Genomic DNA, 57,671 nt, shown 5'->3' on the forward strand with positions numbered 1-57,671 from the left:
GTTCCTTTGCTTCGCTCATCGCCTGTGCGAGGCTGGAACTGAGCGAGGCAAACAGAGCCAAGCCCGCAATGACGGCAATCAATTCTTTGGGCAAGGCAGCGAATACCGAAGCCATCGTAGCGCCAAACATCCCGAAGATTAAGTAGAAGCCCCCACAGGCAATCCCGGCAATGTAGCGCTTAGTATGATCCTGATGAGCTTCTTTTCCCGTGCAAATCGCAGCTGTAATCGCCGCCAGATTGATTCCCGGTGAACCAAAAGGAGCGAGCAATAGCGAAGCGATGCCAGTAGTCGTTACGAGAGGTCCAGCAGGTGTATCGTACCCGTCTGCTTTTAAGACGCTAATTCCCGGGGCGTTCTGCGAGGCAAGTGCGACGATGCACAATGGAATCCCCAAGCCGATGATCGCATCGAGAGAAAACGTCGGCATCGTAAAGATGGGCTGGACGAGGGACATCTGGACATTGTCCATTTGCAAACGCCCCAAAAGAAAGGCGACAACCAAGCCAACCAAAAGCGTAAGCACGACAGCATACCGTGGAGACCAGCGTTTGGCGAACAGGTAGCAAAAGATCATCGGAAGAGCCAATGCAGGCAGGTGCTGCATGGAAACAAAGACGTCTACGCCAAAAGACAGGAGAATCCCCGCAAGCATGGCGGTCGTAATCGACTGCGGCACGTATTTCATCAAGACGGAAAACAAACCGGAAACACCGACGAGCGTAATGACCACGGCCGAAAAAATATACGCGCCAATCGCGTCGGGAAAGGAGTATACCGTCAAGCTGGTGACTAACAGAACTGCCCCCGGCGTCGACCATGCTGTAATGATCGGGGTGCGAAACCAGATGCTGAGCACAATGCACGTCAAGCCGCTCCCAATCGAGATGGCCCAAATCCAAGAGGCGAGGACAGCATCGCTGAGTCCTGCACCTTTGGCAGCTTGAAAGACGATCAGCAATGGTCCTGCATAGGAGACCATCGTGGCGATGAGTCCAACAATAACGGCAGATAGAGAGAAGTCAGCAGGGATTTTTTTTAGGTTCGAAAAAGGTTTTTCAGGTACCACGACGTGAATGCCTCCTAGATGCGCCAATGCAGACGTTATGCTTTTTCGTTCAAAATGTAGCGAATCGTCCGTTTGGTGATGTTTAATTTTTTGCTTAAAAGCTGTCTGTTTCCATTCGTTTCGGTCAAGCCCTTTTCGATAATCGTTCGCCCGATCTCGCCTTCGAGCTGTTTAATCCGCTTGATCAAATAATCGAAGTCGATCCCGTCTACAGAGGTGACAAGGCGGCTAATTGTATCGACAAAGCGCTCGCATTCGTGATCGATAACTTGTTCTATCCGTTTGGGGACAGTGGGCGGATGCACCTGTACCGTGCGGCTCCGCAAATTCGCTGGCAAATGCTCGGCACGCAGTCGTTCGCATTCGTGCAACGCGATGGTTTGATTCAGTACGTTGATCAGTTGGCGGACATTGCCCGGCCAATCATAGCGCTGCAAGAGCTCGCTGGCATCCTGATCGATTTCGCACGGGTCTCCACTGCGCTTTTGCAAGTAGTAGTGCGCGATTGTCGGGATATCCTGAATCCGTTCTCGGAGAGGAGGAATCGACAGCTTGATCCCTTCCAGACGATACAACAGGTCACTGCGGAAACGATTCATCCCGACTTCATGTTCCAGATCGCGGTTGGTAGCAGAAATAAAGCGAATATTGCTCTGACCGATCTGCTCGCCACCGACGCGCATGAACTCTCCCGTCTCTAGCGTACGCAAGAGCTTCACTTGGATGGAAGGAGGAGCCTCCCCGATCTCGTCAAGAAACAGCGTTCCGTTATGTGCCAGCTCGAACAAGCCTTTGCGGGATTTGAGGGCTCCAGTAAAAGCGCCCTTCTCATAGCCGAACAGTTCACTTTCCAGCAAGGATTCCGGCACTGCCCCGCAGTTAAAAGCGACAAAAGGCTGCTGGGCGCGATTGCTTGCTCCGTGGAGGAAACGGGCCATCAGCTCCTTGCCGGTACCCGTTTCGCCTTCAATAAGCACATGGATCGCTTTTTTTGCTAATTTTTTGGCAATTGCGATTACATTGGCCATCGGACTGTCAGATGAATACACGATACCATATTGGGCGGCTTCTTGGGATAGGTGATCGCTGTGTTTGCTGGAAGAAGAGAGCACCGTGTCGATGACCTGCTCCAGACTGTCCAGATCGTCGAACGGCTTCTCCAAGTAATCGCGCGCGCCCCATTGCATCGCTGTCACAGCCGATTTAATCGTACTGAAGCCCGTCATGATCAAGACTTCGCAGGCGGGAAATACTGCCTTGATCTGTTTGAGCAGCGTCAATCCGTCTGCATCGGGCAGCTTCAGGTCCACGAGTGCAGCGTGAAAGCCGGTAGAATCCGAATGAAGCAGTCGTTCCACGTCCTTTCCAGAATTGGCGACGACGATATCGCAGTCTTTTTTCTTGAGGAAATAGGTGAAAAAGGTAGTCACCTCTGTTTCATCATCCACGATCAAAATCCGTTTTTTCTCCATCGTTGTCCTCCTCGTCAGCTAACAGTGGCAAAAGCATCGTGAACTTGCTGTACTCTCCCTCCACGCTTTCAGCAAACAGCTTCCCGCCGTGCGCTTCTGCAATTCCAAGACTGACGGAAAGCCCGAGACCAGTCCCTTTTGTCCGTTCCTTCGTCGAGAAGAAAGGCTGAAAAATCTGCGAAAGCTGTTCTGCACAAATGCCTGTGCCGTTATCGTAGACGGATAAGCCTACGTAAGAGCCGTCCTCCTCTTGTACGAGGAAGGAACGGATGACAATGTGTGGAGATTCCCTGCCTACCACAGCGTCCCGTGCATTTAACAGGAGATTGATCACAATTTGCTCGATCTGATGACGACTTCCATGAAACAGCAGAGGAGGCTCAGACATTTCCCGGGTTATGGTCAAGCCGGAAACAGACAGCTGGTAGCCAATCAGTCCTAGAACGTCCTCTACGACCACGTCAATAGAGGTAGTAGAAAACAAGTACTCTTCCTGCCGCGAGAAGGTGAGCAGGTTTTGAATGATCTTTTTGCAGCGTACCCCGCATTGATAGATGTCTTTCATCAAGGGAGCCTCTGGTGCATCTGTCATCTCGCGCATGAGCAATTGAGAGTTTCCGAGGATGGCCGTGAGCGGACTGTTCAGCTCATGGGCAATGCCGGCAGCCATCTCTCCAATCGCCGCCATTTTTGCGGATTGAATCAGTTGGGCTTCGATTTTGATCTTTTCATTCACGTCTTGAAAAAGCAGGCTGTTTTCTACGACGACACCGACATGGCTGGCGACGAGCTGAATCAATTCGGCTTCGTCCCGATCGACTAGCTGCTTTGTTTGGCGTAAGAGTGTCAGAAAACCAAAAGTCTGATTCAACTGACTGCGCAATGGAACCGAGGTGGCGTGATGCTCAGGCAGTACTTCGGCAAGGGTAAGATGAACCTGCCCGGTGAGCACAGGGGCTTCCACTGGAACGGTCTGTGTCATCGTATGGCATTGCCAATCCCCATCATTCCACTTGGCGAGATAGGAGGAGAGCGTGCCTCCCTTCACGATGGTTAGGGCGAAATGCTCGAACACGAGAATTTGCGAGAGCTGTGCGGCGATATAACTGGTTGTTTGTTGCCAGGTGGCGTTGATCTGAATTTGTGTCAGCTGGTTAATAACGGCGAGCTGCTTGTTTTTCTTTTTCATCTCCTCGATAAGATAGACGAGTTCACTGTAATAACTTTTTCGCGAGGATTGAATTCCGGTCAATTTTTCCAAAATCTCTTGTTTGGTATGCATGACGAACCTCCTACAAGGCTTGGCGAAACAACGTCGCGACATCGTGGACGGTCATGTCGCGGGGATTGGTCGTCATACACACGTCCAGTACGGCGAGAGAGCTGAGCAGGTCGATTTGCTCTGGATGCAGCCCGATAGCCGACAACGATTGGGGCACTTCCAGATCGCTTACCAGCTCCTTAACCGCTTTGAGTGTGAGACGAGAGGCAGCATGTGTGCTCAAGCCCGCAGTGTTTTCACCGAGGCATTCTGCGATGTGTCTGTATTTTTCCGGTGCCGCGATGTAGTTGTACTCAAGCACGTGTGGGAGCAGGATGGCATTCACCTCGCCATGCGGAGCGTCGAGGAATCCCCCGAGCTGATGGGACATGGCATGGACAGCACCAAGGATGGCGTTGGAAAAAGCGATTCCGGCTTGAAGACTCGCCATGGCCATCGCTTGCTTGGCCTCTGTATTATATTGACTGGCGACAGATGGGCGCAAATGCTTGGAGATGAGACGCATGGCTTGCAGCGAATGCACCTCGGTAAGCGGCGTTGCGGCGAGCGAAATATACGATTCAATGGCATGTGTCAGCACATCCATGCCTGTATTGGCAGTGAGCAGCTTGTCCTTGGTCATCAAGGTTTGCGGATCGATGATGGCGATATCGGGTATGAGCGATTTGGAGATGATCGCCATTTTCACCTTGCGTGCACTGTCTACAATGATGGAAAATTGCGAAACCTCCGATCCGGAGCCGGCAGTAGTCGGTACCATCACCATGGGAGGAAGGGGATGCTGGATATTGTCGACGCCTTCGTATTGGACGATGCTGCCCTCGTTGGTAGCCAACAGCGCGATTGCCTTGGCTGCATCGATGGCACTGCCTCCACCGACACCGAGAATGGCATTGCATTCCTTGGCTCGATATTCGGCAATCCCGGCATGAATCTCGTAGTCTTTCGGATTAGCTGTCACGTTGGTCCATAGATGGTAGTCGAGCTTTTGCTGCTGCAAATAAGAGATGATCCGCTCAATCCAGCCTGCGTTTGCGACACCAGGATCACTGACAAGAAAGACGCGAGAAGCTCCCAATCGGCGCAAGCTTTCCCCTACCTGGCCGAGGGACTGGTTCCCGAAAATGATTTCCGGCGTCATGAACTTGGATATTTGCATGCATTCTCCCCCTTTTTCCACTACGTAGTAATACCGCAGGCAAGGATGAATACCCTTTTTCGGCCAAAAGGTTGGCAGGCGGGCCGTTTTTTCGGCTCATGTGCCGCCATATCGGCTGCTTGGAAGAAAGGAAACGGCTAGATCATTGAATGATTAAGCGTTTTCATGTTGGCATACGGCTTGCAATTAGTAGGAGGCGGGAAGAACACCTGCCCTTTACGCACATGCCTGAAGGGGAAAAAAGAGGAGGAAGGTCAAGATGAAAGCAGCAGTAGTCAACGAGTTCCATCAAAAGCTGGAAGTAAAGGAAGTCGCTATTCCAGAAGTCGGACACGGTGAGGTTCTGGTAAAAATCAAGACGTGTGGTGTCTGCCATACGGACCTGCATGCGGCACACGGGGATTGGCCTGTGAAGCCAAAGCTGCCTTTGATTCCTGGGCATGAGGGCGTAGGTGTTGTCGAAAAGCTGGGGGAAGGCGTTACCTCATTGAAAATTGGTGATCGTGTAGGAATTCCGTGGTTATTCTCCGCTTGCGGCGAATGCGACTACTGCCTGACAGGGTGGGAGACACTGTGCATGCAACAGTTAAACGGGGGCTATTCCGCTGACGGTGCCTATGCTGAATATTGCGTAGCACCTGCTGCTTACGTGGCACGCATTCCTGACGAGCTGGGGGATGTGGAAGCAGCGCCGATCCTGTGCGCAGGGGTAACCACGTATAAAGCATTGAAGGTAGCAAACGTGAAGCCAGGTGAATGGGTGGCGATCTACGGCATCGGCGGTTTGGGGCATGTGGCTCTCCAATATGCCAAGGCGATGGGCTACAACGTCGTAGCGGTCGATATTCACAAGGAAAAGCTGGACTTGGCAAAAGAACTAGGGGCAGATGTGACAGTAAACGGCAGTGAGGTTGATCCGGTCCAAGCCATTCAAGAGCAGGTGGGCGGTGTCCACGGGGCGATCAGCGTGGCAGTCACCAAGAAGGCGTTTGAACAAGCGTACAAATCGGTTCGACGCGGTGGGTCTCTCGTTGTTGTTGGCTTACCGAATGCAGAGTTGCCCATCCCGATTTTTGATACGGTGTTGAATGGAGTGACAGTGAAAGGCTCCATCGTGGGGACTCGTAAGGATATGCAAGAAGCACTTGATTTTGCAGCACGTGGCAAGGTTCGTGCGATCATCGAGACGCAGCCGCTGGATCAGATCAACGATGTATTGGAGCGTTTGGAAAAAGGTCAAATCAATGGTCGGGTTGTTTTGACGATGGAGTAGTCGAAGAATATGTGAAGCTGTTGTCGGGCTATGCTTTTCTCAAGCATGGACTGGGCGACAGCTTTTTATTTGTATGAATGAAAGCGGCTGTGGTAGGAGTACCACCCTACGCGGAAGTAGCCCATACCATTTTTCATCTGACCAACCAAATTCGAATATAGGTGACTACTATGCCCTCTTTTCCAAGCTGATTGGTTATGTAGTTTTTAGGGTTTTTAATCCTGACTACGCATCCCAAATAAATTATCAGCCTAAGTTTAATAAACCTGAATTTTAACGAAGTAGAGAGAATAAATGTAGTGAAGCAACCTAGTACGGCTATCTCATAAGGCTTATTATGGCCAAGGGATAGCTTTTCATGTTTTATCTGTTCCACTTTTCTCTTAGTACCAGAATATCTGTATATTCTTTTGTGATTCTAACAAATGCTAGAAGACATATACTTGAAGGAGAAATTAACGAAAAAGGAAAAGCTGTAGGGTGGCATCATGAGCAAAGTTCAGCAAGCAACAGAATTGTCGGAAGCCCAACTAATCCTGATTCACACGGTGTATACGAGGGTGTAGTAGATATTTTTAATGGCACATCTTATGTCAGGAAAGAGCAAACATCGTTCTTCTTTCCAAAACATTTGTCTGCTGATGATGTAATGACCGCTATTTATGAAGTGTATGTTGACGCAATCCCCGCCATAAAGTCTAATGGAACGGAAATGATATACAAATGGGTAGGTAGGCATTCCTCAGGCATTAAAATTGAACTTTGGCTAGACAAGGATGGAAGGATTACTACAGCTTATCCAATTTATGAACCGTAATCTAGGAGGAATCCTTATGATACCTTACAAAATTATTTTCGATGATAAGGCAGATAAACTACGAATCTGCTTACCAGAACATTTATCGATTGTAGAAGAATTTTTAGAAGTCGAGGTTCGATCAGAACTCTCGAAGAACTTAATTTTAGACAGGATACAAAGAGCGGTATCTGGTGAAGAAGAAGTATCAGATGGTACTGGAAATTTATACAGTTCCGAAATACGGAGGGATTATACTCGAATTTATAACTCATACGTTGAGGAACAACTAGAAAAGGGTATAGACACTGGCGAGGATTTGGAGTCGATCATTGAAACAAAGTATTTTGCAGAGCTAGTTACGATTTGGATGAATGCTCTAAATGCGTATAGACAACAACGCGATTCTACGAAATGATTGAAAGAACGGATAGTATTAAAGAAAACAGAAGTAGATAGCCACAAAAAGCCGCTTATTTAGTTAAGCGGCTTTTTCGTAAATGCCTTTGGAGAAATTAAGTGATCATTGCCTTATGGATTCCTATCAATAGTATTGCACCCTCTAAAAAGAGAGTTTTCCATTTTCTCCTTTCCTCACTCTATTAGAAAGTGTAATCTATTTAAAAATGATTCAAATCGATTATATCATTCGTGGATGATTGTGCTATCATATCCATAAAAAGGAATCATCAGGAGGGTGTATTTGCTGTGATTTCAGAGGGAAAAACCTTTGGGGGTATATTACGAGTATATCGAAATAGAGCAAACTTAACACTGACTGAGTTATCAGAAAGAACAGGTGTAGCTTCTGGAACCATTAGTAAGATAGAATCTGATGCATTTACTTTACCAAATATGCAGCATGTAATGAAACTGGCAAAAGTACTGGATATTCCACTTTATACAGCGATCGTACCCTATTTACATAAAATGAAGCGCGAAGCGACACTGCGGTCTCTATTAGAGGCTGTGATGCAAGAGAAGAATGTGGTTCTTACCAACAAAGTAGCTTTGCAATTGTTAAATTGTCCTAAAAGCAATACATTTCTTTCTTTAGACTATCTGTATCAAACAGCAGGAACGGAAACGGATGAAGAACTGCGCTTGGCTCTTTATGACGTGATCTGTGACTACTCACGTGAGCATGGAATTCCTTTGTATCTGGCAAGATCACTTTTCCAACGATATATGATTCGACGTGAAAATCTAAGCCAGTTAGATCAAACCTATGTAGAGGGTAAGGAGCTATTACACTATACATCCTATCTGCATATCAATGAGCGAATTTTGACCTACTATAAATTTTCCTTCCATGCATTGCGTCTTGGATTCTATTCAGATTGTATTCATCTGTGTAAACAAGGTCTTGAAATCGACCATAGTCAGAGTGAGCAAAAAGCAGCAGCGATCCTTGCGATCATCATTTCCTATTTTGAGCTGGAAGACTACACATTGGGACATTTTTATCTGGAGAGATACGAAATGTTCGATTATCCCGAGGTACATAAACATGCCAGACATATTCGGGGGAAACTATACGGAAAGACAGGGAAATTTGATAAGGCCATTCCGGTATTACAAGAATGTCTTGCGCAGCAAGCACAAGATGACAAGATTGTGATCGCGAATGATTTGTTAGAGATTTATATTCAGGTAGGAGAAGAAGAGAAAATCCGTGATCTGTTTTTGGCAGAAGCATCGATCTTGCCGAAGAGTCTCACTACTCCGAATCAATACAATCAAATGGGCCTGTATTTCCGAACGAAGGGCACCTTTTACATTCAAAAAAACGAAGTAAACTTAGGAATCGAGAGTCTTGTGGAGAGCGTGAATTACTATCGGGCAATCAATGAGATCAAACAAGCAGATAAGAGTCTGAGCGTTCTTTTTGAATTCTATGTGTCACAGAAAAAAAATCTTCCGTTTGATATACTCCATAAATTGGTAAACGTGTATAATGGAAGTAATCATAGATCCAAACAGGAGGTATAGGTCATGAAGAAATGGATATTGTCTTTGTGTATGTTAACTGCCTTCATTACATTACCAGTTTTAGTAGAACAACCACCAGCCAAGCAATCCAATCCGATTATCCAATATGGCTGGCCGGAGCCTTGGTAATCATCTGAACAATACGATCAATGCCCTCCAATTGGAGGGCATTTGTTATAGTTGTAAAACGGACCACAACAGTCGGAAGACAACATTTTCACTTGAGTAATTCGTTATAATTAATTATAACTAGTTATATATAGCTATAATTGGTATGGAGGTAGCGGATGCAGATGGTGACGACGACGATGGTCAATTCGCAAAAATTATGGATGGTGGTTAAGCGGATGGAGCCTCATTTGATCCGCAATCAAGCCAATATGGAGAGGCTTTTGAAAATGCTGATGATCCACGATGTCTCCTCCGTCTCAGGTTCCTCCTTTCGCGGGCTGCAAATAGACGATGCTTCGAACAGCGATATCAAAGAGCTTTGGAGCGAGTTCGAAAGCAATGAGACGTATGAAGCGAAAGTCGCCCATGCCATTATTCGTCTGATCGACCAAATAGAAATCGAAAACTAGCTGACTACCATATGCTGTGTCCCGTGCGGACTGGCTATGGTAGTTTTTTTCTGCTTTCGCACACAATGGGCGCATGAGCCATAGGCTGATGGTAGCTTTTTTGCTGAGGTGATACACATGAGACGCCCGGATAATCAGCCGGATTTTATCGGTGCCCTTCTAAGTATGATCCTTGGAGTCTTCATTTCGTTCGAGGCCTATCGTCTGGAGGCATTTTCGACGTCGTTATACGTAGGGGATCACACGCTGCCAGCGATTCTCGGTTTATTGTTTTTCATGCTGGGAGGTGTGCTTCTTATCCAATCATTCCGTGTGACGGAGGAAGCCTCTTCGCCCAATCCCGGACCGCTTCTTCCTGGAAAAAGGCTGCGCCTACTGCTTTGCTTTTTATTCCTGTTGCTGTATGTCTGGCTGCTCGGCGCGATCGGTTACACAATGGCTACGCTCTTTGTCTCCTTTGCCTTTTTTATCCTGATCGGCAGTTATCGGTGGCGTACGTCCATCGTGTACTCTGTTCTTTTGACAGGGGGGCTGTATGTGGTGTTCATCTATTCGCTGCATATCACACTGCCTGGAGGAGTTTTGTTTTAGAGCAAGCATGAGAAGGAGGTGCTGATTATCGAGACGTTCCAACTATTACTGGCTGGTTTTGCTTCAGCCCTCACCCCGGAGCATTTGCTCATGGCAGCACTCGGCGCTCTTATCGGCACCTTTGTAGGTGTATTGCCCGGTCTCGGTCCCACTTCTGCCATCGCGATTCTGCTTCCAGTGACAGCTGTCCTGGAGCCGACACAAGGCATGATCATGTTGGCAGGGATTTATTACGGTGCCATGTACGGTGGCTCGACGACAGCGATTCTGCTGAATATCCCGGGGGAGCTATCATCAGTCCCCACGTGTTTGGATGGCTATCCGCTCGCGAAAAAAGGGAGAGGTGGGCCGGCATTGGGGATATCCGCACTAGCTTCGTTTGGAGCAGGGGTACTCGGGGTAATCGGACTCGTCTTTTTCGCGCCCATTTTGGCAGATCAAGCGTTAAAATTCGGACCGCCTGAATATTTTGCGCTGATGATTTTGGCTCTCACGCTGATGGTCAGTCTATCAGGAGGATCATTGGTCAAATCGTTTTTGATGGGGGCATTCGGTTATTCGCTCGCTCTAGTTGGGCTGGGACCATCCTCTGGCATGCCGCGCTTTGATTACGGTGTCCCCGCATTGGTCGGAGGTTTTGACATGATTAGCATCATCATCGGGTTGTTTGCGATTACAGAAGTCCTTAAAGGGATTGATGAAAAACGCACAGCTACCCTCATTGGCAAACCGGGCAGTGTCTACCCGAAAAAGGAAGACTTGAGAGTAAGTGCCGGGTCTATGCTGAGGGGCGGGATTGTCGGCTTTTTTCTTGGATTGCTGCCGGGCTGTTCGGCTGCGATCACGTCGTTTTTGGCGTACGACATGGAGAAAAAGCTATCGAAGCATCCCGAGAAGTTCGGTCAGGGAACGATCGAAGGGGTGGCGGCACCAGAAGCAGCGAATAATGCGACGAGCAGTGCGGGCTTCATCCCGCTGTTTTCGCTAGGGATTCCTTCCTCACCACCACTGGCGATTTTGTTGGCAGGCTTGATGATCTACGGATTGACGCCAGGCCCAGTTTTGTTTGAACAAAATGCGAGCTTTGTCTGGACGGTCATCGCCTCGATGTTCGTGGGGAATGCGATGCTTCTCGTGCTGAACCTCCCGATGGTATGGGTGTGGGTGAAATTGACAAGGGTGCCATATGGCATCATGGCTCCGATTATCCTGATGTTCTGCACGATTGGGGCATACAGTGTGCGGAACAGCATGTTTGATGTGTGGGTCGCGTTTCTGTTTGGCGGACTTGGGTATGTCTTTTCCAAATATAAATGGCCAGTTGTTCCGCTGGTTTTGTGCTTCATTTTGGGACCTCTTCTGGAAGAATCATTCATTCAAACGATGGCGATGGGCTCGGGTGATCTCAGCATTGTTTTGTTCCGGCCTTTATCGTTGACCATCTTGCTGGCAGCAGGAACACTCTTGATCATCTCCATGATGCTGAACCGCCGGACACAGCAACGGTTGAAGGAAGAGAGAGACCGGGGAGTAGATGTCGCGTAGGGAGGAAGAGTCAGTGAGAGGGTATAAACAATGGGCGGCTGTCATCATGTCGTTGCTTTTGGCGGCAGTCGTTAGTGCATGTGGAAATCAAGGTGCAGCCGAGTCGGCCTATCCATCGAAGCAGGTGGAGTATATCGTGCCGTATTCTGCTGGGGGCGGAGTCGACCTCGTGGCCAGAGCGGCAGCTGATTATTTGAGCAAGGAATGGGGGCAGCCCATCATCGTCGTCAACAAGGCGGGAGGTGGTGGGGCAGTAGGAGCGGAGTATGCCTTAAAGCAAGCCAAAAATGATGGTTACACAGCGCTTGCCGTCAATGTATCCAATACGACGATGCTCGCTGCTGGGATGAAAACGCCGCCGATTACAAACGAGGATCAAGTCTATTCGGCCAGGATTGGCAAAGGAACGCTTGCTTTTGCAGTAAAAGCCGACGCGCCTTGGAAAGATTTCGCTGAATTTTCCGCGTGGGTACGCGCGAATCCGGAGCAGTTAACATGGACTTCTGTAGGGCCAGCAGGCTTTTCCGCATTTGGGGTAGCAGAGTGGCTGGATGTGATCGGAGCAGACTTCTCCAAGACGAGAATGATCGTGACAAAAGGCGCTTCCGATTCCGTCCCGAAAGTCGCTGGAGGGCACGCGATTTTGGCGGTGCATACAGTAGGGGAAATCATGCCGATGCTGCAAGCGGGCAAGGTCAAAATCCTCGCCGTATCCGGTGACACGCGAAGTCCATTCCTGCCTGACGTCCCTACTGCGGAGGAGCAAGGCATTCAAGGCTTGTCGGTTTTCTGGTGGACCGGAGTGTCTTTTGCCAAAGGAACGCCAGAGTCGGTTATTCGCAAATGGGAAGAAGCGATTGCCAAGATGGAAAAGGACCCAGCCTTTTTGCAAAAGCTGAGTGAAATTCAGGTGGAGCCGGCATACGCGGTCAGTGAAGCATTTACGAAGGAAACACAGGCAGAAACAACGTACTACTTGGAATTGGCGACCAAGAAGGGCATTCGAAAATAAGGGTAAACGAAAAAAGGGAGAATGGCTTAATAGCTGTTCTCCCTTTCCATCTATTTATTTAGGTATCCGTTTTTCGTACCTGAATTTATAAAAACCATTTGCTGCGTTCGGCGCTGTCTCGCCGACCTTTTTGTAACCGCATTTCTCGTAAAAGTGCTGGTTGCGCTCGGCTTCATAGCCGGTATCGAGCGTCCACTTCTTGATGTGTGGATACGCGGCCTCCATGAACTGCATGGTTTGGCTTCCGATACGCAAGTTTTGTTTATCAGGATCGACATAGATGATCCCCAGCTCCAAATGCTCATGATCGACTGGAAGGAGGCAAAAACCGCCAACGATCTGGTCATCCAGCAAGATCGTATAGTAATGAGCCTTTTGCATGAACAAAACATGCTGGTCAGGCTGGTCATGTCCGGCAGGGCCTTCTCCATACTTTTGGACGTCTTCTGCAAAGCAGCGAACAGCAATTTGGGTGAGTTGCTCCGCGTTCGCGGGGACAGCCTTTTTGAAAAAAACCATAGGACTCATGAGATCATCTCCAGTTCGTCTGACTACTTCGAAATTGGTGTATGTATGATTAGCAAAATTCTCCTATATAGCAGACGGATGAACCCACAGAATGGTTACCTACTTATTTTTCTCATGAAGCTCTCCAACGGTCCCCTCTCGAACCAACGTCTCCATACAAGCGTGAGCACAATGGAAAAAAGGAAGAATCCTACGGCGTAGAGCATCGCAAAAGCAAGCGTTTGATTTTCGAGTCTGCCAATCAAGGCGAGGAAGCCGAGCCCAACAATGATATGGCTGACGTAGTGTGTCAGTGTCAGTTGTCCGGTTTTTACCCATGTCTGCGTAAACCAGCTGTTCGCGAATTTTTCCGCAAAGCTGACGCACAGAAGGATGATGATGACAGCGGTGCTTGAGCTGGACAGCACATAAAACAGGTTGGGTGGGACTGGTTTCGTTCCCCATAAAAATAGGGCCATCTCGCTTCCGACGACCGGAATAGAGAGCTTGATCAACCCATACGATAAAACTTCCAAGCTGACGAACAGAGCAGTTGCCCAGCCCAACATTTTTTTGCGTATAGATCGATCGAGCAGGTTGAGTCGACCCAGCCACAAGCCGAGAAGGAAAAAGCACATCCAGGGAAATACCGGGTGATAGCCGTTGTACAGTAAGTTGCGCAGGAATCCTTCGACTGTCCAAAAATCAAGATACTCGATAAATGGTTGCTTCGGGTTCCACCCTTGCATGTAGTTGAGCGACAATTGTAGCGTTTGAGCTGTGAGCAGGATACCGCTAAATGCGAGAAGAAGCGTTTTTTCCGATACGACGAGGAGGAAGGAGGCAATGAGCATATAGACACCGTAGTAATGCAGGATGTCGCCGCTCCAACTACCGAGATAGAGCAACATCCCGGTCACGAATAAAAATAAGGAGCGCTTCCAAAGGACGTGGCGGCTAGCCTGCAAGAGGGCCGGGTCACCTGAGGTCCTGGCCTTTTTTGTCATATACGCAATGCCGATTCCCGCTAAAACAACGAATACGGTAGATGCTCTACCTTGAAACAAACTGGATAAAGCGATGAGCCAGTCAGGTCCGTTATGCTCTGCGTTCAAGATGACAACGTAGTTGACGATCATCATGCCGAGCATGGCCCACGCCCGCGCAAAATCGAGACCAATGACTCTGGTAGAAGACACTTTCATCCGGGTTCTTTCCTCTCCATTTTTATTTACTTACCGGTAAGTAAAATATAATGGGGTTGATTGTAAATAGCAAGCCCTAAAATGGTGGAGATGGATAAGCACAACTGTCCTTTGCCCGGACACAGATGTCTCATACCTGTCTGGATTTGAGAAGGTCGAGACAGCTTGTCGCTTGTAAAAACCACGTGTGGCAAGGGGGGATTCGTTTGGTATCCAACTTGCAAAGCTTTTTTCTGAATGCGGATGCAATTGTAGAGGAAGGGAGAGAATGGCTTGGATATGCGGGAAGTGGTTGCCATTGTAACGGGTGGTGCTTCCGGTTTGGGAGAAGCCGCTGTGAGGAATGTAGTTCAACACGGGGGAAGAGTAGCCATTCTTGATTTGACGGTAGAGAAGGGGCAAGCGCTGGCGAATGAGCTGGGGCGCGAAAATGCTTTGTTCGTGCATACGGATGTCGTGAGTGAGGCGAGTGTACGCGATGCAATCGATCTGGCTGCTGGCACATTCGGTACGATTCACGCCGTAGTCAACTGTGCAGGGATCGGTTTGGCACAAAAAACGCTGTCGCGAAGCGGTCCACATCCACTGGAATCCTTCAGCAAAGTCATTTCAGTCAATCTGATCGGTACTTTTAATGTCATTCGGTTGGCAGTGGAGCAAATGGCAGGAAACGAGCCGAACCAACAGGGGGAGCGGGGTGTCATCATCAATACCGCATCGGTGGCAGCTTTTGAAGGGCAGGTGGGGCAGGTTGCCTATAGCGCCTCCAAAGGCGGAATCGTAAGCATGACTCTGCCGCTAGCAAGAGACCTGGCTTCGTATGGCGTACGCGTGATGGCAATTGCTCCGGGTCTATTTGACACGCCGATGTACGACCAACTGCCTCGCTCTGTAAAAGATGCGTTGGGTGCGACTGTTCCTTTTCCCGCACGCATGGGTGATCCGAAAGAATACGCGATGCTCGTGAACAGCATCATCACCAATTCGATGTTGAATGGTGAAACGATCCGGCTGGATGGGGCAATCAGGATGGCACCGAAATAGAGAAGACGTGTTGACAGGAAAATAGTTAGGTGCCATACTATCTCCATGACAAACCATTCAAACGGAAGAAAACAAGAAGAAGCGATCCCATCGCTTGTTCAATCGCAGCGCCAGATTGATCAGTATGGACTCGATGTTGATGCGCAAGCTGTACTCGTCGCTGCTAGGCTGATGGAGGCAGGAGCCAAGCTTGGGCATGCGGCCGAAATACATTTTGCCAGATTCGGCTTATCAACGGGACGATATCGCTTATTGGCAGACCTCGAAGATAACGGTGGGGAAGTGCTGCCTTCACAATTGGCAGAGCATTTGGGGGTAACACGGGCTACTGTTACTGGTCTGATCGACATCCTGGAGCGCGATGGCCTTGTTTCCCGACGAGCGAGTGCAAAAGATGGCAGGCAAAAATCGGTCATTTTAACGGAGCTCGGTGCTAGCAAGCTGCGTGAAATGGCGCCTGAGCACTTTACGAGATTGGAAGCGATGGTCGGATTGCTCAATACCGAGGAGCGCAGTGTGTTTCTCGAACTGCTGGGCCGCGTGACACAAGGCATCTCGGCGCTGACAGACGAATAGTAAGCAGCAGGAAAGTTGTAAAGCGGGCTAGGTAGCTAGCCCATTTTCATCCTTATGTAGTTAGGTTCCTAATTATTTTTTGAAAAGGGGAAAGGAGGTGAAACACATGCATGACCCTGCAAAAGCGGGAGGTGTTTATCCGATCAAAGGCGCACGTTCGGAACGAAAATCGTTTGTTTTATGGCGAGAAGTAATCATGGCTTATTTGTCTCCTGCGATCATGGCGAGCATAGGGGGATGGATCACCGCTGACAAAGGGCTGCAAATAGGGGCATTGACCACGATTGGCGGAACATCCGCATTGATTGCCGTACTCCTTGGGCGATGGTTACAGGGCCGTGGTATACATAAACGCTGGGTCACCGACACGCCTCATTTGGCGACGGTAGCGGTTATGGGGATGACAATGGCAGTGATCGGTCTCTTGGCAGCATGGCTAACAACGGAGTTACTCGCTATCTTTGCTCCCGGTGAATCGTTGGCTTGGCTAAGTCGTGTCTGGATCGACTTCCCACTGTCAGCGATAATCGCCAGCACGTTAATCACTTGGCGTTGGCGTAATGCCATCAATCATGACCATCAAAAAATGAATTAGTTACGGAGGAGATAAAAATGATCGTAGTCATGGGAGCAACAGGAACCATAGGTCGTGCACTTTTAGAACGATTGATAGAGCTTGGTGTCCCAACCCGGGCATTGAGCAGAACGCCGGAAAAAATTCAGATGCTAATGGGAGAGCAGGCAGCATCTACGGTGGAAGTCGCAGCAGTGGAAGCTTCTGACCCTGAATCATTGCGCCGAGCGTTTGCGGGTGGGAATCAGCTCTTCCTTTCCCTTTCAAACAGTCCCAATCAGGTCGAGCTGGAAACATCGATGATTCGCATAGCAGCTGAGGCTGGAATCCAGCATATCGTGAAAATATCCAGTCCAGCATACGATGAAAAGGCGCCAGTCGCTGTAGCGGGATGGCACCAGGAAATCGAGAGCGCTTTATCAGAATCGGGTATGAAAAGTACCGTGCTGCGACCGTACGCCTTTATGCAAAATCTGCTCCGCTTCGCACCGACGATCAAGACGCAACATGGTTTCTTCGGTACGATGGGTGAAACAGCATGCAACTTTATCGATTGCCGGGATATCGCCGATGTTGCCGCAAAGGTATTGACCTACCCTGAAAAGGCAGGTCGTGTATACACCCTGACTGGTTCTGAGGTTTTCAGCTATCCGCAAATTGCGAGCAAGCTGTCCGAGCTGCTCGACCGCCCAATCACTTACATCAACAAGGATAGCGAAGTACTCCGCCGAGATCTGATGGAGTATGGAAACATGCCGGAGTGGCTCGCCAGTCACGTCGTTGAAATTCAAGCTATGTCAGTAGCGATCCCGGAAAAGCCGACAGATGACGTATGGCGTGTCCTCGGCAGAGAACCTCGCCAGCTGGACGCTTTTCTGCATGAACATATTGAAAAGTTCCGTTAATCAACAGCGTTATTTTCTAGCAGCGAAATTTCTTGCGCTTTCAGAAGAGCTTGTGTGCGATTGGTGACACCGAGCTTGCCATATATCCGATGTAGGTACACCTTGACCGTCCCGAGCGTATTTCCTAGCTCATCGGCAATCATCTTGTTGGATGCTCCTTGGGCCAGCATCGAAAGGATGATCATTTCTTTTCCGGTTAGCGGCTCGATCAAGGGAGCTTTTCTTTTCTCCATTTTCTTAGGGAAAAGGGATAGCAGTTGATTGACATACGCAGTCGAGACGGACGGACCAGGTGGTTGGGATCGTTTTTTCAAGCGTAGCTGGTAATCGTGCAAGAGGTGAGACATCGCCGTACCTTCGTCCAGAAAGCTACGGACGTAGCAGTTGTTTCCGCCAATCAAGAGTGCTTCGTGGAGGAAAGCCAGCGCTTCCTTTTTGTTGCCGCACTGCTGGTGAGCGAGTGCTTGCAGAACGGCGATGTCTACCTGACTGATCAATAGCTCCTCGCGTATACTGGATGGCTTTAGGAGCGCTAAAATACGCAAGGCTTCCTGTTCCTGCTGCTGGGCGAGCAGCAAACGGACATAGGTCAAAACCTCTAATTCTCTCTGAATGCTAGGCTGATTCAATATGGAAGGGGGAAGCTTGGACAACTCCGTTTTCGCTAAAGCGATGTCCCCTTCCTGGATCGCGATGTGTGCGAGAAATGCTTGTAATGGGCTGAACCAATAAGAAGCACCCCAGCTCGCGAGCATTTCTACTGTCTCTGAAACGATTTTGCGGGCCGCGACAAAATTCCCCTCTACCAGCTTGAGTTTGGCGGATGTCAGTACATAGGGGACGAGGAGGCCAGGTATTTGCTTGTGCAGGGCAACAAAACGAACGCGCTGTAGATAATCAAGGCTTTCTTCCAGCCTGTTTTCCTCGTAGAAACCCTCCGCTAAGGCCTGAACGACGTACAAGTTGATTAAGGAATCTTTCCAGCCATTTGCTTCGAGTATGGCAGAGAACTGATTGCCTACCACCTCTGTCTGCTCGGAAAGTATGCCTTTTAACCCGAATCTCGTACGCCGAATAAATGGTTCTGTCGTGTTGTAATTAAAATGGTAAAACAACGGACTCTCAGGCAACCCTCCGCTAAGCTGTGATGAACTGGCGATCCAGCGATCAAAATCCATTGTGGCGAACACCAAATTCGCTCGGACAAAAAACAGACCGCTCAAAAACTGACGATGCTCTGTGGAGTCTTCTATGAACGGGATATTTTGCTCCAATTTAGTGAGGGCCACCTCCGCCCTATCTATTTGAACGCACGTAATCAAGAGGAACGTATAGATCAGGCGAAAAAGTGGTGAAAAATAGTTCGCGTGATCAGGGATGCTGTCCAGCGTTCTGAGAAAGCTGGAAAACTCGCCGCGTTGGAGCAGCACCTGAGTATGTTGCTCCAGTAATCTTACAGCCAACGGATAATCGGCAGCGGCAATCGCATGATCGATCGCTTCGTCCATCAATCCGCGTTCCGCATAGCTCTCACTGGCTAGCCGATGCAGCTCACGTGCTTCTCCGGGAGCTGTCTGCTCCAGTTGACTGCGCAAAAAATCGGCAAACAAGTGATGGTACCGATACCACGTACCGTAATCATCCAGTGGGATTAAGAAAATGTTTTGGCGGTGCAAGCGGGTCAGCATTTGTTGGCACTGGGGCAGGCCGGTTAGAGCGTGGCACACGTGAGCGTCCATTCTCGCCAGCACAGAGGTTTTGAGCAAGAAGCTGCGCTCTTCTTCCGGAAGTCGCATGATCACTTCATGAAACAAATACTCCGAAATATTGCGATGAGAGCCAGTAAATCCAGCAAAAAATTGATCGTAGTTCTCCATATTCACGAGTGAAATGGCAGCGAGCTGCAAGCCGGCGATCCATCCCTCTGTACTTTTCACCAGTTGCTCGATTTGCATTTCGGTCAGAGGTAAATCGTGAACCTGCCGGTAAAAGCTGTCCGTCTCTTGATGACTGAAAAGAAATTGTCCCGACTCAATGTGACATACTTCATGACGTACGTTCCATTTGACTGTAGAAAAAGGCAACGTGTTGCGACTGGCGATGTACAGATGGACGTGGCTCGGGACATATTCCAGAAAATAAGCGAGACTGTTGTGAATCGTCTCATCCGAGATCACGTGGTAGTCATCGAGAATGATAGCAAGGGGCTGCGTCGTAGAAGCGAGTTCATTGAGCAGGGAATCGATGAAGGTCAAGATCGAGGTATGACTGGTTGCCTTCATGGCTGGTTCCATTCGTTCGGAGAGTTCTGCGAAGTCAGATTCAGACAGTGTAAATACGATGTATCTCCAAAAGCGAATCAAGTCATTATCCATCTCATCGAGTGAGAGCCATACAGTGGTACCGCCGTACTGATGCGCCCATTGACTGAGCAAGGTCGTTTTTCCATACCCGGCTGGGGCGTATAACGTGGTCAGTCGGCATTGCAGACCAGCGTCCATTTTTTGCAGTAGTCGGCTCCTGTGAACGCTATTCGATCGAACGGCGGGCATTGCTGTTTTGGTTTTCAGCATAATGGAATGATGGAGCATGTTTGTACCGTCCTATGTATTAGAATCGTATGTGTCCATTATACTTGTTATCGGCAAAAATCGACATTTGAAAAAAGAAAGAGTCTTTTGTCCCGAGATGCAGGTCCTAAACCGCCATCTTTTGCATGCCAGTCACTTTAAGGCGAGAAATTTCCATGGAAGCTAGACATGCTTCAACAGGCTTCACATCCCACGCCTTCTAGAATGAAAGCAAAAAGAGAGATGGGTTGAGGGGCATGAAGATTGGACGATGGAAACACGCGGTAATCGTGGTAGCTGCTGTGATGCTCTGTGCTGCAATGGGAACGGAATCTGTCGCGGTCCAGGCGAGCAGTGAAGGGGATGTGCAGGAGCAGGATTCTATTCAGGTAGCGTTTGTCGGGGATATGATTTTGGATAAGAGCGTCGGGAATCAGATCGGGCGGTACGGCGTAGATTATCCGTTTCAAAAAACAGGTGATTTTCTCAAGCAGGCAGACTTGACGATTGGCAATCTGGAGACACCAGTCAGTACGCGGGGACGTCCGGAGAAAAAGGAATATACCTATCGTGCGAAGCCAGAGTCGTTGCAGGGGCTCGTGAACGCGGGTTTCGACGTGGTCAATCTGGCGAATAATCATTCGCTGGATTACGGAATGGACGCCCTCTATGACACAATGGAGCATCTGAAAAAGGCAAAGATCGGTTACGTGGGGGCGGGGAAAAACGAGGAAGAAGCATTCGCACCCTACATCCAAACGATCAAGGGGAAACGCGTGGCAGTCATCGGGATCAGCCGTGTCCTTCCAAATGAGCGCTGGTATGCGCGAAAAAACAAGCCAGGTCTCGCCCATGCCTACTCTTATGAGCCGATGCTATCCCATGTAAAAAAGGCAGTGGCGGAGTCAGACATTACGATTGCGGTCATGCACTGGAATCTGGAATATAAGGATTACCCGGAACCACATGCGCGTGAGATGGCGAAAAAGCTGATCGACAGCGGTGTGGATGCCATTGTTGGGTCGCACAGCCATTCGATTATGGGTGTTGAGTTTTATAAAAAGGCGCCGATCTACTACAGCGTAGGGAATTTTGTGTTTACCACCTCGCGCAATCCGAAAGGTCGCGAAGCCATGATGGTCCAACTGACATTTTCAAAAGACGGGAGCAAGAGCCACGTGATCCCAGTGAAGCTCACGAACGGTCAGCCTGCTCCGATGGACGAGAAAAACAAAAAGCGGATCATCGACAAGCTCAACCGCATTTCCTATGGGGCGAGCGTTGACGCAAAAGGCGAGGTTAGCGAGTCTAAGCCTCAATAGCTGGTCTGCGCATCATTTCTCTTCGTGTAAAACCATATTGTTCGTATAAGCCATGAGCATCCCGAGTAGCAAGTATCATGCTCGTATGACGGATGTCTGGATGTTCCACCATCACTTCCATGAGCCATTTGCTCAATCCCTTACCTCGATGCTCCGGGTCGACGAAGACATCACACACCCAGGAAATCGTCGCGTAATCACTCACGACCCGGACGAATCCAGCCTGTCCATCCTCACTATACAATCCAAAACAGAGTGAATTTTCGATACTTTTTATGATCATTTCCTTGGAGCGTTCTGACGCCCAATACGTTGTCGACAGCCAATCGCTGATGCGCTCGATATCGAGTAAAGCTTTCTCATCACTGATTTTGTAAGGCAGTGTCGCGTGTCTTGCTTCCATCTGTATCCCTCCGTATATGTATTTACTCCTTTGCTTACGATTCACTATACTCAAGGGACTAGGGCGCATAAAGGAGAGAAAAGTGAATCTGTACCCACACAGATAACGGGGGAGTGAACGGGATGAAGAATAAATACGAAGTCGTGAAAGACAGCATCAAAGAACAGCTTCGTACCCATACAATCAAGCCAGGGGAGAAGCTGCCGTCGATTCGTACTGCATCCGAGCGTTGGTCGTGCAGTTTGAATACGGCGATACGAGCGTATCAAGAGCTGGAGAAGGAGCACTTGATTTATTCCATTCCCAAAAGCGGTTATTACGCGGTCCTTCGCCCTCTTCAAAGTACGCGTTTTCCAGAGGAGCGAATTGACTTTACGGCAGCCAGCCCCGACTCAGAAGTTATGCCATTCAAAGATTTCCAGCATTGTTTAAACCGTGCGATTGAATTATATGAAGATCAGTTGTTTTCCTATTCGGAGCCCCAGGGCTTTTTCTCCTTGCGTCGGGCATTGGAGAGCCATCTCGCCCAATCACAAGTGTTTGCATCCCCTTCGCAAATTTGCGTCGTTTCGGGAGCTCAGCAAGCGCTGCATCTGCTCGCCTCCATGCCGTTTCCAAATGGAAAGAATGCAGTGCTAGTCGAACAGCCTACCTTTCACGGCATGCTGCGTTCACTCGAGCTGCTGGGAGTTACCGTTCTGGGCATCCAGAGGACCGCGGCAGGCATCGACATGGATGAGCTGGAGCGGCATTTCCGCAACAATCAAATCAAGTTTTTCTACACGGTTCCCCGGTTTCACAATCCGTTGGGGACAAGCTATTCAACGGAACAAAAGAAACAAATCGCCAAGCTGGCTCAGCGCTACGATGTATACATCGTCGAGGATGACTATCTGGCGGACATGGAAACTAATCTAAAGACAGACCCGATCTACAGCTACGATCAATCAGGGCGTGTCCTGTACGTCAAAAGCTTTTCTAAGATCATGCTGCCCGGACTTCGATTGGCGACAGTCGTCCTACCCCCTTCCGTAATGGAAACGTTCCGGTTGTTTAAAGCATCGTGTGATTCCAGTACGGCCGTCTTGTCTCAGGCGGCTTTGGAGCTGTATTTGAATTGCGGGATGTACGACCATCATGCTGCTCTTGTCCGGGAACGCTATCGCCTGCAGATGGAAACATTGGCCGAGTGCTGCCGGCGCTATCTTCCCCCACAGCTTCACACACAAATCGGAACAGGCGGGATTTTTTCGAGAGTGCTGCTTCCCGATGAGCTAGACGCTCAGGATATCATTGCCGCGTTACACCAGCAAAACGTGCGGGTCATGTCCACGAACCAGAGCTATTTGCCTACCTTCCCGCGTGAAAACGGGTTACGAATTAGTATTATCCAAACAGATGCTGATAAGATAGAGAGAGGGATCGCCCTGTTAGCAGAGACGGCTACTGCACTCTTGCAAAAGCAAAGAAAAGAAGGTCAGTGGCGGATCATCGATTGGATATAGTGGTTATGCATATTTGAGGAATGGGCAGAATGGAGACGTATATCATCACGAAAAGGAGTGATTGTCAGTGCAAGCTATCACTACGTTTCTCATGTTCCATGGACAAGCGGAAGAAGCGATGAAGTTTTACACGTCTATTTTTGATCGCTCAGAAATCAAGCAGGTTATGCATCACGAGAATGGACAAGTCCTGCACGCTACCTTCACGTTAAAAGGCCAGACTTTCATGTGTATTGACAATACGAACGGTGACTATCATGTCTTTACCCCGGCGATTTCGTTATTTGTGGACTGCGATACAGAGGAAGAGGTTGACCGTGTTTTTGGACAGCTTTCCTTGGATGGACAAGTCCTTATGCCGCTTGGACAATATCCGTTCAGTGAAAAGTTCGGATGGGTTCAAGATCGTTACGGAATATCGTGGCAGATTCATTTACCGAAAAGATGATAGTTGAAAAGCCGGTACACCTCTTGGTACCGGCTTTTTCGTTTTTATGAAATAGCTGTAGTGGAGGGAAGAAGCGAATTTCCAGTCTACGCTTCGGCCTACGCCCCGCAAGGGGTATCACTGTCCGCTTATGAATAAATGGTGGGAGCGCTTCAAACGTAGAAGTTTCGAGGAAGTATTTCATAAGTGAAGCTGAAATTCCCCGCCATTTATTCAGAAGCTAAGATGGGCTCCAGAGGCGCTTGGACTGGAAATTCGCTTCTTCCTACGTAGCTTTTCGTTCATTTGTTGAGAGTGGTTCTAAGATGTCTTAGTTTCAACTGAATTGTCTTTCAGATGCTTCCTTGCGTTAACATACAAAACGTCTTAAAGATTCGAAGGATTCCACAGCTGTACGAAAGTCCTGTCACATGTTTGGAAGGAGACCGCCCGAACGAAGAGAGGATACAGGCGACTGGAAAACATGTGGCAGGGCTTCCCCCGACCACAACCGATGGAATATAGTCTTTTTGTCTACATCGTCATCAACTGACGAAAACTCCGCCGATAGCTCCACAGCAAATACATTTCCAAAATCGCGACAATCAGTCCCATAGCGAGCATGTCGGGATCGACAAACAGGTGGAACGTCAAGATGTTGACAGCAAGAGGCGCAGTGGCGGTTAGAGCCAGTGGGACGAAGCGGTTGGTTAGGAATAGCAATCCACAGATGATTTCGACGGTTTTGACCAGAACCAGCAAATACCCTTGCAAAAGCTCCATGGCAGCAGGACTGGTTGGAAAGATAGGCTCGAATCCAAACAAGACCATGTAACCATTCACACCTGCTCCAAGCAAAATCAATCCAAGGATGATACGGGCGAATACGGGCAATGTCCGTGCCATCAGGCATCACTTCCTTGTAGTGGAATAGGGCTGATGAAGTCTTCGAGGAAAGTATAACTCCACTTTGACCACCTGGTCAATACGCGTTATGATAGGAAAAAGAAGAACGGAGAGAAGGTGACGGACATAAAAGGAATTTGGCAGGACGAAACACTGGAGCCGAACAAGCGAAAACTGTTGGAAGCGGCCCTTGTTGAATTTTCCGCGAAAGGCTATGAACGAGGCTCCACCAATCAAATCGTTCAGAACGCAGGCGTATCAAAGGGGATGCTGTTCCACTTTTTCGGGAATAAAAAGGGACTGTTTCTCGCGATTGTGGATGCTTGTATCGAACGTTTTTTTGCCTGTATACAGGCGCGAATGGAAGCGGCGCCGCAAGACTTTTTTGCACGATTTCTTCATGTCAATCAAGCAAAAATGGCGCTCTTTGCCGAGGAGCCAGTTATTTATCAAATGGCAGTGGCGACCTTTTTCGATTATCCCGAGGAATGCCAGGCTGAGATCGAAGACAGAGAAACACAGTTCAATGCGCGATATATTCCCTTGTTTCTGGATCAAGTCGATACGTCATTGATCAAAGCGCAGTTCGATCCACAGAAGGCGCTGCATTTTTTGCTGTCGACTGTAGAGGCATTGACGCAAAAGTACGTCCGCGAAAACTACGATGCCAGCGATAAAGGCTTCGCACATGTCCAATCCTTTTTTGCGGAATTAGAATCGTATATGGAAATGATGAAGGTAGGACTGTATAGACAATCAGACAGTGGAGCATAAAGGGGAAAAATATATGGATGAGAAATGGACACGCCTGGTACATAACATGAACCCGTCAGCCAAGCTCCTTCGTGCATGGGAGCTAAAAGGCGGGATTTCTGCACAGGTTACCTCTCTAGAAATGGAGAGCCCTGACGGCACGAAGAAAAAAGTAGTCGTCCGCGAGCATGGTCAGGCTGACCTCAAGCGAAATCCGCAGATCGCATCAGATGAATTCAGACTGTTGCAAATACTGAAGTCAGCTGATTTGCCGACTCCAACGCCTTATCATCTCGAAGCAGCCAGCGATATGTTTCCGACACCGTGTCTTGTCATCGAATTCATAGAAGGAGAGACAGTCACCGCACCAGCCAACTTGTCCAGCTTTCTGCAACAAGCAGCTGAGGTGCTGACTCGCATCCATTCGGTAGACGCTACTAGACTGATGGGCACTTCTTTGCCGAAACTAGAAGAAGCGATAACGGAGAAGCTCCACAAAAGACCCGCGAGCCTGGACAAATCATTGGATGAGGGACTCATTCGCGAAGTGCTGGAGTCTGTTTGGCCGCTGCCGCAGTCGAATGCAGCATCTCTGTTGCATGGAGATTTCTGGCCAGGAAATACGATGTGGAAGGAAGAAAAACTGGCTGCTGTTATCGACTGGGAGGACGCTGCGATCGGCGACCCCTTATCTGATCTCGGCAATGCCAGACTGGAGATTTTGTGGGCATTTGGAGTGGAGGCCATGCATGAGTTTACGCTTCATTATCAATCTTCTGCCAGCAAGACACTCGATTATACCCAGCTTCCGTACTGGGATTTGTGTGCGGCACTGCGGCCAGCTTCGAACCTATCTGATTGGGGATTGGAAAAAAGGATAGAGGACACCATGCGTGAGCGACATTCTCTATTCGTGATGCAGGCGTGTGAAAAACTAGGCATTCCGTATAAAAGGCATACGATTAATGAGAGCCTCGAATAATCGGGGCTTTTTTTGTTTGGAAAAAACTGTTGACCGATCCGGTATCGATACCTATAATCTAATTCATAGTAAACAGGTAAGAATTATAAGTTATTGTTTTTTGATCCGACCGGACCACCGGAGGAGCTGGTTTCACTGAGTGAGTGGATATGAAGGAGGATCAACATGAAAAAAAGGTTTTCGCAAATCATTTCAAGCTTGCTATTAGGGACTCTGTTGGTCACAGGGTGCAGCTCCGAAGGCAGTGCGCCGGCTACCTCGACACAAACGGCGACTCCGTCGACAGAAGCATCAGCACCTGCTGCCAGCAAGGTGCAAGACATAAAAGACGGCATCAATTTGGCTACGGATTTATCCAAGCTGCCGGAAGCAGCAGCTAAAAGGACCGATACATTCATTGCGGGACTGACAGAGCCGGGTGGTGTATTTAACCCGTTCTTTTACCACAACGGCTACGATGGCAATGTCTCCTCAGCGATCTTCGAATCCCTGGTGGATGTCGATGCGACAGGAAAGCCAGTACCCAAGTTGGCGGAAAAATGGGACGTATCTCCTGACCAGCTCACGTATACGTTCCACCTGAGACCGAATCTGAAATTCAGCGATGGTTCACCGCTGACGGCAGAGGATGTGGCCTTTACACTGACGATTTTGCACGACAAAACGTACGATGGCGAAACGGACATTTTCGTAGCAAGTATCAAGGGTGGCCGTGAATACAAGGAAGGCAAAGCGAACACGATCGAAGGAATCAAAGTGATTGATCCACAGACGATCCAGATCACGACGGAGAAAGTGAACGCCAAATCTCTCGTTCTGTTAGGCGGGCAGGTGCTCTCCAAAGCGTACTACGGCAAGGAGTACAAACCAGGCAATCTGGAGTATCTCCGCACCCTGCACGGCAAGCCATTGGGAGCTGGACCTTACAAATTTGAGGCGTACATTCCTGGTCAAGAAGTCCGCTATCTCGCAAACGAGCACTATTTCGCGGGTAAGCCGCAAGTCGAACACTTTATCTACAAGACGACCGAAGGCGACGCTCTACAGTTTATCCAGACAGGGGAAATGGACTACAACTCCTTTACCGTCAACTCGGATAACATTGAGCAGTTGCAAGAGCTAGGATACGTGAATATCAATCTGTACACATCCAGTGCCTATTCGTACATCAAGTTCAATCATTCCAAGCCATTTTTCAAAGACAAGCGCGTCCGCCAAGCCTTCATCTACGGACTGGATCGCCAAAAGATTTTAGACCTGACCTACCAAGGATACGCGCAAGTCGCCAATGTACCAATCAGCCCTGTTTCGTGGGCCTATACGGAGGATGTCAATCCATACGCCTACAATCCGGAAAAGGCGAAGCAGCTCCTGGACGAAGCGGGCTGGAAGCCGGGCGCGGACGGTATCCGTGAAAAAGACGGACAAAAGCTGGTCGTGCATTACTACACGACAAAAGGAAAGCTGGGAGAGGTACTGATCCCGATTGCCAAAGAAAACTACAAAGAGCTGGGCATCCAGTTTGAAGCGGAAATGATGGACTACAACGCCGTTTTGGCACGGACGGAAAAAGGAGATCACGACCTTGCTTCGTTCTCGACCACGATGCTGATCGATCCAGATGACGGTGTAGACGCCTTCTCGACGAAAAAGGGCAAGAGCGGATTTACTGGAACGAATGGTTACTCCAATGCCAAAGTAGACGAATTGCTGGAAGCAGGTCTATCTACGCTGGACATCGAGAAGCGCAAAGCGATCTACAAAGACCTGTACAAAGAGCTGAGCGATGACCCACCGTACATCTTCCTCGGCTACCGCAAAATTTTGTCTGCGCACAACGGCAAGATCAAGGGCTTGGAGCCGAATCCGTTCACTGGCATTTCGACCAGCCTGCCTGGTATCAAATTTGAGTAACAAGTTCGAGTAACTGACTCACGAATGTTGTGCCCGGCCCTGGGGCTGGGCTTTCTTTTTTTCCCCAAGCATGAAAGGAGGCAAACGATGACGTCCTACTTCTTGAAAAGGGTCTTTTACATGGCGTTGACGCTCTTCGGCGCATCCATTTTGATTTTTTTCCTGTATGCTCTGACGCCCGGTGATTTCGTCGATACGAGTCCCAAGCTGACAGCGGAACGAAAGCTGGAGCTAAAAGCGATGTACGGGCTGGATAAGCCTGTCGTCGAACGGTATTTCATCTGGATGAAAAACGCCTTCCAAGGCGATTTTGGTTATTCCCTGCAATACCAGCAGCCAGTGATGTCGCTATTGAACGATTACATCTGGAATTCGTTTTTGCTCGCGATTACCTCCACCTTTTTTACGTGGCTGATCGCGATCTCTATCGGAGTACTGTCTGCTGCAAGGCAGCATTCCTGGTTCGATGCACTCGTGACGATCGGCGTTTTTGCAGCGATGTCATTGCCTGTTTTTTTCGTCGGGCTGCTGTTTATCAAGTTGTTTGCTGTCGATGCCAAGCTATTTCCCGCAGGAGGCATGATGACGATTGGCAGCAAGGAAACGGGGTTCGCCTATGCGTGGGACGTGGTCCAGCATATGTTTTTGCCTGTGACGGTGCTGACTTTACTGAGCGTGGGGACGCTGACTCGTTATTTCCGCACGAACATGCTGGAGGTCATTCAACAAGACTTCGTGCGCACGGCCCGGGCAAAAGGACTGAAGGAAAAAGTCGTCCTGCACAAGCACGCGCTGCGCAATGCACTCCTGCCCGCCATTACACTACTAGGCTTTGAGCTGCCAGCATTGTTCGGTGGGGCGATTATCACGGAAAAAATCTTTAACTGGCCCGGTGTCGGACAGTTGTACATGCAGGCGTTTTCTGTACGGGATTACCCGCTCTTGATGGGCTTTACGATGTTCCTGGCGATTCTCACCGTCATCGGAAATTTATCTGCTGATTTGCTGTACAGAGTGGCTGACCCGCGGGTTCGGTTGAAATAGGAGGGGAAACCATGGCATCAACGGTAAGTGAAGTAGCTGAGGTGACGAGACCGGAGCAGGTAGCGTTGCGTTCCTCCTTGTGGCACGAGGCGTTTTTGCGACTGAAAAAGAAGCGACTGGCCATGGTTGGACTTGTGTTTTTACTCGTCATGGCAGTGGTATGTTTCATCGGTCCGTTTTTTTCTCCGTACGCATCCGGCAAGATTAATACGGCCATGATCAACAAGCCGCCAAGCTTCTCCCATTGGCTCGGGACGGACAGCTTGGGCAGAGACATTTTGACGCGGTTGATGCAGGCTGGCCGAATCTCATTGACAGTCGGCATCGCTTCTATGGTGCTCTCCGTTTCTATTGGCGCCCTTCTTGGTGCACTGGCTGGCTTTTACCGCGGGTGGGTCGATCAAGTGATCATGCGCGTAGCAGACGTGCTCATGACCATTCCTGGTCTGCCGCTCTTGTTTATTATGGGCGCAGTCCTCTCCGAGTGGAAAATCCCGACCGACTACCGCATTTACATCGTCATGGTCATGCTGAGCCTAATCGGCTGGCCCGGCTTGGCGCGAATGGTCCGCAGCCAGATGCTCACCTTGCGTGAAAGTGAATTCATGCAAGCAGCAGAAGTACTCGGTCTGCGCGACAGACGCAAGCTATTCTTCCATTTGCTGCCCAATCTGACACCACTCTTGATTGTAGTTGCCACCTTGAATGTCGGCGGTGCGATCCTGAGCGAATCCGTATTATCGTACTTCGGCCTTGGAGTCGTTCCGCCAACGCCGACATGGGGCAACATGATGGATGCGGCGAATACCTTGATCGATTTTCAGAAAAGACCGTGGCTGTGGGTTCCTCCGGGTATTGCTATTTTCGCTACCGTCATTTCGATCAATTTGTTGGGGGATGGATTGCGAGATGCTTTGGACCCGAAGCAGAAGCGTTAAGGGGTGTTCTTGAATGATTTATAACTTCTTGAACCTTCTTTCAAGATAAAACTTCTCCCCCTCCACTACAGATACTTTTTATAAGAAAAGGCAGGTGAGCCAAGCATGAATGCTTTAGTCGAAATCCAAAATTTAAGCACCTACTTCAAGTCCGAACAAGGCGTGGTCAAAGCAGTCGATGCCCTCGAGCTGCGCGTCCATGAAGGAGAGACCGTATGCATCGTAGGCGAGTCGGGCTGCGGCAAAAGCGCGGCAGCCATGTCATTGATGAGACTAATCCCAGAGGCGGTAGGCAGTATCGTTTCGGGTGAGATATGGTTTGCAGGCCGTGATCTGCGAAAAGTCAGCAAAGAAGAGATGCGAAAGCTCCGCGGTAACGAGCTGGCCATGATTTTTCAGGAGCCGATGTCGTCACTCAATCCCGTACTGACCATCGGTGAGCAGATCATGGAGCCGATCATGGAACATCAAGGACTAAGTAAAAAAGCAGCCCAAGCACGAGCCATCGAGCTGATCGAGCTAGTCGGAATCCCGCGGGCAAAAGAAATCGCCAAATCGTACCCCCATGAATTGAGCGGGGGCATGCTGCAACGCATTATGATTGCCATCGCAATATCCTGCAATCCTCGACTGCTGATCGCTGATGAGCCGACGACTGCTTTGGATGTGACGATTCAGGCGCAAATTCTCGATCTGCTGCGCAAAATCAAGGATGAAGCCCAAACTGCGATTCTTTTTATCACGCATGATCTGGGGGTCGTTGCGGAGATGGCCGATCATGTGGTCGTGATGTACGCAGGGAAAGTGGTAGAGGTGTCTCCTGTCGTCGAGCTGTTCGAGGAGCCGAAGCACCCGTATACACAAGGCTTGCTTCGTTCCAAGCCTGTACTGAATCAGCGCAGAGCCAAGTTGTATTCCATCCCTGGTCAAGTACCGAATCCGACGACACTCGGTGAATCGTGCTATTTTCATGACCGATGCGATCAGTGCTTGGACATTTGCCGGGTGAAGCAGCCGCCTTTGCGTGATGGGGGAGACGGCAGAAAGGTCGCGTGCTGGCTGTATGAGGAGGAGAGCGTCCGTGGACAGTAATTTACTGGAAGTGCGCCGATTGAAAAAATATTACCCGATTACCGGAGGGCTTTTCGGCAGGACGATCGGCCATGTAAAAGCGGTGGATGACGTCAGCTTTTCCATCCCAAAAGGGGAGACGTTTGGGCTGGTCGGTGAATCCGGCAGCGGGAAAAGCACGACAGGTCGCACCATCCTGCGCCTTTTGGAAAAGACAGAGGGAGAAGTCCGTTTCCAGGGTATCGATGTGCACGCGTTGAATCGCCAAGAGCTCCGAGCATTGCGCCCACGGATGCAATATATTTTTCAAGACCCGTACAGCTCACTGAATCCACGCGTTCGAATCGGAGAAGCACTGGGGGAAGCGCTGCTTGATCACGGGCTGCTCCCACAAGCGGAGGTCAGAGAAAGAGTTTTAGAGGTCATGGCTTTATGTGGATTGGCGCCGTATCATGTCGATCGGTATCCGCATGAGTTCTCGGGCGGTCAGCGTCAACGGATCGGCATCGCACGGGCCATTATGATGAACCCTGATTTTATCGTCGCGGATGAGCCAGTATCTGCTCTGGATGTGTCGATCCAAGCCCAAATCATCAATTTGTTTGCAGAGTTGCAGGAGCAGAGGAAGCTGACGTACTTATTTATTTCGCATGATTTGAGCGTCGTGGAGCATCTGTGCACGAGGATCGGCGTCATGTATTTGGGGTCATTGATGGAGCTGGCACCTCGGGATGAATTGTTTTTGGAGCCGCTCCATCCGTACACCAAAGCATTGCTCTCCTCTGTGCCGCTCCCGATCCCAAAGAAAAAGCGCGAACGTATCGTCCTGCAGGGAGACATGCCAAGTCCGGCAAATCCTCCAGCAGGGTGCAAATTCCATACGCGCTGCCCGTATGTGAAAGACATTTGCCGACAGGAAGTGCCTGCTTTTCGGGAGGTTAGCACCGACAGATTTGTCGCCTGTCATTTGGTGTAAAGGGAATCATTGGGGGAACGAAGAACTGCACGGAGCATTGACCGATAGCAGAAGCGTATGGTAATATTTCCATATCATAGTAAATGTATCGGTTTTTAAATGATTAGCTGATCGGTCGACCAAAAGCTCCCGCGAGGACAAAGACAACCAAGCTGTCTAGTTTCGCAGGGAGCTTTCGGCAATCGAAGGAAAATGAGGTGAGAAAAGCCTCTTGCTGCCCAAACTGTTTGACATTGACAGTTATGGGCAGCAAGAGGTATTATCAGATCACAAAACAAAGTAAATAGGTAGGAATAATATACATTAATTTATCGAAACAGGAGGGTGGTCCCCATGGCAAAAGATGAGATTTCCCTAGACGATCCCTTATTAGAGAAAATCGCGCGCGCACTGGATGGTTTGGAATACGGTTCCATACATATTGTGGTTCACGATTCACAGGTCGTTCAGATTGAGCGAACGGAAAAATACAGACTCCCGGCGGAAAAGCCTGAGGCAAAGATTTCGCAAGCGCGCACCGGAAAATAGAAGAATAAGCGTGGAAAAAAGAGAGGAGGAAGGACTATGGCAGGCGTTCTTGTGGTAGGAGGAGATCGGGTAGCAGAAATCGAGAGCTTGTTACAGAACAAAGGGTTTCAGAATGTCTATCACGTATCAGGTCGCAAAAAATCCGATGTGAAGGCGACGATTCCTTCTGATACGGAGCTTGTTCTTGTCTTTATTAACTTCGTGAGTCACAGTTTGAGTAAAAATATAAAGAAGCTGGCGAAGCAAAAGCACGTCCCGATCGTTTTTTGTCGAAGGTCATGTGATGCGGTAGCCATGTATGAACCAGCGATAAGCTAGAGAGGACAGCCCCATATGCGCGAATGAATAGAAGTATTCAAGGATGAATACTTCTTTTTTGCGTGACAGAGACTACTGGTAGAAACTTGTCGGACCGACTCGGGTAAAAGTATTCAGCACTGAATAAAACCAACAAAAGGACAACCGAAAACACGAATGGCATAAAATTTGCAGAATATTTATTCAATAATCGGTTATCCGACTCAAACAAGGGGGTACAGCATGAACAGACCAGTTGTCCTAACAAGTCTCTTCGTTTTGCTTACGGGGCTATTTGCAGGCTGTAGCAGTGGCAATACGCCGACTCAAACCGCACCAGACAACCAGCAGCAACCAGCACCAGCACAGCAGGCAACTGCGAATCCTGCGGCAGAGCAGATCTTGCACATGAATGCAGCCGAGCCTGAAACACTTGATTCAGGCATGTCCAACGATGTCATTTCCGGCGCCTTCATCCGTTCGCTGTACGACGGGCTCGTTCGATTGGACAAGGATGGCAAGCCAGTCCATTCCGTTGCATCCGACATTCAAGTATCTGAGGACAAAAAGGTGTACACCTTTACTTTGCGCGACAGCAAGTGGAGCAATGGCGACCCGGTTACGGCTCAAGACTTCGCCTTCGGCTGGATGCGCGTGCTCAACCCGAAGACAGCCAGCGGCTCCGCCTACAAATATTATCCGATCAAAAATGCCCGCGCCTTTTACGAAGGAAAGGCGAAAGCGGAGGATGTCGGCATCAAGGTCGTCGATGACAAGAAACTGCAAGTCACCTTGGAAAACCCTACTCCTTACTTCCTGACACTTGCGACCTTCTACTATCCGGTCAATCAAAAGGTGGTAGAAGCCAATCCCGATTGGGCGAAAAAGCCCGAGTCCATCGTGACCAATGGGCCGTTCAAGCTGGTGAATTGGGAGCATAAAAACAAGATTGAGCTGGCCAAAAACGAGCACTATTGGGACAAAGACGTCGTGAAGTTCAACGAAGTCGAGTTTTCCATGATAGAGGATACGAATACCGAGCTGGAGCTGTTCAATAGCGGCGAGCTGGATTGGGCTGGCGGCCCGATTAGCGGTCTGCCTGCGGATGCCATTGGACCGTTACGCGACGAAGGCAAGCTGCAAACCATGAAACGTGCCACCAACTACTATCTCTTGTTCCAAACAGAGAAGCCGCCATTTACGAATAGCAAAATCCGCAAAGCGTTTGCCTATGCGATCAACCGCAGTGACATCGCAGAAAACATCGGCCAGGCCGGACAGACTCCCTTGATGGGCTTTGTCCCACTTTCCGCCTCCTTGAAGCCGGATGGGTATTTCAAGGATAACGACGTGGAGACGGCGAAACAGTTATTGGCAGAAGGAATGAAGGAGATGGGCATCGCCAAGCTGCCCGAAATCACTTATCTTTACAATACCTCCGACCTCAACAAGAAGATTGCCGAAGCATTGCAGGCTCAATGGAAACAAGCCCTCGGTGTGGACGTCAAGCTGATCAACAAAGAATTGAAGGTCATGTTTGACGATCAGGAGCAAGGGAAGTACATGATTTCCCGAACAGGCTGGACGGGAGATTACAACGACTCCGTCAACTTCCTGGAGCTGATGATGGAGAAGTACAGCTCCAATAACTCGACCTTCTGGTTTAGCGAGAAATACGTAGAGCTGGTGAAAAAGGCGTACGCCGAACCAGATGAGGCCAAGCGCAATCAGTATCTGGTCGAAGCGGAGAGCATCTTGATGGAAGAAATGCCGGTCACGGGTGTGTACTCCAGCGTCAATTCATGGGTACAAAATGAAAAGGTAAAAGGCATCACTGTAGATCCGTTGGGCTACATCGACTTCAAGTGGGGATACAAAGAACAATAGCGCTGAAAAGAAGTGGCCGACATAAAAATCCATGTGTGGGCCGTTTCGCGAGCGATGGGGGAGGAATTTTCATGACATGGCAGCAAGCAGTAGAAAACGTGCTGAAGGAAGCGCCCGGTATTTTTGGAATCGCAGCTGTTCATCTGGAAACAGGAGAGTCAGCAGGGCATCTGGATGAAGAGTTGTTTCAACTGGCGAGTGCATTCAAAATTCCGATTATGGTCACCTTGATGCGCGAGGTGGAAGCAGGACGAATCCGCCTCGACCAGCGTGTGACACTGAAATGGGAGGATCGCGTACCGGGGTCAGGCATTTTGCAAGAGCTGGATGCCGGAGCGGCCTTAACGGTAAAAGACTTAGCGACACTGATGACGATTGTCAGTGATAACTATGCGACGGACCAAATCATCGAGTTGATCGGCGGCATCGACAAGGTGAATGAGCACATGCATGAGCTGGGTCTTTCGCAGATTCATTTGACGCATAATTGCTGGGAGCTCCTCAACCACTGCGTGGGTATGAACGAACCTACACCTTCGCAGGCAGGGTTCGATGAGTTCATGCGCCGGGAAGAGTCAGGCAATTACGAATTGATCCACGATGTATCCATGCCTACCCCTGATAATAACGTAGCGACACCAGCCGAGCTAAACCGCCTGCTTATTATGATTGCGCGAAAAGAAATTCTCACGGAGTCCTCCTGCGAGCAGATGCTAGACATCATGCGACGTCAGCATTACAACAGCCGTCTGCCGTACTTGCTGCCAGAAGGAACAAAGGTCGCGCATAAGACAGGAACCGTCAATGCAGTCGTCAATGATGCTGGCATCATCTATTTGCCAGAAGGAAAAGGGATGATTGCGATCACGGCACTATCACGCGGTGTGACTGACAAAGAAGCGGCAGAGCTTACTATCGCTCGTGTTGCAAAAGCGATTTATGAGCAAACGATGGGGAGTTGATGAAAATGCCGGCATGGAAAGAACAGTTCCACACGTATGCACAGCAGCTGCTGGACGAGGCAAAGGCTCCGGGCGCAGCTATTGCTGTTGCACGTGATGGTGAGCTTTTGTACGAGGGGACATTCGGTTTTCGTGACAGAGAACAGCAACTGCCACTTTCCCTCGACACCGTTTTTGGCATCGCATCCATCACCAAATCGTTTACCTGCGTTGCGATCATGCAGTTGCAGGAGGGAGGCAAGCTGTCTGTCCACGATCCGGTCGTAAAATATTTGCCTGAGTTTCGGGCGGGCGACCACGAGCTGACAGCACGAATGACGATTCATCACTTCATGACACATACGCCTGGAATAGCGCCGATGCCTTACTTAGACGGCGCAATGAGGCGGAGCATGGAGAATGATCCTGCTGTCATTGGAACCAAAGCAGAGGAAGAACTGAAGACCGTGCCTTACTTGGATACGTACGAAGAAGTCACGAAAGCCATTGCTGGGTTCGAAGGGAAGCCGCTCTCAGAGCCAGGAGGTGCCTTTAGCTACAACAACGATGCGTATGGGCTTTTGGGGGCGATCATTGAACGGGTCAGCAACCAGACGTATGAAAACTACGTTGCGACGCATATTTTGCAGCCATTGGGTATGGACAGAACCGTTTTCTCCGTGGATGAATTGGCTGACAAGGATGACGTCACGATTTTGTATACCAACAAAAAAGTCGATGACGAAAACCAAATCATTGCAGCACCCATCTGGCACGATGCCCCAGCAATGCGAGCGGCAGGGTTCCTCAAATCCACGGTGAACGATCTGCTCGCCTATTTGGAAGTCTTTCGTCAGGGAGCAGCGGGAAAACCGACACCTATTCTGTCTGCGGATAGCGTCAGGCAGATGCTCACTCCCTTGGCTCGTGTGGACGGGCACCGCTCATACGGCTATGGTCTGATGGTCTCGCCTGCCTTTCCAGATGGCTTGCTGGTAGAGCATGGCGGATCGCTGAAGGGAATCAGCTCGCACATTTTCTCGGTTCCGGATCAAGGGATTACGGGCGTGATTCTGGTCAATCTCGATGGAGTGAGTGTCCGAGAGTTGGTTCTCGGCTTTTTGAACAGTTTTTTTGCAAGGCCGGCTGGCGCTCCGGTCTATGCCTATGATCCATACGAGGTCGCTGATGAGCAATTGTCACTGTACGAAGGTCGCTACTCTTCGCAGGAATGGGTAAGCGCATCGATAGCCAAAAGCGAAGGCAAGCTATTCTTGGAGGTGGATGGTCTCTCGTATCCACTGATACCCGTACAAAAAGACAGCTTCGTTTTCCAAAAAAGAGATTCCATCCCTTGGATTGAGTTTTTCCGGGATGAAGACGGGCAAATAGATAGGATGAGCTACGGATTGCGTCAGTTGACGAGGGAATCCACAAAATAAGCCAAGTGAAAAGGGGAAACAAAAGAATTTAAAAAAAGCGGTTGCCAATCAGGCAGCCGCTTTTGTCTTTGTTTTGCTTTCTATGCCCGATCCAAGCCATAATAGAGACAATACATACAGGATGTGATTACGCTTGCAGATCATTGTTTTTGACCTTGAAACGACACTAACGTATCAGAGAGACAAGATCCCGGAAATTATTGAGATCGGAGCGGCAAAAGTCGTGCCCGGAAAAAATGGCGTGGAGGTCGACACATTTCAGCGCTACACCTTTCCAGCCATTGAGCGCCGAATCACAGAGAGGACGCGTAAGTTCATCGGTCTCGATAAAGAGAATATGCCAACCTTTATCCCGTTTCGCCGGGCATTCGCAGAATTTATGGAGTGGATTGGCAACGATTCTGAATACTACCTGTGCACTTGGGGGCAAGACGACAAGCGTTTGATGATCGAGCATTGTGCGCGATTTGGTTTGGACTTCAACTGGATGCGGAATTACAACGACATCCAGCCGCCGATTAGCATGCTTTTGGCTGATCGCAAACAGATGAGCCTGAAAGAAGCGATCGACACGGCAGGAATCATCCAGGAGGGCAGACTGCACTCGGCCTTGGTCGATGCCATCCACACAGCTCATTTGCTCATCAAATACAACAAGACTGTGCACCTGAAAGAAAACACGCCAGAAGAGAACTACAATTTGTCGAGCTCGTTGTACATTACGTGCCGATCTTGCAAAAAAAGCAAATATTACACGGCTTTCGGGCGAAAAAGCAGGAGATGCGAGGCTTGCTTGCAACATCGCAAGAAGTTGGAAAAAGCCGCAGAAGCAGCAACCGTCCAGCAGAGTTAACGGGAGAGAACGGAGGAGTGCGTAGATGATACGACAAGCACAATCCAATGACAAAGAGACAATCGTCACGATGATTGGCGAAGGCATGCTTTGGAGGACAGAAGAGATTGGCGATATCGTGGAAAAGGCTACGGTTTACATCTGGGAGGAAAACGATCAAATCATGGGCTGCGGCACATATGATTTGAACTCCTCTGGCGAAGTCGGAACAGCAGAAATATACGTCTATACACGACCAGATCATCGAAAGCGAGGAATCGGCTCTCGGCTGTTCGATAAGCTGTGGCTGGAACTGCAACAGCACGAGGAGAAGCCAATGGCCGTCATGGCTACCTACCGCGTAGAACACGGGCAGGGTGCTGATTTTTTTGCCAAGAGAGGTTTTGCTTCTATCTGGGGCCACCATCTGATGAAATACACAGGAGAGATCGGGCCGGAACCGACACTCGACGTACGAAAGTTCATCGAATCCGATATGGAGATGTACATCCAATCGCAGAGTGACGCTTACTACGAGGTGCGCAAAGGCATTGATCTTCAGCCATACCGTCTGGCGGATTATCCTGAGAAAACGATGAACGCATGGAAAAACTGGCTGCTAGGTGAGATGAGAGAGGACATTTATTTGTTCGAGCATGAAGGAGTATTCGTCGGGTCCTTGATCATCACAGGGCATGGCGAGGTCTACGATGTGTTCGTAGATCCCGTGCATCAAGGCAAAGGCTACGGCAAAGAGCTTGTCCGTTTTTTTGTGAATCGGACGCTGGAAAAGGGTTTGAAGCCGCATCTCGTCACAGGTACCCACAATGAACCTGCGATTGCATTGTACGAACGGACAGGCTTTCAGACGTTTCAGACGACCACGACAGCGAAGAGAGACTTTGCGTAATCCACTCATAAAAAAATGCCGCAGGGATTAGACCCAAGCGGCATTTTTCATGTGACCGATAACCTATACTCCGAGCAGGAGCAGGATAATGGACGTCAGACTAAAGCAAACACTGATCAAGCACAGGAAGGTGACGACCTGTTTTGGATTGAGTCCAGAACGCAGCAGGCGATAATGAACTTGACTGGCATCTGCTTGATAGATCGGCTTTCCTTGTAGGAAGCGTTTGGTCACTACAAACAGATTGTCAAAAATCGGCACACCGAGTGCTAAAATCGGAATGAACAAGGAGAGAACCGTTGCCTGCTTAAAGGCACCATCCAACGCGATAACCGCCAAGATAAAGCCGAGGAAGGTCGCGCCTGCATCTCCCATGAAAATTTTGGCCGGCGGCTTGTTGTACCGCAGATAAGCCAAGGCAACACCGATCAGACTGATCGCCATGATCGCAGATGTGCTTTGTCCTTTTACCAAGGCAACCACGAAGAGCGTGCCTGCGGAAATCGCAGAAAGCCCTCCAGCCAAGCCATCCATGCCATCCGAAAAATTGATGACCGTCGTTACTCCGAAAATCCACAGAATGGTCAGGATGAATTGCAACCATTCCGGAAGCAATATGTATTCGCCACTCAATGGATTGTAAAAGCCGGAAAAAGTAATACCCGACAAGTAGACAATCACGGCGGCCGATACTTGGACGATCAGCTTTGGTAAGGCGGAAAAATCCTTGCCTTGCGTCTTGTACCAGTCATCAATGGTACCGATAATAAGCAGCAGTAGTGAGCCTGTTAGAACAGCAATCGTTTGCCCAGTCGATTCTTTCGAGAAGAGCAAAAACGATGCAGCAAAGCCGACAAAAATAGCGTAGCTGGCTGTCAATGGGATAGGCTCCCGGTGAATCTTTCTTTCCACGTCTTTACGTGGCTTGTCCACAAAATCAAGGCGAAATGCCAATTTAGCCAGAGGCGGAATCAGCACCATAACGATACAAAACGACAGGAAAAACGAAAGAGCGTACGTTATCGTAACCATCTCCTACAGGTAGTGAGCTTTCTATTGCAAAGATACTCGCATACTGTGTTGTTTGACAAGTCTATTATAGGAAGGATTCCAAATTTTGTCGACTCTTGTAATCACGTGAGGATGAGGTACCAAAAAAAGTTGGTACTTATCTCCAGTAGATCCGATCCCTATAATCCTTCGTAGGAGGGATCCACATGGAATACATGGCATTATGGTTTATCCTAGGAATCATTTTTTCCATAACACTCGCCGCGAAGCAGATCAGGCCTTGGCTGAAATTCGTTATATTCGGTTACTACCTCGTGCTATCTTACTTATTTGTCTCACGTAAAGAACAGATATATAGTGAATATCATCGGGTGCCCGTGCCGGAGCAGTTCTGGGAAACCAACTCGGATTGGGTGGGATTCATACTCGGTTTTTATTTTGTTCCATTTCTCCTCATCCTGCTGTTCATATACTTTTGGTTGTTTCGAAATGCCAACAGTGTGAAGAAACGGTTTTTCATTGCCCTTACCATTGTACCCGCAGCGATTATCTATCTATGCTTGCTGTTTGTTTTCAGTATGTACGGATATCGACCTTGATAAAGAGATGTTAGATTCGGAGGGGCTCTTATGAAGTCAGCGCTTTGTTATCGGGAAGGAACCGAGTTTTCAGAGGAAGAACTGCGTCAGCTGTCCCAATTGCTGATCGATGTCGTGGAGGATGGGGCTTCCCTTGGGTTTTTACCGCCTATGCAGCTGGAAGAAGCACGTGCCTATTGGAATTCGGTGTCCCATGAACACATGAAAATTTGGGTAGCTATACAGGAAGATGTCATCGTCGGAACCATCCAGTTGCATCTGGTGAGCCGTGCAAATGGATTGCATCGAGCAGAAATCGCCAAGCTGATGGTTCATCCTACTGCGCAGCGTCAAGGGATTGGGCGTGGACTAATGCTGCTGGCAGAGGCAAGGGCCCTTGCTGAAAACCGCAGCCTCCTCGTTTTGGATACACGAGCGGGAGACCCTTCCAACCAGTTGTATCAGTCGATGGGCTATCAAGAAGCAGGACGGATTCCGGGGTTTGCCCGAGCGGCTGATGGTAGCTTGCATGATACCGTCCTTTACTTTAAAACATTGGAATAGTCGTACAAGCTACAAGCGGACGGTTAACAGGCGTCCGTTTTTTTGTTTTAATAGTATGAAAAAAGCTGGGGAGGTTCTCATGAAGGTATCCAAGCTTAGGTCTGGCCAAGAGGTTATCATCCGTTTAGGAAAAATCACTGACGCAGAAGCCTTTATTGCATTCGTACATCGCGTATCAGGAGAGTCGGATAATTTGTCATTTGGACAGCAAGAATGGACAGTCACCCCTGATGAGCAAAAAGAAAACATCAAAAGATGTCTAGAAACTCATAATCAACTGTTTTTAATGGCAGAGGTGGACGGGAGAATTGTGGGGAACCTGACTTTTCGAGGGGGGATCCGATCGCGGACGCAGCATGTAGGTGAATTTGGGATAGGCTTCAAGGAATTTGGTACGTTGACGAGAGATTTTATGATTGAGGATACATTCTACGACTGTCTCTACATGGGCATCGAAATAGACTGAGGAATAGACCGTCAGGATTTTACCTGGCGGATTTTTTGATGGATAAAATACTGATTATTCGAACAAGTGGAAAGGGGCCATCATGAAAAGGAAAGTCTCGACGCTTTTTTTGCAAGGAACACTGCGGGCAAAGATTCTCACGCTTTTTCTCTGCTTGATCGCAATCCCGCTAAGTTTGCAAGGAATCATCACGTACAACAAGTTTTCGGCTTCAACGGAATGGAGGACGGCTGAATACACAGGGCAGATTGTGGGTCAGATCAATCGCAACCTGGAGCGCAATATACGGGAGATGAAGCGTTTATCACTCATGCCGCTCTACGATCCAGAAGTCCTGTCCATTTTAAAAGAAATTCAGACAAATACGTCAGCTACTTCTTTTCTCTCCATGGAAAAAAGGGAGAAGATGACGCTGTATATATCCAGTCTTTCCTATAGCCGACCAGAAGTAAAGGGCATTCAAATCATCGCGGGGAATGGCATGATTTTTTCCAATCTGGACCCTTCCGTCATGAAGAGCAAGGGAGATTTGGCAGAAGAGGGATGGTATTCGCGCGTAATCAAGGAACAGGGGGCAGCCGTCATTATTCCACAGCATCGGCCCGGCTATTATTTGGATGCCTCTGGTGAGCGCTATGTGTCAGTGGCTCGGTTATTGCGGGAGCCGTATACGAAAGTACCGCTCGGAATCATTAAAATCGATATGAAAATGGCCATGTTTGATCAAATCTTGTCCGATATGCCTTTTACCAAGGATGGGAGCTTGATCATCGTCAATGAGGGAAACGAGCTGTTTTATGAAAAGAGAGATAGCGAAGGCTCACCCGGTTATCGTACTTTGCTGCAAGAAACTGACGGGATCAATCGCGGGGATGCGAATCAGATAATGATTCAGGGACAGCAATATCTCTTTGTGGATCATCAATCGAGAGAGACGGGGCTTGTAGTGATTAGTCTGATTCCGCTCGACGTCCTGCTCGCAGAATCCAATAGCTTGCGCAGTTTTACGATGCTGATTGCGGCGATGTTTTTACTCGTCGCTGGCGGACTCGCGATTTATTTTTCCTATTCGCTCAGCAAGCCGCTCGTTCAATTGAAAGAAAAAATGCTGCAAGTAAAGCGAGGGAACTTCCATGAACGAGTTCCTGTCGATTCCCAAGACGAGATTGGGAAGCTGAGCGAGCAATTTAATCAGATGGTCGAGGAAATCAACCGCCTTGTCAATGAGGTCTATCTCAGCAGCTTGCGTGAGCGGGAGGCGGAGCTGGCGGCCTTGCAGAGCCAGATCAATCCGCATTTTATTTACAACACACTCGAATCGATCAATATGATGGCGATCCGCTCAGGTAATTACGATGTGTCCGACATGGTTTCTTCGCTCGGAAAACTCATGCGCTATACGGTCGCTCGAGAGGATGGACACGTTACGCTGGCGCAAGAACTCGTATCGTTACAATCCTACGTCCGTATCCAAAAGATTCGTTTGGGAGATCGCCTTCGGGTGTATATGGACGTGGAAGAGAGCCTGTCGGATCAGCGTATCCCGAAGCTACTACTACAGCCATTGCTTGAAAATGCAATTGCACACGGGATTGAGCATCAAGAACAGGGAGGGACGATATGGCTCACGGCGCTTTGTCAGGAGGGTGTAATGCAAATCAGCGTGAGGGACAATGGCAAGGGAATGTCTGAGCAATCATTAAGTCGTCTGCTCGCAAGTCTGCGTACGCCTATGCAGCAGCATGAGGTGACAGGAAACGGACACAATGGGACAGCATTGCGAAACATTTCCCAGCGGCTGACCTTATTGTTCGGGGATGAGTACGGGCTGACGATTGTGAGCAGACCGGATCAAGGCACGGAAATTACGATGAAGATTCCGCTCGATTTTCAGAAGGGAGAATCACGCCATGTACAAAGTATTGCTGGTGGAAGATGAACGAATGATTCGGGAAGGCTTGAAAATGTTAATTGAAAAAGGAACGTCCGGTTTTGCCGTCATGGCAGAGGCGGAAAATGGAAAGGATGCCCTGCATTATTTGCGTACGGAAATGCCTGATTTGATTGTGACGGATATCCGCATGCGGGAAGTCGACGGCTTGGCGCTGATCGGGAAAATTCGGGAGATGTACGAGGAGCTGCCCATTGTGATTATTAGTGGCTATGGTGATTTTCACTACGCACAGAAAGCGTTGAAGTACAAAGTCTCCGACTATCTCTTGAAGCCCATTGATCGATTAGAGCTGGTGAGCACGCTTGCAAAAATCAGGCAAGTGTTGGATCGCAAAAAGAAAGTCAGGGAAGAAGAAAACGGCGTCGACGGCAGCCATCGAGAAGAAAGACAAATCATTCGTAAGGTAAAAGCATTTATTCACGATCATTTGGACGGTGATCTGAGACTCCAGACGCTGGCGGAGTCTGTTCATTTGAATCCGATCTATTTGAGTCAATTGTTCAAGATCGAGACGGGGGAAAATGTCTCTGACTACATCACACAGGTGAGGATGAACCGCGCCAAGCAGCTGTTACACGAGACGAGCCTGAAGGTGTATAATATCGCCCGCTTAGTAGGGTATCAGAGCGCGAAACATTTCATGCTGGTATTTAAAAAGGAAGTCGGGATGACACCCGGGAGCTATCGAGATCTCGTAGGGAGTAAAGATCTTTAAATCTCATACCAAATCTAAATTCCGCGTGATTTATCTTACTATTCACTCAATTTTATACTGGTGACAGGGAAAACAGATAAGGAGGTACGCCATGAAAAAGGCAATCCTGTTGGCATTGTCTACTGCTTTGACAGCGTTTACATTTGGGTGCAGCAACACCGCGACGACTCCCGGTGACTCCGCAACAGGCAAGAAAGAAGCAGTCGAGCTTACGTTTTTGACATGGGGCAACCAAGCCCACCTGGACCTGTATACGAAGCTCTCTGAAAAATTTACGCAACAAAACCCGACCATCAAAGTGAAGCTGGAATCTGTGCCATTCCCCGATTACCAGCAAAAGGTGACGGTGCTGGCTGCTGGTCAGGAGCTGCCTGACATCGGTTGGGTGTCTGAGCGAATGGTGCCGCAGTTTATGGAGAATGGGATATTGGAAGATGTTTCGGATGTAAAGAACGACGCTGCTTTTAAGCTGGACGACTTTATTCCGTCGACGCTTGAGCTGTTCCAAAAAGACGACAAATTGTACGGACTGCCGTTTTCTACCCCGCCTACCGTCATGTTTTACAACAAGGACTTGTTTGACAAGGCAGGCTTGAAATCGCCCAACGACCTAGCGAAAGAAGGAAAATGGACGTGGGAGGAATTTGAAAAGTCGGCGCAGGCGATCTCGAGCGGAACTGGGGCGAGCAAAATCTATGGGGCCAACTTCTTCCGCGATTGGAAAACGTGGATCATCCTGTCTTCCTATTCATGGTCAAATGGCAGCGGCCCGTTCAACAAAGAAATGAATCAGTTTACATGGAATGACCAATACGGGGTGGAGACACTCAGCATGCTCCAACGGATGATGTTTACAGATGGGTCGCATCCGAAGGCGGGTGAGCAGGTCAGCTTTGAATCAGGCAAAATTGGCATGTTCTTTGATGTGTACAGCTACGTTTCGAAGGCGCGAACGATCAAGGACTTCAAGTGGGACATTGCTCCTATGCCAGCGGGTTCAAAAGGCTCGGCACCGATGCTCGGTCAGGCAGGGTATTCGATTTTCAAAGGAACAAAGCATTTGGAGGAGACTAAGCTATTCCTCAAGTTCCTCGCGAGTGAGCAGGGTGTCCAAGAGACCTCGACTTACTTTGTACCGCCGCGCTTGTCTGTGCTGAATTCCGATCCGTTTTTGAATGTTCCAGGCAACCCAGACCCTGCACACATCAAGCAGGCGGTTATCGATGAAATGCCTAAGGCACATCTGCAACCAGGCCATGTGGACTGGCAAAAAATCGACACGACGATACTGGCTGGTTTTGATCAATTATTCGGTCAAACGGCACAGCCTGCGGATATCGTGAAGTCGCTGGAAGAGAAAGTCAATCCGATCATGAAAAAGTAAGCTCATCACAACGGTCTGGGATACAGGCCGTTGTGACTTGAGAAGGAGGTTACGATGAATCGTTTTCGACAGGCACTGGAAGAGAAGCCGTTTCTGCTCATGGTCAGTCTCCCGCAAAACGACGAGACCTTAGCCAGAGCTGCAATGGAGGAAGGCGCAGATGGTTTGAAGATGCACATCAATGTGTACCATCGTGCCAGTGGCAACCGGTTTGGTCCTCTGGCTGAATATACGGACTTTCTCCAAACGATACGCAGCCAGTTCGCAGGGCCGATTGGCATTGTTCCGGGTGGGTCAATGGAGGAGCTCAATCCCGAGGAAATCAAACAGTTCGATTCGCTGGGAATCGATTTCCTTTCCATCTATGGTCATCATTTGCCAGCGTCCCTTTTGAAAAACGAAGGGGTGGCGAGTACGTTTGCCATCGATGATCAGTTTGATTTGTCCCGATTGGAAGCCGTGAAGCATTTTCCCATGACCGCATTGGAGGCATCGATTATTCCGGGGAGTGAGTATGGCACGAGGCTTACATTTGCCGACCTGCTCACCTATCGGTACATCGTAGAGAAGGCGGGCATCCCCATCATCGTTCCGACACAGCGAAAAATTGTGGCGGAAGATATGGAAGCTCTGCGAGAAACGGGAGTTCGTGTCTTGTTAGCTGGAGCGATGGCGATCGGGAGGACCGAGGATGAAATGCGCCGTTCCATCCATGCATTGCGGAATGCGATTGACAACTGAGGAGGGATCGTATGGAGAGCAATTTGAATGTCCCGCTCTCTCCTGACAAGAGAACAAGTGGCACAAGGAAAAGATCCTTCAGCCGGGAAGCGAATCTGACAGGATGGCTGTTTATAAGCCCGATGGTCATCGGGTTTGTGGTGCTGTTGCTAGGCCCGCTTTTGCTCGCGCTGTACATGAGCTTTACGGATTGGCCGTTACTAGGGGAAGCCGAATTTATTGGTTTGGAAAATTACCAAGCGATCTTTCAGGATACCGAATTTTGGACAGTCGTGGGCAATACATTTGCGTTCTCGGCTGGTCTCGTCCCCCTGAACATCGTATTGGCGTTGGGGTTGGCCTTACTGCTCGTGCGCAAGCTGCCGGGGATCGGGATTTTCCGCACGGCCATTTTTGTGCCAGTCATGACATCGCTGATTGTCTGGGCGATTGTGTGGAAGTATTTGTTTGCGACAGACACGGGGTTTATCAATCAAATCTTGCAGATGTTCGGGATTACAGGCCCCTCATGGCTTTACAATCCAAAGCTGGCGATGCCGGTGGTGATCGTGACGAGTGTCCTGAAAAATGTGGGCCTGAACATGGTTCTGTTCATCGCTGCCTTACAGCAGGTGCCTGTTCACTTATACGAGGCGGCGCGAATTGATGGGGCCAGTCGGACGCGTCAATTGTTTCAGATTACGATCCCGATGATTAGTCCGACGGTTTTTTTAACCACGTTGTTGACGATTATCGGCTCGCTCAAGGTGTTTGGGCAGATTTACGTCATGACCCAGGGGGGGCCGGATAACAGTACAAAGGTGCTCGTCTATTACATATGGGAGCGTGCCTTCAAAAACTTTGAATTCGGCTATGCGTCTGCACTTGCCTTTGTGCTCTTCTTTATCATTTTAGTCTTTACGCTCTTGCAGTGGCAGTTTAGAAAAAGGTGGGTGTTCCATGAAGAGTAATCGCCACGGATTACAAGCGGGCAAGTTAGTGGGGATTGGCGGTCACTATGTGGCGTTAGGAGCGATCTCCCTACTGATGCTGGTGCCTTTTTTGTGGATGCTTTCTACATCGTTAAAAGAGCCGGCCAAAATATTCGTCTTTCCGCCAGAATTTATCCCTTCATTAATCCGCTTGGAGAACTACACGGAGGTTTTGGCGAATACGCCGTTTCATCTGTTCTATTGGAACAGCCTGTACATTGCGATTCTGGTCACAGTTGGAACGGTATTATTTGCCTCGATTGCGGGCTATGCGTTTGCCCGAATTCCGTTTCGCGGACGCAATATCGTCTTTCTGGTGCTGTTGTCGACGATGATGATCCCACATGAAGTGACGTCGATTCCGATGTTTTTGTTCATGCGCATGCTTGGGTTTATCAACACGCATGTGCCGCTGATTGTGCTTCCCATTTTTGGAGCAGGCGGAATTTTTGGTGTGTTCGTCATGCGCCAGTTTTTCCTTGGGATTCCGAAAGAACTGGAGGAGGCGGCGATGATTGATGGCTGCTCGCGTTGGCGGATTTACTGGAGCATCATGCTGCCACTGGCGAAGCCAGCCATCGCGACGCTGACGATTTTTACGTTTTTGACGAGCTGGAACGAGTTTTACGATCCGCTCATTTTCATCAACGACAGAGAGCTAATGACGCTGCCGCTCGCTTTGTCCTTGTTTACTGACGAAGTAGGGACAGCTTGGCATCATCTGATGAGTGCGTCCGTCATGGCGACCTTGCCGCTTTTGATCGTGTTCTTTTTCGCCCAAAAGCAGTTTATCGAGGGTGTATCGATGACGGGCCTAAAAGATTAAAAGATGAAAGGATTAAAAGAAGTTCAACAAGGAGTGAGTGCAGATGGATCGAGTAGTGGAAGCAGATGTAGTCGTGGTAGGCGGGGGACCGGCAGGAATCAGTGCCGCTCTCGCCAGCGGACGATTGGGAGCCAAGACGATCCTGATCGAGCGTTACGGCTTTCTCGGAGGGATGTCGACGATTGCGCTCGTTTATCCGTGGATGACGTTTCATACGGAGAAAGGCGAGCAAGTCATCAAAGGAATTGCACAGGAAATCGTCGACCGCTTGCAAGAAAAGGGGGGATCGCCTGGACATTTGCAGGATACGGTGGGATTCGTGAGCACAGTCACGCCGTATCATCCGGAAATTTACAAGCTGGTCGCGGTGGAAATGCTCAAGGAAGCGGGCGTCAAGCTGTTTGTCCACAGCTTTGTCGATCAGGTGAAGGTAGAGGGGACAGAGATTACTTCTGTTACACTCACTAGCAAATCGGGCAAGTATGAGATCAAGGCCAAGGTGTTCGTCGATGCGACAGGCGATGCAGATATCGCTCATTTATCGGGGGCGTCGACGAGCAAAGGGCGAGATGCAGATGGTCTGACACAGCCGATGACGATGAAGTTTCGCATGCGCGGCGTCGATCTGGAGCAGGTGAAGCAGTACATGCTTGATCATCCGGAGGAGTTTTATCACAAGACGCCCTTTGCACAGCTACCGTCCATTCCACTGACGGGTGTCCAAGGCTTTTATACGGATTGGAAGATGTCAGGTGTTCCGATTAATCGGGATCAAGTTCTGTTTTTCACAGGGCCCGAGAGTGATGAAGTTCTGATCAATTGCACGCGTGTGCAGGGACTGGATGGAACAGATGTCGAGGACTTGACGGAAGCGGAGGAAGAGGGAAGACGTCAAGTGTTATTTATGTCTGAATTTTTAAAAAGCAGAGTCCCGGGCTTCGCGAAAGCATCCATCTCCGCAGTCGGAACGCAAATTGGAATCCGCGAGACACGCAGAATCGTCGGAGAGTACAGCTTGACGATCGAAGACGTGGTAACGGGTAGACGTTTTCCGGATGTCATCGCACGAAGCGGCTATCCGGTTGACATTCACGATCCTTCTGGCAAAGGAGTAGTGGCAGCAGATATTGAAGGAGAGGGCGCTTATGACATTCCGTATCGATGCCTGATCCCTCAATCCATTGACAACCTGCTTGCGGCGGGGCGTTGTATCTCCACGACACATGAGGCGCTGGCTACGACCAGACTTACCCCGAGCTGTATGGCTACAGGGCAAGCAGCAGGTACAGCAGCGGCCATTGCATTTCACGACAAGACCATTCCGCGTTTGATTCACGTGGCGAAATTACAGGAACAATTGCGTCTAGCGAATGCCGTCCTCGATTAAACCTTTTCATTTTGAAAGGAGATTGGATCTATGAAAAAGTTGCGCGTTGTCATTTCAACAGTGGCTATGGCAGCACTAGTAACAGGCATGGTTCCATTTACGCAGACGAGTACAATTGCAGCGAAAAAAGCGTCGCCAAAGCCAATTGCCAAAGTCGCTCTTGTTCCCCTTGATGATCGTCCGGTCAATACGTATTTTCCTCAAATGTCAGCACGGGCAGGCGGGGTGGAGACGATTATGCCGGATGAAGACATGCTCGGTCACTTTATGACTCCGGGCGATGGGGAAGAAATTGGCGATTGGCTGATTAAACAAGCAAGCAAAGTAGACGGCTCAGTCATCTCTGTCAGCATGCTGGCATATGGCGGACTAGTTGCGTCCCGTACCGATCAACAGTCCTATGAAGATGCCCTATCGAATATCGAAGCCATTAAAAGACTGAGAGACAAAAATTCCAAAAAGCCGATCTACGTCTTCGATACGATTCAACGCTTGGCGGTGACGGCGACTGATCCCGAAACATTGAAGTACTATGAGCAAATCAGAGAATGGGCCATTTTATACGATGAAGTGCACAACCTCGGCATGACAGAAAAAAAGGATCGACTCGATCAGTTGGAAAGGGAGATTCCCGAGTCTGTGCTGGAAGATTACTTAAACGCCCGCGAGCGGAACCACAAGATTAACTCCTTGTTGATCGACTGGGTGGAAGATGGAACCATTGATTATTTAGTGCTGGCTCAGGATGACGCTGCTCCCCATGGTCTTCACCGGGCAGAGCGGGAGACCTTGGTCAAAAAAGCAAAGGAGCTGGATGTAGAAGATCGTGTAGCGATTTTCCCTGGAGCGGACGAAGTAGGAACCGTCTTGTTGAGCCGATTCTCCTTGAACGAAATGCGCATTCATCCAAAAGTAGCAGTCGAATATTCAGGTATAGATGGCAGTGAGTGGACGGCGCCGTTTGAAGACACGACCTTTGATGTAAATGTTGAGAAGCATATCATCGCAGCAGGAGGCAAGCTCGTTCGGGATGAAGACGATGCAGATATCGTATTAATGATTAATTCACCGAAGAAAAAAGGACAGAGCAACGCAGAGAGACGCGATGATCTGGATGAGTTCGTCGAAGAAATCAATGATCTTCTGGAAGAAGGAAAGCAGGTCGCAATTACAGACGTTACGATTACAAACAAAGCTGATCCTGAGCTGATCGAGCGACTACAAGAAGAAGTAAAGCTGCCGGAACTTTTCGCCTACACGGCATGGGGAACGGCGGGAAATAACATGGGAAGCGCGTTGGGACAGGCGTTGCAACGATCAGCCTTTTTGGAAAAAGGAAATCAGTTCGGAGTGCCCTTAACGGTGGATGCGGCAGAAACTCATATCAATCTGCTCTTGTCATCGTTTGTAAATGACCATCATTACCGAAATGAAGTGATGGCAGAAGCACGTAACCTCGTAAAAGAGTTAAAGGGAAATGAGTGGAATCTCGGCGATGACTACGACGAAGTCAATGATTTTGTGAGGGATGAACTGACGCCACATGCGGAAGAATGGTACGAAAACTATTTTGCCAATCAATCGCTGGTTATCGGAAAGAGAGGCAAGAATACGTTTGAAGGCGAAATCGTCGAAGTAACGGATATAGTGATTAAGCTTCCTTGGGAGCGGTTGTTTGAAGTCTTTGTCGGGCCAGAAGTGAAGATTGAAAGGAAGTAAGATGTAGAAGAAGACGGTCTATTTTTCGAATCTGCACATATCATGTCTCTATCGCTATAAGAAGGTGACGAGGATGGAGACTCTACAATGGGTGTATGTGCAGTATGACTTGGAAATGTATGTGCGGGTAGTGGTGAGCGCGATTCTCGGTTTGTTCATCGGATGGGATCGCTCGCACAGAAACAAGCCTGCCGGGCTGAAAACGTACATGTATGTGTCCGTAGCCTGCACGCTCATCACACTCGTTTCTATTTACAGCACAAAGCTATACAGCGCGCCTGGCAACGGAACGATGATGGACCCGATGCGCTTGGCGGCACAGATTGTCACAGGTCTTGGTTTTTTGGGAGCAGGCGTCATCTTGAAGGACGGCTTGAAAGTAAAAGGACTGACCTCCGCAGCCATGATCTTTTTCGCTGGTGGGATTGGCATAGGGATCGGAGCCGGATTTTACGGCATTGTGATATTCTCGGTTATCGTCGCCTTTGTACTTGCGCGAATCAGTCAGCGTGTGGAGGATGTCCAGCATAAGCGGTTAGGAAAGTGAATCATGGAGAAGCGGTGCAGGGTAAGTGCCTTAGCATCGCTTTTTGCTTTTGCATTTAGCAGGAGCTGTTGTGGGGGAAGAAGCGAATTTCCAGTCTGCGCTTCGGCCTACGCCCCGCAAGGGGTATCACTGTCCGCTCCGGAATAAATGGCGGGAGCGCTTCAAACGTAGAAGTTTCGAGGAAGGATTCCATAAGTGAAGCTGAAATTCCCCGCCATTTATTCCGAAGCTAGGTCGGGCTCCAGAGGCGCTTGGACTGGAAATTCGCTTCTTCTACGCGGCTTCTCATTATTGTTTGAAAGCAAATCTTAGGAGATGAATGCAGTCCTATGCTCTCCAAAACTTCTTTGAAATAACTTACAAAATGCCGTAGTAGCACGAAGTCATCCACAGCTGTACGAAAGCACTGTCACATGTTTGGAAGGAGACCGCCCGAACGAAGAGAGGATACAGGCGACTGGAAAACATGTGGCAGGGCTTCTCCCGATCACAACAGTTAGGAGAACAACAACTTAGGGGTTTTGATTAATTCGATTCCATAATATGCTAACGTTAGAATATTTCAAATAGGATGAGTGCCTCCATGAGCAAGTGGTTTGTAAGTCTATGCAATCTTGTCGTTATCATGGTGATCGGGATGCTTGCCGTGACGCCATTCGCTAATGCCGTAGAACAACCACCCCAAGCCAAACAAGGCGTGCTGGATTTGCGGGGCGTGGATTGGGAAGACGGCGACACGATTTGGCTGGATGGGGAATGGAGTTTTTACTGGCGGAAGCTCCTCCCCCCAGGTACTTTTGAACCCGATACTTCCGTACGAGAGTACATGCAAGTACCTTCATCTTGGAAGCAGGGGGCCGGTGATCGAACGGATATATCCAATCAGGGATACGCTACGTATCGACTGCTCATTCAGCTGGATGAGCAAAAGTCAGAAAGACCCTTCGCGCTCTATATGCCCAGCGTCGCAACGGCCTACAAACTGTGGATAAACGGCAAGGTTATGGCCGAAAACGGTCTAGTCGGTGAGAATTTAGGGAGTATGACCCCGAAAAATTATCCCAAGGTCGTCGTGTTTCAACCAGATCAACCGCAAGTGGAGCTCGTTATTCACGTCTCTAATTTTGTCCAGCGAAAAGGCGGCCTGTGGGAAGCTATTGAGTTGGGGCATGCTGAGCAAATCATGCGGAAGCGTGAAGCCAACATTATCTACAGTGGCATGATTGCGGCATCCTTGTTAGTCATGGGCATCTATCATTTCGGCTTGTATATGACACGCAAAAGAGAGAGTTCGACTCTCTATTTTTGTGGAGTCAGCATTGCGATCGCTGTCCGCATATTATTTTTGGGAGAGACGATGGCTGTTAGCTTGTTTCCGCAGATCCCATGGGAGATGGTGGTCAAGCTGGAGTACATGTCTTCTCTTCTCACGCTGATCATGCTCGCTTGTTTTGTCCATTCGCAGTATCGGGCATTATTCAATCGTTTCATTCTGAGAGCCTGCGTCTGGACAGGGCTTCTCTTTATTCTCTTCGTGCTTTTTACCCCTGCTAGAATCTATACAGAATGGATTTATGTAGGAGAAGCGTATTTGTTGCTTAACTATGGCTACATGCTATTCGTTTATGGACGGGCCATCGTTCAAAAACAGACAGGCGCTGTCTTAAATGGAATCGGTCTCCTCGTATTTTTTACCGCAGTTGTCAATGAAGTGTTGTTTTACGCACATCTGTCTCCGTTTGAAAATGCCATTCCGTTCGGCTTGCTCGTTTTTTTACTCACCCAAATGATGAATTTGTCCATGGTATTCGCCCGTTCTTTTGCCCATGTCGAGCAACTTTCCGAAGAGCTTGCGCAGACCAATGAATGGTTGGAGCAAAAAGTACGGCAACGGACACAGGCACTCGCTGACAAGAATGAGGAGCTGCAAAGGATGGAGGAGTCACGGCGCATGCTGCTCTCCAATATTTCGCATGAACTGGGGACGCCGCTAACCTCGATTCAAGGGTTCATCAAGGCGATGCTTGACGGTGTGGTCAAGCCGAACGATCCGAAATACTTGGGGATCATCTATGAAAAAACAATCTATTTGCATCGAATCATCACGGATTTGTTTGAGTTGTCCAAGATGGAGTCGCGGCAGCTTCGCTTTCATTTTCAGCCATTGTCACTGGTTGGATTTTTCCGTGGCTTGTACGAGAAGCATTTACTCGATATGCAGGAGAAACAGCTGCAATTTGTGTGGGAAGCACAGGAGGAGCCAGATACGGAGTGCAAGCTTTTGCTGGTGGCTGATCCGATTCGCCTGGAGCAGGTCATGAGTAATTTGCTTGTAAATGCACGAGCGTATACGCCACCGGGCGGGGTCATCAAGCTACAGGTGGAGTGGGAGCTGGCTCTGGATGGGACAGGCGAGGCAACGATCAAGATAATAGATACAGGAGCAGGGATACAGGCGGAGGCGCTTCCTTTTGTGTTTGATCGATTTTATCGGGGGAGTGAATCTAGAAAGCTGCGGACGGCAGGAGTGGGGCTAGGTCTGGCCATCTCCAAAGAAATTATCGAAAATCATCACGGGAAAATCGGCGTACAGAGTAAAGCGGGAGAGGGAAGCCTCTTCTGGTTTTCGCTGCCAGTCCGCTGGAAGGATGAGAGCGAAGAGGGAGGAGAGAAGGTGAGATGAGCAACGAGGTAATCCTGTTGGTAGAAGATGATGAGAACATTCGCGAATTGGTCAGGCTCTATTTGCAGGCTAGTGGTTTTCAGGTGCGAGAGGCAGAAGATACGAGGCAAGCGCAGGCCATGATGCTGAGTGAACAGCTGGATATGGTCCTCCTTGATATTTTGTTGCCGGATGGATCGGGCCTAGAACTTTGTCAGACATGGAGGCAGAGTGGAATTCATGTGCCTGTCTTGTTTTTGAGCTGCAAAAATGACACGGAGGATATGATTGCTGGCCTGGATCTTGGTGGTGATGATTATGTGACCAAGCCCTTTGATCCCAATCTGTTGATTTCACGGGTGAAGGCGCACTTGCGCAGGAGGAGCATACAGGGAGAAAACAGCAAAGCTTTGTTGTCTCCAAAAGGACTGATAGAGACCTTGACCAAATGAGAGCTGGAGATGCTTCACATGATCAAAGCGGGGTATACGAATCAGGAGATCGCCCTGCAATATCAAATATCAATTGGTACCGTCAAAGGATACAATAACCAATTATTCAGCAAGCTCGGTGCCAAAAACCGGACACATGCCATTATGCTCGCGAGTCAGTTCGGCTTTTTTACGTGAGCCCTAACTTTGGTTGGCTCCTGTCACGATTTTTCCGATGATATTCCTCTGACAAACGCGCGTTATGCTGGAAGAGCAATCACAATCTGGAAAGGACGCGTGCGCGATGAGAGATGAAAGACTAGGAAAAATAGCAGACAACTTAATTTCGTACAGCTTGGATGTGCAAGCCAAACAGCATATTATGATCATGGTCGTGGATGAAGGGGAGCCGCTGGCCATGGAATTGGTGAAGCGGTTGTATGCGAAGGGGGCGTATCCCCACCTGCGCTTTGTCCGGCCAAAGGTCCAGCGGGAATGGTTGAAAGGAATAACCGAAGAGCAGCTTGCCGAGACCGTTCAGTGGGAAAAGGACATGTGGTTTGGCATACAAGGCTATATCGGAATTCATGGCGAGACAAATGACAGTGAGATGAAGGATGTTCCGCAGGAGAAGTACCGTCTGTACGCAGAAGCGTATGATTCCATTTTCCATCATGTCGACAATCAAATTACAGGACTGCGCATTAATTTCCCGACCTCGGCCCTTGCTCAAAAGGCCAACATGACGACAGAAGCGTTTGAGGATTTTTATTTCAACGTATGTGCACTCGATTATCGAAAGATGGCCGAAGCGTGCCAGCCGTTGTACGACCTCATGGACAAAACGGACAAGGTGCGCATCGTCGGACCAGGGACAGACCTGACGTTTTCGATCAAAGGGATTGGGACGCGGACAGCGGTAGGCAAACGCAACATACCCGATGGCGAAGTGTATACATCTCCCGTGCGTGACTCGATTCACGGGACGATCAGCTACAATACGCCCAGCAATTTCAAAGGTACGACGTTTGAAAACATCCGGTTTACTTTTCGGGAAGGAAAGATTGTCGAGGCGTACGCTAACCATGCGGACAAGCTAACGGAAATATTGGACACGGATGAAGGTGCACGCTACATCGGTGAATTCGCCATTGCGTTTAACCCGTACATTTTGCACCCGATGGGCGATACTTTGTTTGATGAAAAAATCGCTGGCAGCTTCCATCTCACACCGGGCCGTGCCTATGATCAGGCGGATAATGGCAACCGCAGCGCGATTCACTGGGACCTGATCTGCATTCAGCGTCCGGAATACGGTGGCGGCGAAATATGGTTTGACGATGTGCTGATTCGAAAAGACGGAAGGTTTGTGCATGAGGCTCTGCTGGGGCTGAATCCGGAGCAATTGATTCTGTAGGGGAGGGCGATAATGCCCTCCTTTTTTATTTGAATTTGAAAACTACTACGCCTGCGATCATGATGCCGATTCCGATGATCTTGTTCAAGGTGATCGGAACCTTTTGTACGCCGAACAGGCCGAGAGAATCAATGAGGAGAGCGACGAGCAATTGTGAAATGAGCAGAACCGATACAGCATAGGCAGGGCCGATGGCCGTAATGCCTTTCATCACACTAAAGACGATGAGCGCTCCGAAAACGCCTCCAAGCAAATACACCTTGTTGACTTCCCCAATGCTTTTCCAATCGCCATCACGAACGTAGAGAAAGATTGCGAATGATACAAGAAAGCCTACGGCGTGAACAATCGCATTGGTTTGCCACAGTCCGAGCTTTGTACTGGCTTGCGCATTGAACACGCTTTGCAGACATATAAAAACGCCAGCGAGTAACGAAAAGAGAATGCCTTGCACAATATGACCTCCTATATGGTTGATTACTCATAGATGTTTCCGCTCGCAAGCTCACTGATTTTTTCTCGATCCTTGATAATCAGTGCGCCTTTTTTGCGTTCGATCACGGAAGCTGCGCAAAGATTGCGGATGACCCGGTTTAGATGTCGGTAGCTGGTACCCAACAGCTCGGCTACCTCCGTCAGCTTCGCCGTCTTTAGCTCCTCGGAAGCAGTCGACCCTGTGTCGCTGGACAGCGTAGAGAGCATATAGCTGGCAAAGCGATTTTCAACGGGATACAACAGGTTCAGGCTGGTTGAGTTCGATGATGTATGCAGCTTGTGACTGATTTTATGCAGAATGAATTGCAAAAAAGGCGGGTGGTTCTGGTAGTTTTCCTGCAAAACTTTAAAAGGGAGACTGACCACGAGACTGCGATGGACAAACTCAACCGTATTGCGGACCTCGCATTGTGTGACATACTCGACATCTCCAATAATCGCGAGTGGATTGTTAAAGCGCAGCAACAAAGATTTTCCGTTAGGAAGCGTCGTGAAAATTTTGATTTTTCCCTTCAGAATGAAGTACATGTGGTGAAGCTGATCGCCCTTCGAACAGAGGATGTCACCCTTCT

The 57,671-nt window shown here is 49.1% G+C and carries 58 protein-coding genes (2 of these 58 running past the window's edge); 46 read left to right on the forward strand and 12 right to left on the reverse strand.

Going from position 1 to position 57,671, the window contains the following annotated elements; all coding sequences use genetic code 11:
• The 4 genes in view from POF51_RS18245 to POF51_RS18260 are tightly spaced (at most 35 nt apart) and all read right to left on the reverse strand, a layout consistent with a single transcriptional unit that may run on beyond the window.
• On the reverse strand, window positions 1–1,069 hold the 5' portion of the coding sequence (locus POF51_RS18245; protein WP_069848484.1) for a benzoate/H(+) symporter BenE family transporter. It extends 167 nt beyond the left edge of the window; only the first 1,069 of its 1,236 coding nucleotides appear in the window; it begins with the start codon at window positions 1,067–1,069; its stop codon lies beyond the left edge, outside the window.
• A gap of 35 nt (window positions 1,070–1,104) precedes the next feature.
• Window positions 1,105–2,541, reverse strand: coding sequence for a sigma-54-dependent transcriptional regulator (locus POF51_RS18250; protein ID WP_069848482.1), 1,437 nt, complete (start codon window positions 2,539–2,541; stop codon window positions 1,105–1,107).
• A complete protein-coding gene (locus POF51_RS18255) occupies window positions 2,510–3,823 on the reverse strand; it encodes a sensor histidine kinase (protein ID WP_069848479.1) in 1,314 nt (437 codons plus the stop codon). The genes POF51_RS18250 and POF51_RS18255 overlap by 32 nt, the downstream gene beginning before the upstream one ends.
• Window positions 3,824–3,833: 10 nt before the next feature.
• Window positions 3,834–4,982 carry an iron-containing alcohol dehydrogenase gene (locus POF51_RS18260; protein ID WP_069848477.1) on the reverse strand — a complete coding sequence of 383 codons (1,149 nt, stop codon included), beginning with the start codon at window positions 4,980–4,982 and terminating at the stop codon, window positions 3,834–3,836.
• A gap of 259 nt (window positions 4,983–5,241) precedes the next feature.
• Between POF51_RS18260 and adhP the strand changes: the two genes are divergently transcribed.
• From adhP to POF51_RS18305, 9 genes are all read left to right on the forward strand, one after another.
• Entirely contained in the window at window positions 5,242–6,255 is a 1,014-nt protein-coding gene (gene adhP, locus POF51_RS18265) for an alcohol dehydrogenase AdhP (protein ID WP_069848475.1), read from the forward strand.
• Between the two features lie 358 nt (window positions 6,256–6,613).
• Window positions 6,614–7,072, forward strand: coding sequence for an EndoU domain-containing protein (locus tag POF51_RS18270; protein ID WP_271755849.1), 459 nt, complete (start codon window positions 6,614–6,616; stop codon window positions 7,070–7,072).
• 16 nt (window positions 7,073–7,088) lie between these two features.
• Window positions 7,089–7,469: a hypothetical protein gene (locus tag POF51_RS18275; RefSeq protein ID WP_069848471.1), complete on the forward strand. Its 381-nt coding sequence runs from the start codon at window positions 7,089–7,091 to the stop codon at window positions 7,467–7,469.
• A 290-nt stretch (window positions 7,470–7,759) separates the two neighbouring features.
• Complete coding sequence (locus tag POF51_RS18280; protein WP_069848469.1) at window positions 7,760–9,043, forward strand: helix-turn-helix domain-containing protein; 1,284 nt, start codon at window positions 7,760–7,762, stop codon at window positions 9,041–9,043.
• A 3-nt stretch (window positions 9,044–9,046) separates the two neighbouring features.
• A complete protein-coding gene (locus tag POF51_RS18285; RefSeq protein ID WP_017251227.1) occupies window positions 9,047–9,172 on the forward strand; it encodes a hypothetical protein in 126 nt (41 codons plus the stop codon).
• Between the two features lie 158 nt (window positions 9,173–9,330).
• Complete coding sequence (locus POF51_RS18290; RefSeq protein ID WP_069848466.1) at window positions 9,331–9,624, forward strand: hypothetical protein; 294 nt, start codon at window positions 9,331–9,333, stop codon at window positions 9,622–9,624.
• A 117-nt stretch (window positions 9,625–9,741) separates the two neighbouring features.
• Entirely contained in the window at window positions 9,742–10,215 is a 474-nt protein-coding gene (locus POF51_RS18295) for a tripartite tricarboxylate transporter TctB family protein (RefSeq protein ID WP_069848464.1), read from the forward strand.
• Between the two features lie 18 nt (window positions 10,216–10,233).
• A complete protein-coding gene (locus tag POF51_RS18300; RefSeq protein ID WP_271755851.1) occupies window positions 10,234–11,760 on the forward strand; it encodes a tripartite tricarboxylate transporter permease in 1,527 nt (508 codons plus the stop codon).
• Window positions 11,750–12,772, forward strand: a complete 1,023-nt coding sequence (locus POF51_RS18305; protein ID WP_069848462.1) for a tripartite tricarboxylate transporter substrate binding protein — start codon at window positions 11,750–11,752, stop codon at window positions 12,770–12,772. The genes POF51_RS18300 and POF51_RS18305 overlap by 11 nt, the downstream gene beginning before the upstream one ends.
• A gap of 54 nt (window positions 12,773–12,826) precedes the next feature.
• Here POF51_RS18305 and POF51_RS18310 read toward each other — a convergent pair whose 3' ends face one another.
• Together POF51_RS18310 and POF51_RS18315 are read right to left on the reverse strand one after the other, a co-directional pair.
• Complete coding sequence (locus tag POF51_RS18310) at window positions 12,827–13,300, reverse strand: GNAT family N-acetyltransferase (RefSeq protein WP_069848459.1); 474 nt, start codon at window positions 13,298–13,300, stop codon at window positions 12,827–12,829.
• A 95-nt stretch (window positions 13,301–13,395) separates the two neighbouring features.
• Window positions 13,396–14,484: a DUF418 domain-containing protein gene (locus POF51_RS18315; RefSeq protein WP_069848457.1), complete on the reverse strand. Its 1,089-nt coding sequence runs from the start codon at window positions 14,482–14,484 to the stop codon at window positions 13,396–13,398.
• Between the two features lie 273 nt (window positions 14,485–14,757).
• On the opposite strand from POF51_RS18315, the gene POF51_RS18320 reads away from it, so the two are divergent.
• From POF51_RS18320 to POF51_RS18335, 4 genes are all read left to right on the forward strand, one after another.
• A complete protein-coding gene (locus POF51_RS18320) occupies window positions 14,758–15,528 on the forward strand; it encodes a 3-hydroxyacyl-CoA dehydrogenase (protein ID WP_069848454.1) in 771 nt (256 codons plus the stop codon).
• A gap of 45 nt (window positions 15,529–15,573) precedes the next feature.
• Entirely contained in the window at window positions 15,574–16,104 is a 531-nt protein-coding gene (locus POF51_RS18325) for a MarR family winged helix-turn-helix transcriptional regulator (protein ID WP_271755853.1), read from the forward strand.
• A gap of 106 nt (window positions 16,105–16,210) precedes the next feature.
• Window positions 16,211–16,699: a hypothetical protein gene (locus POF51_RS18330; protein ID WP_069848452.1), complete on the forward strand. Its 489-nt coding sequence runs from the start codon at window positions 16,211–16,213 to the stop codon at window positions 16,697–16,699.
• A gap of 17 nt (window positions 16,700–16,716) precedes the next feature.
• Window positions 16,717–17,583, forward strand: coding sequence for an SDR family oxidoreductase (locus POF51_RS18335; RefSeq protein ID WP_069848450.1), 867 nt, complete (start codon window positions 16,717–16,719; stop codon window positions 17,581–17,583).
• Here the strand turns inward: POF51_RS18335 and POF51_RS18340 are convergent.
• Window positions 17,580–20,174: a LuxR C-terminal-related transcriptional regulator gene (locus POF51_RS18340; protein ID WP_271755855.1), complete on the reverse strand. Its 2,595-nt coding sequence runs from the start codon at window positions 20,172–20,174 to the stop codon at window positions 17,580–17,582. The two genes, POF51_RS18335 and POF51_RS18340, sit on opposite strands and share 4 nt — an antisense overlap.
• 236 nt (window positions 20,175–20,410) lie before the next feature.
• Here POF51_RS18340 and POF51_RS18345 point away from each other — a divergent pair, with 236 nt between their 5' ends.
• Complete coding sequence (locus POF51_RS18345; RefSeq protein ID WP_271755856.1) at window positions 20,411–21,475, forward strand: CapA family protein; 1,065 nt, start codon at window positions 20,411–20,413, stop codon at window positions 21,473–21,475.
• Here the strand turns inward: POF51_RS18345 and POF51_RS18350 are convergent.
• Window positions 21,462–21,878 carry a GNAT family N-acetyltransferase gene (locus tag POF51_RS18350; protein ID WP_069848443.1) on the reverse strand — a complete coding sequence of 139 codons (417 nt, stop codon included), beginning with the start codon at window positions 21,876–21,878 and terminating at the stop codon, window positions 21,462–21,464. The genes POF51_RS18345 and POF51_RS18350 overlap by 14 nt on opposite strands.
• Before the next feature lie 122 nt (window positions 21,879–22,000).
• Here POF51_RS18350 and POF51_RS18355 point away from each other — a divergent pair, with 122 nt between their 5' ends.
• Window positions 22,001–23,383, forward strand: coding sequence for an aminotransferase-like domain-containing protein (locus tag POF51_RS18355; RefSeq protein WP_271755857.1), 1,383 nt, complete (start codon window positions 22,001–22,003; stop codon window positions 23,381–23,383).
• A gap of 61 nt (window positions 23,384–23,444) precedes the next feature.
• Window positions 23,445–23,831 (forward strand): VOC family protein, encoded by a 387-nt coding sequence (locus POF51_RS18360; protein ID WP_271755859.1) that lies wholly within the window; start codon window positions 23,445–23,447, stop codon window positions 23,829–23,831.
• 513 nt (window positions 23,832–24,344) lie between these two features.
• Here POF51_RS18360 and POF51_RS18365 read toward each other — a convergent pair.
• Window positions 24,345–24,716 (reverse strand): hypothetical protein, encoded by a 372-nt coding sequence (locus POF51_RS18365; RefSeq protein ID WP_069848438.1) that lies wholly within the window; start codon window positions 24,714–24,716, stop codon window positions 24,345–24,347.
• A 117-nt stretch (window positions 24,717–24,833) separates the two neighbouring features.
• Here POF51_RS18365 and POF51_RS18370 point away from each other — a divergent pair, with 117 nt between their 5' ends.
• The 14 genes from POF51_RS18370 (at window position 24,834) to POF51_RS18435 (ending at window position 39,231) form a co-directional block, all read left to right on the forward strand.
• The gene (locus tag POF51_RS18370; protein WP_069848435.1) at window positions 24,834–25,490 is read left to right on the forward strand and encodes a TetR/AcrR family transcriptional regulator; all 657 of its coding nucleotides are present in this window, start codon (window positions 24,834–24,836) and stop codon (window positions 25,488–25,490) included.
• Window positions 25,491–25,503: 13 nt separating this feature from the next.
• Window positions 25,504–26,451, forward strand: a complete 948-nt coding sequence (locus POF51_RS18375; RefSeq protein ID WP_069848433.1) for a phosphotransferase family protein — start codon at window positions 25,504–25,506, stop codon at window positions 26,449–26,451.
• 165 nt (window positions 26,452–26,616) lie between these two features.
• Complete coding sequence (locus POF51_RS18380; protein ID WP_069848431.1) at window positions 26,617–28,365, forward strand: ABC transporter substrate-binding protein; 1,749 nt, start codon at window positions 26,617–26,619, stop codon at window positions 28,363–28,365.
• 87 nt (window positions 28,366–28,452) lie between these two features.
• A complete protein-coding gene (locus tag POF51_RS18385; RefSeq protein ID WP_069848429.1) occupies window positions 28,453–29,409 on the forward strand; it encodes an ABC transporter permease in 957 nt (318 codons plus the stop codon).
• Between the two features lie 11 nt (window positions 29,410–29,420).
• Complete coding sequence (gene opp4C, locus POF51_RS18390) at window positions 29,421–30,347, forward strand: oligopeptide ABC transporter permease (RefSeq protein WP_069848428.1); 927 nt, start codon at window positions 29,421–29,423, stop codon at window positions 30,345–30,347.
• Between the two features lie 105 nt (window positions 30,348–30,452).
• Entirely contained in the window at window positions 30,453–31,439 is a 987-nt protein-coding gene (locus POF51_RS18395) for an ABC transporter ATP-binding protein (RefSeq protein ID WP_069848426.1), read from the forward strand.
• On the forward strand, window positions 31,429–32,394 hold the full coding sequence (locus tag POF51_RS18400) for an ABC transporter ATP-binding protein (RefSeq protein WP_271755861.1): 966 nt from the start codon (window positions 31,429–31,431) through the stop codon (window positions 32,392–32,394). The genes POF51_RS18395 and POF51_RS18400 overlap by 11 nt, the downstream gene beginning before the upstream one ends.
• Window positions 32,395–32,727: 333 nt before the next feature.
• On the forward strand, window positions 32,728–32,922 hold the full coding sequence (locus POF51_RS18405) for a YezD family protein (protein WP_069848422.1): 195 nt from the start codon (window positions 32,728–32,730) through the stop codon (window positions 32,920–32,922).
• Between the two features lie 36 nt (window positions 32,923–32,958).
• Complete coding sequence (locus POF51_RS18410; RefSeq protein ID WP_007729617.1) at window positions 32,959–33,240, forward strand: DUF2325 domain-containing protein; 282 nt, start codon at window positions 32,959–32,961, stop codon at window positions 33,238–33,240.
• A 222-nt stretch (window positions 33,241–33,462) separates the two neighbouring features.
• On the forward strand, window positions 33,463–35,106 hold the full coding sequence (locus POF51_RS18415) for a peptide ABC transporter substrate-binding protein (RefSeq protein WP_069848420.1): 1,644 nt from the start codon (window positions 33,463–33,465) through the stop codon (window positions 35,104–35,106).
• A 71-nt stretch (window positions 35,107–35,177) separates the two neighbouring features.
• Window positions 35,178–36,068 (forward strand): serine hydrolase, encoded by an 891-nt coding sequence (locus POF51_RS18420; RefSeq protein ID WP_069848417.1) that lies wholly within the window; start codon window positions 35,178–35,180, stop codon window positions 36,066–36,068.
• A 5-nt stretch (window positions 36,069–36,073) separates the two neighbouring features.
• Window positions 36,074–37,489 (forward strand): serine hydrolase, encoded by a 1,416-nt coding sequence (locus POF51_RS18425; RefSeq protein ID WP_083261656.1) that lies wholly within the window; start codon window positions 36,074–36,076, stop codon window positions 37,487–37,489.
• A 133-nt stretch (window positions 37,490–37,622) separates the two neighbouring features.
• On the forward strand, window positions 37,623–38,342 hold the full coding sequence (locus tag POF51_RS18430) for a 3'-5' exonuclease (protein ID WP_017251200.1): 720 nt from the start codon (window positions 37,623–37,625) through the stop codon (window positions 38,340–38,342).
• Window positions 38,343–38,367: 25 nt separating this feature from the next.
• Entirely contained in the window at window positions 38,368–39,231 is an 864-nt protein-coding gene (locus POF51_RS18435; RefSeq protein ID WP_271755864.1) for a GNAT family N-acetyltransferase, read from the forward strand.
• A 63-nt stretch (window positions 39,232–39,294) separates the two neighbouring features.
• Here the strand turns inward: POF51_RS18435 and POF51_RS18440 are convergent, their stop codons facing one another.
• Window positions 39,295–40,263, reverse strand: coding sequence for an MraY family glycosyltransferase (locus POF51_RS18440; protein ID WP_017251198.1), 969 nt, complete (start codon window positions 40,261–40,263; stop codon window positions 39,295–39,297).
• A 185-nt stretch (window positions 40,264–40,448) separates the two neighbouring features.
• Here POF51_RS18440 and POF51_RS18445 point away from each other — a divergent pair, with 185 nt between their 5' ends.
• The 16 genes from POF51_RS18445 (at window position 40,449) to POF51_RS18520 (ending at window position 56,604) form a co-directional block, all read left to right on the forward strand.
• A complete protein-coding gene (locus POF51_RS18445) occupies window positions 40,449–40,841 on the forward strand; it encodes a hypothetical protein (RefSeq protein WP_017251197.1) in 393 nt (130 codons plus the stop codon).
• Between the two features lie 30 nt (window positions 40,842–40,871).
• Window positions 40,872–41,384, forward strand: coding sequence for a GNAT family N-acetyltransferase (locus POF51_RS18450; RefSeq protein ID WP_069848406.1), 513 nt, complete (start codon window positions 40,872–40,874; stop codon window positions 41,382–41,384).
• Window positions 41,385–41,463: 79 nt separating this feature from the next.
• Window positions 41,464–41,850, forward strand: coding sequence for a hypothetical protein (locus POF51_RS18455; RefSeq protein WP_069848404.1), 387 nt, complete (start codon window positions 41,464–41,466; stop codon window positions 41,848–41,850).
• Window positions 41,851–41,932: 82 nt separating this feature from the next.
• Window positions 41,933–43,789: a sensor histidine kinase gene (locus POF51_RS18460; RefSeq protein ID WP_069848402.1), complete on the forward strand. Its 1,857-nt coding sequence runs from the start codon at window positions 41,933–41,935 to the stop codon at window positions 43,787–43,789.
• Window positions 43,761–44,519, forward strand: coding sequence for a response regulator transcription factor (locus tag POF51_RS18465; protein WP_069848399.1), 759 nt, complete (start codon window positions 43,761–43,763; stop codon window positions 44,517–44,519). Before POF51_RS18460 ends, POF51_RS18465 begins: the two co-directional genes overlap by 29 nt.
• A gap of 91 nt (window positions 44,520–44,610) precedes the next feature.
• Window positions 44,611–45,903, forward strand: coding sequence for an ABC transporter substrate-binding protein (locus tag POF51_RS18470; RefSeq protein ID WP_069848397.1), 1,293 nt, complete (start codon window positions 44,611–44,613; stop codon window positions 45,901–45,903).
• 54 nt (window positions 45,904–45,957) lie between these two features.
• Window positions 45,958–46,644: a hypothetical protein gene (locus tag POF51_RS18475; protein WP_017251191.1), complete on the forward strand. Its 687-nt coding sequence runs from the start codon at window positions 45,958–45,960 to the stop codon at window positions 46,642–46,644.
• An 11-nt stretch (window positions 46,645–46,655) separates the two neighbouring features.
• Window positions 46,656–47,594 carry a carbohydrate ABC transporter permease gene (locus POF51_RS18480; protein WP_017251190.1) on the forward strand — a complete coding sequence of 313 codons (939 nt, stop codon included), beginning with the start codon at window positions 46,656–46,658 and terminating at the stop codon, window positions 47,592–47,594.
• Window positions 47,584–48,441 carry a carbohydrate ABC transporter permease gene (locus POF51_RS18485; RefSeq protein ID WP_271755867.1) on the forward strand — a complete coding sequence of 286 codons (858 nt, stop codon included), beginning with the start codon at window positions 47,584–47,586 and terminating at the stop codon, window positions 48,439–48,441. The genes POF51_RS18480 and POF51_RS18485 overlap by 11 nt, the downstream gene beginning before the upstream one ends.
• A gap of 43 nt (window positions 48,442–48,484) precedes the next feature.
• Complete coding sequence (locus tag POF51_RS18490) at window positions 48,485–49,828, forward strand: FAD-dependent oxidoreductase (protein ID WP_271755868.1); 1,344 nt, start codon at window positions 48,485–48,487, stop codon at window positions 49,826–49,828.
• A gap of 30 nt (window positions 49,829–49,858) precedes the next feature.
• Entirely contained in the window at window positions 49,859–51,547 is a 1,689-nt protein-coding gene (locus POF51_RS18495) for a DUF4127 family protein (protein ID WP_069848391.1), read from the forward strand.
• A gap of 73 nt (window positions 51,548–51,620) precedes the next feature.
• A complete protein-coding gene (locus POF51_RS18500; RefSeq protein WP_069848388.1) occupies window positions 51,621–52,094 on the forward strand; it encodes an MgtC/SapB family protein in 474 nt (157 codons plus the stop codon).
• Window positions 52,095–52,677: 583 nt separating this feature from the next.
• Window positions 52,678–54,777 (forward strand): ATP-binding protein, encoded by a 2,100-nt coding sequence (locus POF51_RS18505; RefSeq protein ID WP_069848386.1) that lies wholly within the window; start codon window positions 52,678–52,680, stop codon window positions 54,775–54,777.
• On the forward strand, window positions 54,774–55,208 hold the full coding sequence (locus POF51_RS18510) for a response regulator transcription factor (RefSeq protein WP_035291780.1): 435 nt from the start codon (window positions 54,774–54,776) through the stop codon (window positions 55,206–55,208). Before POF51_RS18505 ends, POF51_RS18510 begins: the two co-directional genes overlap by 4 nt.
• Before the next feature lie 9 nt (window positions 55,209–55,217).
• Window positions 55,218–55,385 carry a response regulator transcription factor gene (locus POF51_RS18515; RefSeq protein ID WP_334312668.1) on the forward strand — a complete coding sequence of 56 codons (168 nt, stop codon included), beginning with the start codon at window positions 55,218–55,220 and terminating at the stop codon, window positions 55,383–55,385.
• 106 nt (window positions 55,386–55,491) lie between these two features.
• The gene (locus POF51_RS18520) at window positions 55,492–56,604 is read left to right on the forward strand and encodes an aminopeptidase (RefSeq protein ID WP_069848381.1); all 1,113 of its coding nucleotides are present in this window, start codon (window positions 55,492–55,494) and stop codon (window positions 56,602–56,604) included.
• A gap of 25 nt (window positions 56,605–56,629) precedes the next feature.
• Here POF51_RS18520 and POF51_RS18525 read toward each other — a convergent pair whose 3' ends face one another.
• Window positions 56,630–57,058, reverse strand: a complete 429-nt coding sequence (locus POF51_RS18525) for a DMT family transporter (protein ID WP_069848378.1) — start codon at window positions 57,056–57,058, stop codon at window positions 56,630–56,632.
• A gap of 23 nt (window positions 57,059–57,081) precedes the next feature.
• Window positions 57,082–57,671 carry the 3' portion of a cyclic nucleotide-binding domain-containing protein gene (locus POF51_RS18530; protein WP_069848376.1) on the reverse strand. 109 nt of this gene lie beyond the right edge of the window, so only the last 590 of its 699 coding nucleotides appear in the window; the start codon falls outside the window, past its right edge; it ends in the stop codon at window positions 57,082–57,084.

Source organism: Brevibacillus sp. AG (genome assembly GCF_028369215.1).
Lineage (GTDB): Bacteria > Bacillota > Bacilli > Brevibacillales > Brevibacillaceae > Brevibacillus > Brevibacillus porteri.

Bases quoted from the DNA above. Each gene is read 5' to 3' on its own strand.
- POF51_RS18305 (WP_069848462.1), top strand. From the start codon at position 11,750: ATGTCGCGTAGGGAGGAAGAGTCAGTGAGAGGGTATAAACAATGGGCG.
- POF51_RS18475 (WP_017251191.1), top strand. From the start codon at position 45,958: ATGAATCGTTTTCGACAGGCACTGGAAGAGAAGCCGTTTCTGCTCATG.
- POF51_RS18470 (WP_069848397.1), top strand. From the start codon at position 44,611: ATGAAAAAGGCAATCCTGTTGGCATTGTCTACTGCTTTGACAGCGTTT.
- POF51_RS18250 (WP_069848482.1), bottom strand. From the start codon at position 2,541: ATGGAGAAAAAACGGATTTTGATCGTGGATGATGAAACAGAGGTGACT.
- POF51_RS18445 (WP_017251197.1), top strand. From the start codon at position 40,449: ATGGAATACATGGCATTATGGTTTATCCTAGGAATCATTTTTTCCATA.
- POF51_RS18325 (WP_271755853.1), top strand. From the start codon at position 15,574: ATGACAAACCATTCAAACGGAAGAAAACAAGAAGAAGCGATCCCATCG.
- POF51_RS18455 (WP_069848404.1), top strand. From the start codon at position 41,464: ATGAAGGTATCCAAGCTTAGGTCTGGCCAAGAGGTTATCATCCGTTTA.
- POF51_RS18510 (WP_035291780.1), top strand. From the start codon at position 54,774: ATGAGCAACGAGGTAATCCTGTTGGTAGAAGATGATGAGAACATTCGC.
- POF51_RS18435 (WP_271755864.1), top strand. From the start codon at position 38,368: ATGATACGACAAGCACAATCCAATGACAAAGAGACAATCGTCACGATG.
- POF51_RS18275 (WP_069848471.1), top strand. From the start codon at position 7,089: ATGATACCTTACAAAATTATTTTCGATGATAAGGCAGATAAACTACGA.
- POF51_RS18380 (WP_069848431.1), top strand. From the start codon at position 26,617: ATGAAAAAAAGGTTTTCGCAAATCATTTCAAGCTTGCTATTAGGGACT.
- opp4C (WP_069848428.1), top strand. From the start codon at position 29,421: ATGGCATCAACGGTAAGTGAAGTAGCTGAGGTGACGAGACCGGAGCAG.
- POF51_RS18310 (WP_069848459.1), bottom strand. From the start codon at position 13,300: ATGAGTCCTATGGTTTTTTTCAAAAAGGCTGTCCCCGCGAACGCGGAG.
- POF51_RS18440 (WP_017251198.1), bottom strand. From the start codon at position 40,263: ATGGTTACGATAACGTACGCTCTTTCGTTTTTCCTGTCGTTTTGTATC.
- POF51_RS18505 (WP_069848386.1), top strand. From the start codon at position 52,678: ATGAGCAAGTGGTTTGTAAGTCTATGCAATCTTGTCGTTATCATGGTG.
- POF51_RS18490 (WP_271755868.1), top strand. From the start codon at position 48,485: ATGGATCGAGTAGTGGAAGCAGATGTAGTCGTGGTAGGCGGGGGACCG.
- POF51_RS18460 (WP_069848402.1), top strand. From the start codon at position 41,933: ATGAAAAGGAAAGTCTCGACGCTTTTTTTGCAAGGAACACTGCGGGCA.
- POF51_RS18415 (WP_069848420.1), top strand. From the start codon at position 33,463: ATGAACAGACCAGTTGTCCTAACAAGTCTCTTCGTTTTGCTTACGGGG.
- POF51_RS18385 (WP_069848429.1), top strand. From the start codon at position 28,453: ATGACGTCCTACTTCTTGAAAAGGGTCTTTTACATGGCGTTGACGCTC.
- POF51_RS18425 (WP_083261656.1), top strand. From the start codon at position 36,074: ATGCCGGCATGGAAAGAACAGTTCCACACGTATGCACAGCAGCTGCTG.
- POF51_RS18315 (WP_069848457.1), bottom strand. From the start codon at position 14,484: ATGAAAGTGTCTTCTACCAGAGTCATTGGTCTCGATTTTGCGCGGGCG.
- POF51_RS18465 (WP_069848399.1), top strand. From the start codon at position 43,761: ATGTACAAAGTATTGCTGGTGGAAGATGAACGAATGATTCGGGAAGGC.
- POF51_RS18375 (WP_069848433.1), top strand. From the start codon at position 25,504: ATGGATGAGAAATGGACACGCCTGGTACATAACATGAACCCGTCAGCC.
- POF51_RS18480 (WP_017251190.1), top strand. From the start codon at position 46,656: ATGGAGAGCAATTTGAATGTCCCGCTCTCTCCTGACAAGAGAACAAGT.
- POF51_RS18520 (WP_069848381.1), top strand. From the start codon at position 55,492: ATGAGAGATGAAAGACTAGGAAAAATAGCAGACAACTTAATTTCGTAC.
- POF51_RS18290 (WP_069848466.1), top strand. From the start codon at position 9,331: ATGCAGATGGTGACGACGACGATGGTCAATTCGCAAAAATTATGGATG.
- POF51_RS18345 (WP_271755856.1), top strand. From the start codon at position 20,411: ATGAAGATTGGACGATGGAAACACGCGGTAATCGTGGTAGCTGCTGTG.
- POF51_RS18350 (WP_069848443.1), bottom strand. From the start codon at position 21,878: ATGGAAGCAAGACACGCGACACTGCCTTACAAAATCAGTGATGAGAAA.
- POF51_RS18495 (WP_069848391.1), top strand. From the start codon at position 49,859: ATGAAAAAGTTGCGCGTTGTCATTTCAACAGTGGCTATGGCAGCACTA.
- POF51_RS18335 (WP_069848450.1), top strand. From the start codon at position 16,717: ATGATCGTAGTCATGGGAGCAACAGGAACCATAGGTCGTGCACTTTTA.
- POF51_RS18270 (WP_271755849.1), top strand. From the start codon at position 6,614: ATGTTTTATCTGTTCCACTTTTCTCTTAGTACCAGAATATCTGTATAT.
- POF51_RS18410 (WP_007729617.1), top strand. From the start codon at position 32,959: ATGGCAGGCGTTCTTGTGGTAGGAGGAGATCGGGTAGCAGAAATCGAG.
- adhP (WP_069848475.1), top strand. From the start codon at position 5,242: ATGAAAGCAGCAGTAGTCAACGAGTTCCATCAAAAGCTGGAAGTAAAG.
- POF51_RS18285 (WP_017251227.1), top strand. From the start codon at position 9,047: ATGAAGAAATGGATATTGTCTTTGTGTATGTTAACTGCCTTCATTACA.
- POF51_RS18365 (WP_069848438.1), bottom strand. From the start codon at position 24,716: ATGGCACGGACATTGCCCGTATTCGCCCGTATCATCCTTGGATTGATT.
- POF51_RS18485 (WP_271755867.1), top strand. From the start codon at position 47,584: ATGAAGAGTAATCGCCACGGATTACAAGCGGGCAAGTTAGTGGGGATT.
- POF51_RS18355 (WP_271755857.1), top strand. From the start codon at position 22,001: ATGAAGAATAAATACGAAGTCGTGAAAGACAGCATCAAAGAACAGCTT.
- POF51_RS18255 (WP_069848479.1), bottom strand. From the start codon at position 3,823: ATGCATACCAAACAAGAGATTTTGGAAAAATTGACCGGAATTCAATCC.
- POF51_RS18295 (WP_069848464.1), top strand. From the start codon at position 9,742: ATGAGACGCCCGGATAATCAGCCGGATTTTATCGGTGCCCTTCTAAGT.
- POF51_RS18395 (WP_069848426.1), top strand. From the start codon at position 30,453: ATGAATGCTTTAGTCGAAATCCAAAATTTAAGCACCTACTTCAAGTCC.
- POF51_RS18450 (WP_069848406.1), top strand. From the start codon at position 40,872: ATGAAGTCAGCGCTTTGTTATCGGGAAGGAACCGAGTTTTCAGAGGAA.
- POF51_RS18260 (WP_069848477.1), bottom strand. From the start codon at position 4,982: ATGCAAATATCCAAGTTCATGACGCCGGAAATCATTTTCGGGAACCAG.
- POF51_RS18500 (WP_069848388.1), top strand. From the start codon at position 51,621: ATGGAGACTCTACAATGGGTGTATGTGCAGTATGACTTGGAAATGTAT.
- POF51_RS18420 (WP_069848417.1), top strand. From the start codon at position 35,178: ATGACATGGCAGCAAGCAGTAGAAAACGTGCTGAAGGAAGCGCCCGGT.
- POF51_RS18340 (WP_271755855.1), bottom strand. From the start codon at position 20,174: ATGCTCCATCATTCCATTATGCTGAAAACCAAAACAGCAATGCCCGCC.
- POF51_RS18330 (WP_069848452.1), top strand. From the start codon at position 16,211: ATGCATGACCCTGCAAAAGCGGGAGGTGTTTATCCGATCAAAGGCGCA.
- POF51_RS18405 (WP_069848422.1), top strand. From the start codon at position 32,728: ATGGCAAAAGATGAGATTTCCCTAGACGATCCCTTATTAGAGAAAATC.
- POF51_RS18515 (WP_334312668.1), top strand. From the start codon at position 55,218: ATGCTTCACATGATCAAAGCGGGGTATACGAATCAGGAGATCGCCCTG.